A 56,737-nucleotide genomic window follows, 5' to 3' on the forward strand; every position below is an offset into this window, starting at 1 on the left:
GTGCCGCGAAACTGCCAGTTCAATCTTCTGAGACTTTGCCCCGCAGTACTTTGACGTCGCCACGGGCCTTTTTCGCGGCCAGACGGCGTTTGACCGAGCCGTAGGTAGGCTTGGTGGCAATACGGCGCTTGGGTTTGACCAGCGCCCGTGAGATCAGCTCAGCCAATCGCGAGCGCGCGATCTCGCGGTTGCGGGCCTGGCTGCGGGTTTCTTCACATTGAATGATGATCGCCCCATCTTTGGTCCAGCGTCGCCCGGCCAGTCGTTTCAAGCGGTTCTTGACTGGGTCAGGCAAAGACGGTGAACGCGCGGCTTCGAACCGCAATTCCACGGCGGTGGAGACCTTGTTGACATTCTGACCACCAGGACCCGAAGACCGTACAAAGGTTTCGGTCATTTCCCAGTCTTGCAGAGTGATATCGTCAGTAATGCGCAACATGGGTTGGACCTTACAAGGCGCGGGTGGAAACAGAAAGGGCCGCCCCGGTGGGACGGCCCTTCGAAAGTTCAGGAGGTCGGGTCGGTTAGATCAATCGACCAGCCGGAGCGAGCGCTCCGCCAAGGGCTGCCCTAGCAGGCTGTCCCCCCGGTTGTTCCGACACCTCTCTCCAATCTCTTTCTTGACACTGGATCACCTCCTTTTCTATCTGTTGCGGTTAGCTTTGAGCCTGACACAAGATGCGCCATTCTCAAAGCACTTTTTTAGGCAGGCTGTGCAGCGGTCAGACGAGCGATGATCACCTTGAACGGGATTAGGGCAATCAGGGCCAGCGACAGTTTTACCAGCCAATCCGCGAAAGCCAGCGTCACCCAAAGCGGTGCCACTGGGCCGGACAGCATGAACGGCACAGGCTCCGACGCCCAGTTGATCGCGGCGTCAGCGTTTGCACCGAAGAAGGTGACCGAGGCCGAGAAGGCCAGCGTAAAGAAAATCGCCGTGTCCAGCGCCGATCCGACCAGCGTCGAAACCAGCGGCGCGCGCCACCAACGGCCACCGCGCAACGAATTGAAGATGGTCACATCGGTCAGCTGCGCGATCAGGAAGGCGGTGCCTGACGCGACGGCGATCCGCAGTGGGACAGCGGCATAGGTGAACCCGTCGCCTTGCAGCGTGATCTGACTGCCGATCAGGGAACAGATGATACCGGTGACAAACCCGGCAAACACGACCTTGCGGGCGGGACCCACGCCATAGACGCGGTTCATGATGTCAGTGACCAGGAAGGCCAGCGGATAGGTGAAAGCACCCCAGGTCAGCAACCCATCAAGGATCAGGAACTGGACCAGAATGTTCGACGCCACGACAATGGTGGCCATGGCAAGGATGCCGGGAATATAAGAGCGTTGCATTTTCAGATGCCCGTTTTGACAAGGTAGCGGCGACTTGGCCTCGGGCTCATCCCAAGGCAAGCCGTGCGTTTAGACCTTTGCTCTGCACCTGTCAATCGGGCAGCAGATACTCAACCAGTTCGGTCTGTTGCAACGCCAGAAAATTATCATCCGAAATCATCGTGGCGCGCAGTTGCCCCTGATCGTCGCGCCAGACGGATAGGCCTTCCAGGTTGTCATGCGTGCCTTTGCTGGTCTCGAATAGGATTTCTTCGGCTTCTGGAGTATCGCCAGAGACATCCCACCGCCGCAGACGAGACCGAAAGCCGGTGATAGATGCCGTCCGCTCAAGCACATAGAAACGCCCATCGGGGCCGAAATCAGCGGCAACAGGTTGGAACTTACCGCTCTGAGGCAACACGAAGGGCGTTGACCATGTGTGCCCGTCCCAGCGATAGACCGGGATATCGCCATCCACTGTACGGCTCTTCTCCGTGAGGGTGTAGAGGTGCCCCTGATCATCGATGGCCAGACCTTCGAAGGATCCGTTGCGCTCCAGATCATCAAAGGTTTTGGGGCGCGGCAGAACACGGGCGTTTGTCCCCGGCGCCGAATAATAGGCGGCGCGGTGAACACCTTCAAAAGAAATATAAAAACCACCATCCGGGGCCATTGCGATCCCTTCTGAATCCCCTGCATAGCCCAGCATGATGCGGCCGGTACTGGACAAGACCGGCCAATGGCCCAAAATGCGAATGTCGGATACCTGATCCCCGTCGCGGTCGACCCGCGCAGTTATCAAGGTCGCCCGGTCGCTTAGAACCGTAAGATGACGCCCCTTATCCGAAACATGAATCGCCGAGAAACCACCGAACCAATCGGCGTTGTTCCTCCAGATAAAGCTGCTTAGTTGGGTTGCGGTCTTGACCTCAACCGCCCCAACCGAGCCGGTACACAGACATGCAGCGATCAGTTTGACGATAAAACGGCGGCGCATTGCTTGGGCAAATCAGCCAGAACATATTCCCGGCGTTTCTTGGGGGCAGGCGCATTCGGGTTGGGCGGCGGCGGGTTGAGAATGTTGTTCACCCATTCCTGCGCCTGAGCGCAGCCATCACCCTTGGGAATTGGGTCCTGATTGACGCAGCCTTTTGACCCCTTGGGACAGTTCAGACGCACGTGGAAATGATAGTGATGCCCCCACCAGGGCCTGATCTTGCGCAGGTATGCACGGTTGCCTTTCTCGTCCTTGCACATCTGAACCTTGGCTCCGGGGAATACAAAAATCCGCGCCACGCGTTTGTCCTTCGCCGCTGCACGCAGCACAGCGTGGTGCTGCTTGGTCCAATTGTTGTTCACAAAGGCCCCGTTCGAGCGGCGCAGAGAAATCGACGAAAGGTTCTCGCGTGCTTTGCGGCTTAGGCGCATGTCGCCGCCCGGCAGCATCCAGATATCGATATCCAGACCCAGTTGATGGGACCGATGGCCCGATGTCATCGGCCCACCCCTTGGCTGGCTGATATCCCCCACATAAAGGCCGTTCCACCCCGGTTGCTTTGCGGCAAATCGGCTGAGGTCCTGCACATAGTCAATCGCAACAGGATGACCCCAATTGCGGTTGCGCGACAGGCGCATGGCCTGCCAAGTCGGTCCGGTTTCAGGCAATTGGACCGATCCGGCGGCACACCCGCGCGAATAACTGCCGAAAGCGGCTGGTTTCTGCTGTGAACTAACCCGTTTTGACCCGAACAACTGCTTGGCCAAGGGCTCGGCCGTTGCTGTGCTCGCCAAAGCAAGCGCGGCCAAAACGATAAGAAAACGTCGTAAAATCATCTGCTCTGATCCCCTTCAGGTTTCACCCAGCGCATCAGTATGAGACCCAGAATAAACAACAGAATGATGGGTGACACCCCCAGTCTTGCACTGCCGGTCACAGCTGTTGCAATCCCGATCAGAAGGGGTGCGGCAAAGGCCGTGGCGCGGCCCGACAGGCCATAAAGCCCAAAGCTTTCGACCGGGGTTTTAGGATCGGTATGGCGCACCATCATCGACCGGCTGGCCGATTGCAGGATACCGCCCATACCCCCGATCAGCACACCGCAACCAAAGAAGACCAGATCTGGTAGGCCGGACCCTTCGGGCAGCGAAATGCCGTAGATCTGCGTTCGGTCCATCAAAACAACGGTCACACACACAAAGATCAGAACCCAGATCGCCACGAGGATTACCGGTTTAGGGCCGAATTTCTTATCCATCTTGCCGCCGATCCAAGCGAAGATCGCCGAGGCCAAAACGCTGACAATGCCAAACACACCGATCTTGATCAGGTCCCATTCCAGCACCAAGCGGGCATAGACGCCGCCAAAGCTGTAAAGCCCGTTCAGCGCATCGCGGTAGAACATGGACGAGCCCAGATAGCTGGCCAGGCTCAGGCGATGGCGCAGGTTTGATATGGATTTGGCAAGCAGGCTCAGCGCTTCGCCCATACTGCCCTTTTTATCCGTCGGCGCGTCATCACGCACCCACAGAAAATACGGCACCATGAACAGGAGGAACCATCCAGCCGTAAACGGCCCGACAAAGCGTGTGCCCTGCTGTTGCGCCGCATCCAGCCCCAACAGCGGGTCCATCCCGATCAGCGTCTTGCCGTTGGGCTGTTCCACAAACAGCGCCAGCATGATCGCCAGAGAGATCAGGCCGCCGAAATAGCCAAAGGCAAATCCCGAACCGGAAATCTCGCCCACTTCACTGTCGTCCCCCAGATCGGGCAGCTGAGAGTTGACGAAGATCAGCGCATATTCCGCGCCGACAAATCCCAAACCAAAGGCCGACAGCATCAGCCACATGTTCGACCCGTCGGGCATTGTGTACCACAGCGCTGCCGAACCCACCGCGTACATCACCGAAAAGCAGAAAATCCAAGGAATCCGCCGCCCCGACACATCGGCCATTGCCCCTAGCAGCGGGGCACCAAAGGCGATGATCAATCCGGTGATGGTCAGGCAATTGGCCCAGACGGTTTGTGCTTGCGCAGCGGCGGCCTCGGCATCCAGCCCTGTACCAGAGTAGTATCCGGCAGCCAGCCCGGCAAAATAGGGACCAAAAACAAAGGTCACCAACAAGGTGTGATAGGGCTGACTGGCCCAATCAAAGAACCACCAACCCCAAATGCGCTTACGCTTGGAAATCTCTGCCATCTCTGCCCCTGATGTTCTTTGATGTCATAAGACGGGCGTTTGACCCATTTCGCAAGCTTTCAGTTGGCCCGGTCTTGCTCTTTGCGGCAGGTGCGCTTAGGTCTCAGCCAGTCAAGAACGGAGTGCTTATGCTGTCGCTGATACAAATCCTGCTGCTGGTCCTGGACATTGTCTGGTTCATCATTCTTGCTCATGTGATCATGAGTTGGTTGATCAACTTCCAGGTTCTGAATCTGCACCAGCAGCTGGTGGCGCAAATCTGGTACGGGCTGAACCGTATCTTGGAGCCAATTTATGGCCCAATTCGCCGTTTCCTACCGAATATGGGCGGGCTTGATCTAACCCCTCTGGTTGTGCTGATCGGTGTCTATGCTCTGCGGATCATCCTGATCAACAATGCGGTCTATTTTTACTGACCTCTTGTTCCCCGAATCTTAGTATGTGATTGTCCTATCTTAAGAGCAGATAAACCTTAAAACAGGGCCACCCCGCAGATGTTCGACTCCGCACCCTTGCTGCGAGATGTCTTTGGATTCGACGCCTTCCGCCCCGGGCAGGAGGAGATCGTCGATGCCGTGACCGCAGGTGAAAACGTGCTGGCGATCATGCCTACGGGGGGCGGTAAATCCCTGTGCTTCCAACTGCCTGCCCTGCTGCGCGGCGGGGTGACGGTGGTGATATCCCCACTCATCGCCCTGATGCGCGATCAGGTCCGCGGGTTGCAGGAAGCAGGGGTTGAGGCAGGCGCCCTGACCTCGGGCAACACCCCCGAAGAAACCGATGCGGTGTGGGAGGCGTTGGAGGCCGGACGGCTGAAACTCCTCTACATGGCCCCCGAACGCCTGGCGGCCGGATCCGCATTGGGGATGCTGCGCCGGATCAATGTCAGCCTGATCGCCGTGGATGAGGCGCATTGCGTCAGCCAATGGGGGCACGATTTCCGCCCTGACTATTTGCGGATCGGAGAGCTGCGGCGAGCGCTGAACGTGCCGCTGGCTGCCTTCACCGCCACCGCAGATGCCGAAACCCAAGATGAGATCGTCGAGAAGCTGTTCGACGGGACCGCCCCGCGCAAGTTCCTGCGTGGCTTCGACCGGCCCAACATCCATCTGGCCTTCGGTGCCAAGGACGGCCCCCGCAAACAGATCCTCGATTTCGCCGGGGCGCGAAAGGGTCAGTCCGGCATCGTCTATTGCGGCACCCGCAACAAGACCGAGGTGCTGGCGCAAGCGCTGCGCGCCGAGGGCCATGTGGCCTGTCACTACCATGGCGGCATGGATCCCGAAGACCGCCGCATTGTCGAAACCCGTTTCGCGCGCGAGGACGGTTTGATCGTGGTGGCCACCGTGGCCTTTGGGATGGGAATCGACAAACCCGATATCCGCTGGGTGGCCCATGCGGACCTGCCCAAATCCATCGAAGCCTACTATCAAGAAATCGGGCGCGCTGGTCGCGATGGCGGCCCGGCTGAAACCCTCACTCTGTTCGGCCCTGATGATATCCGCCTGCGCCGGTCGCAGATCGATGAAGGGCTCTCCCCGCCTGAAAGGCGCATGGCCGACCACGCCCGCCTGAACGCGCTGCTGGGTCTGGCCGAGGCGCTGAAATGCCGCCGTCAGACCCTGTTGGGCTATTTCGGCGAACAGGCCGAACCCTGCGGCAAATGCGATCTGTGCGATACTCCGCCCGAGGTTTTCGATGGCACCACCCCGGTCCGCATGGCCCTATCTGCGATCTTGCGCACCGAGGAATGGTTCGGTGCAGGCCATCTGATCGACATTCTTTTGGGCAATGAAACCGAAAAAACTCGCGCCCGTCGCCATGACGCGCTGTCTACCTGGGGGATCGGCAAGGAATGGTCGCGGCCACAGTGGCAAGCGATCTTCCGGCAGATGATGGGGCATGATCTGGTGCGCCCCGACCCCGAGCGCCACGGCGCGCTGCGTATGACCGAGGCAGCGAAACCGATCCTCAAGGGTGAGGCGCAGATTGAGCTGCGCAAAGACACGATCCGCAAGGCCACGCGCCGCCCTGCGGTCAAAGCGATGGTATGCGAGGAAGACGCGCCGCTGCTGAGCGCGCTCAAAGCCAAGCGCCGGGCCTTGGCGGAATCCGCCCGTGTTCCGGCCTATGTCATCTTCCCGGATCGGACCCTGATCGAAATGGCCGAAAAGCGCCCGATGACGCTGGATGATATGGCCCGGATTGGCGGAGTCGGTGCGAAGAAGCTGGAACGCTATGGCGACACGTTTCTTGAGGTAATCGCGGGCGAGGCCGCTGCAGTTCACCCCGCGCGCCGCAAATTGGCGGGCCGCGATCAGGGTGAGATTTATGACCGTTTGCTGGAGGTACAGTCCCAATTGTCACGTGGTCCGGATGGAATCGACAAACCACTGACTTGCTCCGCCTCGCAACTGGCGAAGGTGGCGCAGCTACGCCCGGATGATCTGCGCGGGATCGAACAGGTGCTGGGCGACCGCCGTCACGAAAGGTTTGGTGCGGCCTTTCTGGACGTGCTGAGGGATGCGGGTTAGGTCGTTTCGCCTTGCAATGGTGTCGAAAGACGCTGCCTCTCCCTGCGGTCGACCGCGCCTTTCGACAAAAGCTCTTTTGGTAAAACGCAAAACGACTTAGATACCGCAGGACAGGCAAGGAAAGAGGGCGGATATGCTGGTAGTGATTTCCCCGGCCAAGCGGCTGGACTGGGCAGAGCGGGATGTTGAGGTTACGGCACCCGATTTTCAGGATGACGCAATCCGCCTGTCAAAAACCGCCCGGAATCTGACGCTTGGCGATCTGAAAAAGCTGATGGATCTCAGCGATGATCTTGCGCGTCTGAACCGAGACCGCTATCGCGCTTTTGCCGATGCGCCCGAACTTGAGGCCACCCGCCCCGCAGCGTTGGCCTTTGCCGGGGATACATATCAGGGACTTGAAGCGGCCTCACTGGATACAGATGAGATGGCCTGGGCACAGGATCACCTGCGCATTCTGTCAGGCCTCTATGGTGTGTTGCGCCCCTTGGATGCAATTCAACCTTATCGATTGGAGATGGGCAGCAAACTGAAGACGCGCCGCGGCAAAAACCTTTATGAATATTGGCGCGACCAGCTGAGCAAGGCACTGAATACGCAGGCCGAAGAGGTTGGCAGCGGTATTCTAGTCAATTGCGCCAGTCAGGAGTATTTTGGCGCAGTGGACCTGAAAGCCCTGAAACTACGCGTCATCATGCCGGTCTTTATGGAAGACAAGGCGGGCAGCCCGAAAATCGTGAGCTTCTTTGCAAAGAAAGCCCGCGGTGCGATGGCGCGATACATTGTTCAACACCGCCTGACCGATCCGCAGGCGTTGCTGGAGTTTGACAGCGGTGGATATGCTTATCGTGCGGATTTGTCGGAGGCGGACAAACCGGTTTTTGTACGGCCTTATCAGGCCTGATACGTCGGGCAAGCGGTTGGAGCGAGGGGCCAGCCTCTCGCGCTCCCCGAGGTATTTTTGAACAGAAGAAGGCGGGGCAGTTTCAGTCCGTTTCAGGTGTGATCGGAGCAATGCCATCGGGGAGATGATCCAGAATCATCTGATGGATCAACTTTTTATGCAGCGGTTTGGTCAGGTAGTGATCAAGCCCCGCTGACAGAATACCTTGATCATCCCCCGCCATGGCATGGGCAGTCAGCGCGACGATAGGCACATGTCGCCCGGTTTCAATCTCTTGCCTACGGATCTCAGCGGTGGCCTGTTTGCCATCCATTTTCGGCATCGAAATATCCATGAAGATCAAGTCGGGGGTAAAATCGTGATAGGCCTCAACCGCCTCGATCCCGTTTCCGGCAAAGCGCAGTTCGATATTCAGATCCTTTACCATCTTCTTCAGGATCAGTTGGTTGGTGTGATTGTCCTCGGCTGCCAGAACGCGCATCAACCTGCCCCCTTCGACGCGGAGTTCGGGGTCTGGCTCGGCTGAGGGGTCGGGGCTGAGCGCCGCGCTGCCCAGTGCGATCAGGCGGCTATAAAGTTCGGAGCGAGGGATGGGTTTTTGCAAAACGCCTTCGATCAGCTGCCGGGCGGGACTGGCGTGGATGACACCCGGATTGGCTGACATGATCACCAGAGGCAGATCGGCCCAACCGCGATCTTTCAGCGTTGTTGCCAGTTCCAGCCCGTCCATATCTGGTAGATCGTGATCGCAAAGGATCAGATCGATCGATCGATCCAGTTTTGACAGCGCTTCGCTACCTGATGCGCAGACGGTGACCTTAGCGCCCATCCGGCTGAGTTGTTTTTCAAGGATCGCCCGGTTCACGGCCAGATCTTCGACCACCATGACGTTCTTCAGACGTCCGTCCAGATCAGGCGGCACGGGTTGCGGACCTTCCGCCGTAGGCAGAGAGATACGGAACCCAAAGCACGAGCCCTGCCCCAGTTCACTTTCCACCCAGACCGCACCGCCCATCATCGTGATCAGACGTTTGGTGATGGCCAGGCCCAGACCTGTACCCTCAAACTGGCGGTTGCGTTCGTCTTCGACCTGATTGAACTCTCCAAAGATGTGCCCGATCTTGTCGGCCTCGATCCCGATCCCGGTATCTTCGATCGCAATATGGATATCGCAGTGCTGCTGATCGGGATAGGGCACGCCGGTAACGCGGATCAGCACATGCCCTTCGATGGTAAATTTGACCGCATTGCCCACCAGGTTGGTCAGAACCTGCCGCAGCCGCCCCGGATCACCAACAAAAAGCGTTGGCAGGAACAGGTCGTAATCCACCAGCAGGGTCAGGCCTTTGTCGCGCACGCTGGGCTGCAACAGCATCGCAACCTCAAGAATACAGCGTTCCAGGTCGAACTGTTCGGGATGCAGGATCAGCTTGTCGGCTTCGATCTTCGAATAGTCCAGCACATCATTGATAATGACCAGCAAAGCCTCACCCGAGTTGCGGATCGTGTTGACGTAAAGGCGCTGTTCTTCGTCCATCGGCGTCTCGGACAGCAGCTCGGTCATGCCAACGATACCGTTCATCGGCGTGCGAATCTCATGGCTCATATTCGCAAGGAAAGCCGATTTGGCACGGTTCGCGGCTTCGGCCCTGTCGCGGGCGGCCTGTAGCTCGGTCTCATGCCGGACCGAGGCGGTGATGTTCAGCGCCAGGCTGACCACATCGCCCCCGCTGCCACGCTGGTCGATCAGACGAATAAACTGACCGTTCCACAGCTGGACAACCTCGGGCGGAGGGTTGGAACGGGTCCAGCGTCTCTGCATACGTGCGCACCATTCAGGCGCGCTTTCCTGCCCGATATCCACGATCCCTTCGCTGGTCAGCAATTCGAGAATTCGCAGATAAGAAACACCCGGCGCGACCTCATCCAATCCTTCGAACACGCTGAGATACGCGGTGTTTGCGCTGATCAACCGGCTGTCGCCGTCAAAAAAGGCAAACCCGTCCTGAATGGTCTGGATCGAATGCCAAAGGCGTCGTTCTGCCACTTCGATTTTTGCATTGGCAACGGTGAGGTCTGATTTGACCTTCTCATTTTCATCCCGGACCGTCTCAACCTCGGCCTGGGTTTCGCCAATGCGTTTGGTCAGGGCCATGGCATGGCGGCCCAACTTGCGGTTGGCCGAGGACAATTCCGCCTGTTTCAGCTCCAGCATCCGTTCGGCCGCAAGACGCGCGCGTCGCTCTTGTGCCAGTTTCTGTGCAAGACTCATTGCTTTCGATCCCGTTCGTTCCACGCTCAGCATCCCGTCAACCGGTGAAAAAGTGTTTAAGCCGTTGCGTGACAGGCAGGCTGCGTGCGAGGCTGTGCTGGAATAGGAGGTCGTCATGCACCGCTTTGTATTTATTTCAATTGCTTACATCATTTCTTGCCTGATCCTGCCGATAGCGTCCCTGGCCCAGACTGCGATCCCCGAATTTCGCTATGTCACCACGCGGGATGCGGATTTCTATGGCTCGGATCTGGATGCACTATTCGATACAGACCTGGCGTCCTGCATTCGGGCCTGCTCGGCCAATCAGCGCTGCACGGCCTTTACCTATAACACCCGGTCGGATGCCTGTTTTCCCAAAAGCGGCGTCAACCGACAGGAAGAGTATCAGGGGGCTTTGTCAGCTCAGAAGGTTCCAACCTCGGATCAGATCCTAATATTGGGGAAAACGCGGGCTGAGGTGCTGGACTTCCTTAGTCAGAAAGACCTTAACCGAGCGACAAAACAGGCCCGGGACCTGGGGTTTACTCACAACGCGGGGGGCCGCGATCTGCAGACTTTGCTGGAGGCCGCGCGAACCGCCGAAAGTAATCGCTTGGCGATGCTGTGGACGGGGGCCGCCGTATCGCTTAGCGACGCGCCGGATCTGTGGGTCGAATATGCCCGGTTGCTGCAGGTCGCCAGACCGCCCGCAAATGGCAGTCGATTTGAACAGCGCCAACGCGCGGTCGATGCCGCAATCAATGGGTATCTTCGGGCCGATGCACCGGGCACCCAGATTGCCGCCTTGATGACACTCGCTGACGCGCTGGAAGCCGTGGATCGCGGGCGCGACATGGTCTCGGCCCTGCGGCTGGCTGAACAGGTGCAACCGCGCGAGGATGTGCTGGCCGCCCTGGACGACGCCATCGGCAAATATGGCTTCCGTGTCATTGACAGCACCGTTGAAAGCAACGCCGCCTCACCCCGCATCTGCGTTGAGTTCTCGGAGCCGCTGGTCAAGGCCGGGGTCGATTATGACCCCTATGTGCAGCGCAACCATGAGGGGCTGGTGGTTCAGCCGGACGGCAAATCCCTGTGCGTCGATGGGGTGGCGCATGGTCAGCGCTATCGCCTTGCACTGCGCGAGGGGCTTCCGGCTGCGTCCGGAGAGGTTCTGAACCGCACCGTTGAACTGACGCACTACGTACGCGACCGCGCGCCATCGGTTCGGTTTCCGGGACGCAGCTACGTTCTGCCAAAGGCCGCAGATGCCGCGTTGCCGGTTGAGACAGTCAACACACCGACACTGGACCTGACCCTGCGGCGCGTCAGTGACCGCAACCTGATCCGCGCCGTTCAGCAGGATTTCTTTGGTCGCCCACTCAACGAATGGCAGGAACGGGCGTTCTCGGATGAAATTGCCGAGGATATCTGGAGCGGAACGGCCGACGTTGCGAATGAGCTGAACCAGACCATGACCACCCGCCTGCCTATGGCCGAGGCGATTTCCGATCAACCCGCCGGTATCTATGCGCTAACGGCACGTGTGCCGGGCTCCGACCCTTATGACGATCCCGGCGCGACCCAATGGTTTGTTCTGACCGATCTGGGGATCAGTACCGCGCTGGGCACCGATGGGCTGCATGTCACCGTGCGTGGGTTGGCAGACGCCATGCCGCAAGAGGGGATCGACGTCTCGTTGATCTCAAACGCCAATGCGGTGATTTCCAAAGGTCAGACCGATGACAGCGGCTATATCCGCTTTGATGCGGGCCTGACACGCGGCAGGGGCGGCAGCGCACCTGCGCTGGTTATGGCATCCAATGGCGATACGGATTTCAGCTTCTTGTCTCTGACCGACCCGGCCTTTGACCTATCGGATCGCGGGGTCGAAGGGCGCGCGCCCGCCGGACCGGTTGATGTGTTTCTGACCACCGACCGAGGGGCCTATCGCGCGGGTGAGGTGATCCATCTCACAGCCCTGTCGCGTGACAGCACCGCCCAGGCGATTGATGGTCTGCCGCTGACCGTGATCCTGTCACGCCCAGATGGGGTTGAATATCGTCGTGCTGTTTCCGATGGCGGGGTCGCTGGCGGACATGTCTTTGCTCTGCCTGTCGCCGCAGATGTGCCGCGCGGGGCGTGGAAGATCGAGGTCAAATCCGACCCCAAAGGCGATGCACTGGCCAGCCAAACCGTGCTGGTCGAGGATTTTCTGCCCGAACGCATCGACTTTGACCTGTCGCTACCGGATGCGCCTTTGCGCCCCGGTGACACGCCGCCCCTGCAGATTGACGCGCGGTACTTGTTCGGCGCACCGGGGTCAGATCTGAGCATTGATGGTCAGGTCATCACACGCCGCGCCGACTCTGTCCCCGGCTTTGAAGCCTATCGCTTTGGCCGCTACGATTCCGAAATATCGACCCGCAGCACCTACTTCGGCGACGCCCGCACGGATGCCGCCGGGCAAGCCACGATTGCTGTGGAGATCCCTGTGTTAGAGACTGACGGCGCACCGATCGAAGCTGTAGTTATCGCCCGCCTTGCCGATGGATCGGGCCGTCCGGTGGAACGCCGCCTGACCGCACCTGTGCAGCCAGCGCAGGCCATGATCGGGGTGCGCCCGCTCTTTGAGGATGTTCTTCAACAAGGCACCGAGTCCGCTTTCCAAATCATCGGTCTGTCACCCGACCTGACACCGGAACCCATGCGCCTGCGCTGGACGCTGAACAAGGTGGAGACCCGCTATCAATGGTATCAGCTTTATGGCAACTGGAATTGGGAGCCGACCACGCGCCGCACCCGCATCGCGACGGGCGAGATTGAAACGACAACAGACCCGATAAACCTGACGCAACCCGTCGATTGGGGTCAGTATGAGTTGGTCGTTCAGCGCCTCGACGGCGCCTACGCGGAAACAGCGGTCGCGTTCTCTGCGGGCTGGTATCAGGCGGCCGACGCCTCGGTCTCGCCCGACCGGCTGGACATGTCGCTGGATCTCGAGAGCTATCAGCCGGGTGATACCGCGCAGCTGCGCATCGTCCCGCGCATGGCCGGAGTGGCGCAGATTGAAGTTCTCTCAAACCGAGTGATCCATCGCCAGATGGTCAAGGTGCCTGAAGGCGAAACCGTGATCCCGCTTGAGGTAACTGAGGACTGGGGCGCGGGCGCTTATGTCACCGCAACAGTGATCCGCCCGATGGATGTCGCCGCCGGCCAGAACCCTGCGCGCGCCATGGGCGTGGCCCATGCGACCGTCGAACCAGTGGGTCGTACACTGGATGTGGCGGTTGACGTACCCGAGGTGACCTCACCCCGACAATCACAAAAAGCCCTTGTTAGGGTCGAAAATGCGCACAGGGATGATCCTGTCTGGCTGACTTTGGCTGCCGTGGACGTTGGTATCTTGAACCTCACTGGGTTCGAAAGCCCGGACCCGCAGGGCTACTATTTTGGCCAGCGACGTCTGGGCGTTGATCTGCGAGATGTTTATGGTCGATTGATCGATGGTATGAACGGCGCAATGGGAACTGTGCGTTCCGGCGGGGACAGTTCGGGCCTGCGGCGGCAATCCCCGCCGCCGACGCAGGACCTGATGGCTGTTTTCAGCGGGCCGGTTCAGGTCGACGAAAATGGAGAGGTCGAAATCGACATCCCCCTGCCCGCCTTCAACGGCACCGTGCGAATAATGGCGGTGGCCTGGTCCAATGCCGCCGTAGGTCAGGCCGAGGCCGAGATGATCGTCCGCGACCCGGTTGTTGTCACCGCCAGCCTGCCGCGTTTTCTGGCCCCCGGCGACCAGAGCCGGATGTTGTTGGAGATCGTGCATGCCGATGGACCCTCGGGAGAGATGGGTTTGGGGCTGACATCTTCTGCCGGGCTGGAACTGGGCGATGCTCCCACCAGCTTTGTGCTGGACGACGGCGGCAAGGCGACATTCGAAATCCCCATCCGCGCTCTTGCGGTCGGAGACCCGGAGATCAGCGTAGCCATCTCGACGCCGGGTGGACGGGATCTGGAACAGACTCTGCGGATGCCGATCCGTGCGAACGACCCTGTTGTGGCTCAAACACGGCGGTTTTCGTTGGGTGAGGGCGACAGCTTCCTGTTCACGCAGGATGTCTTTGACGGCTTTCAACCCGGATCGGCCAAGGCGATCCTGTCTGCAGGCGCTTTGGCGAAGTTCGATACGCCCGGCCTGCTGTATCAGTTGAACCGTTACCCCTATGGCTGCACAGAGCAGATCACCAGCAAGGCGCTGCCGCTGCTCTATCTGTCATCGGTCGCGCAAGCCACCGGGTTGGGCGACGGTCCGCTGGTGGAACAGCGCATCAACGATTCGATCCGCAGTATCCTGACGCGGCAATCGTCGAACGGTGGGTTCGGCCTGTGGCGCGCGAATAGTGGGGATTTCTGGCTGGATGCCTATGTCACCGACTTCCTGTCGCGCGCCCGAGCACAAGGTCACGCAGTACCAGGTCGTGCCTTTGCGCAGGCCATGGATAACCTGCGCAACCGCATCAACTATGCCCCCGATTTCGACAAGGGCGGTGAGGATATCGCGTATGCGCTGATGGTACTGGCGCGCGAAGGGGCGGCCTCGATGGGCGATCTGAGGTACTATGCAGATGCCAAGGGGGATGCGTTCGACACTCCGCTGGCTGCGGCTCAGTTAGGGGCGGCTCTGGCCTCTTACGGTGATCAGACCCGCGCCGACGCCATGTTCACGCGTGCGGCCCAAATGCTGGTTCAACAACCCACGCAAGAGAATTACCGCTGGCGCGCAGATTATGGCACGACTCTGCGAGATGCCGCCGGTTTGCTGACGCTTGCGGTAAATGCGGGCAGTCAGGCGGTGGATCGCGATACCCTGATCCAGCGTATCAGCGCAGGTCGGCGATATATGTCGACGCAAGAGGCCTCTTGGTCTTTGCTGGCCGCCCATGCTCTGGTCTCGGACCCGTCCGGGTCTGGGTTGAGGGTGAATGGCGTTCCGGTCTCTGGCCCCTTTGTTCAGGTTCTGGAAAGCGGGTTGGCGGAACAGTTGAACATCGCCACCACCGACGCGAACCCGACCGACATCACCCTGACCGTCACCGGCATCCCGACAACACCGCCGCAGGCTGGCGGCACCGGCTATGCAATCAACCGGGCCTATTATTCGATGGACGGCGATCCGCTCGACCCGTCTTCCTTCACCACCGGCGACCGGTTCGTCACTGTTCTGACGATTACGCCCTTTGAAACTGGCGGAGCGCGGCTGATGGTGGATGATCCGCTGGCCGCCGGAATCGAGATCGACAACCCAAGCCTGCTGCGTTCGGGCGATGTGCGTGCGCTGGACTGGCTGGACCTGTCCGAGGCCAGACATACCGAGTTCCGCTCGGACCGGTTCCTGGCGGCTGTTGATTTATCCGGGGGCGAGACGGTGACGTTGGCCTATGTGGCACGCGCAGTTACACCGGGCTCGTTCCACCACCCGGCAGCATCGGTCGAGGATATGTACCGCCCGCAAAACCGTGCACGTACCGAAACGGGGCAAGTAGAGGTTCGGTGATCCGCCGTCCGGCATATCAAAAAGCAGGGTACCGGGATGCCTAGACGCGCCACATTGCTAATGGCGCTGGCCAGTGCGCTCTACCTGACCGCTTTTGCACGGGACCGCGCCGAGGAGTGGGTCGACGCGACCATCCTGCCTCCGGTTCTGGCCGAAACCTCGGTTGAGATGCGGGACCGCAATGGTGCTTTGCTGCGGGCTTTTCCGGTCGAGGATGGCATCTGGCGGATGCAGCCCGGCCCGGTTGACCCTCGCTTTGTCGATATGCTGATCCGGTATGAGGATAAGCGGTTCTGGTCTCACAATGGTATCGATCCTGCTGCGATGATCCGCGCTGCGGGTCAAGCACTCTGGAATGGCCGCGCAGTCTCGGGCGGATCGACCCTGACCATGCAGGTTGCGCGGCTGATCGAGGATGGCCCCACTGGACGATGGAGCGGCAAACTCCGCCAGGTTAGGGTCGCATTGGCGCTGGAGCAACGGCTGAGCAAGCAGCAGATTCTGGACCTCTATCTGATCCACGCGCCCTACGGCGGCAATCTGGAAGGCACTCGCGCAGGCGCGCGGGCGTGGTTCGGGAAAGACCCGACGCGATTGACGGCTGCGCAAGCAGCGTTGCTGGTGGCCCTGCCGCAAGCGCCCGAATCCCGCCGGCCGGATCGGGCAAACGCGAATGCCGAAAAAGCCCGCAATCGCGTTTTACACCGGATGCAGCGGCAAGGGGTGCTGTCGTCGGACGACATGCAGGCAGCGCTGACCGAAGCGGTTCCCACGCAGATGCGCCCCTTCCCACGCCATGCGCCGCATCTGACCGATCACGCGTTACGCGCGCGCCCCGAGGCCCAGACCCACGATCTGACCCTGGATGCGCGCCTTCAATCCCGGCTAGAGGTATTGGTGGCCCAAGCAGCCTCCGAAGCGGGTCCGCGTATTTCGGGCGCTCTGATCGTGGCCGATCATCACAGCGGTGACGTACTCGCCTCGGTCGGATCAGCAGGCTATCAGGACGCGCGGCAGGGATTTGTCGATATGACCCGCGCGGTGCGTTCGCCCGGGTCGACGCTCAAGCCCTTGATCTATGGCATGGCCTTTGATCAGGGGTTGGCCCATCCTGAAACCCTGATCAGCGACAGCCCGGTGATGTTCGGACGCTACGCCCCGCGCAATTTCGACGGTATGTTTCGCGGCGATATCCGGGTGCGTGATGCGCTGCAACTGTCTTTGAACATCCCCGTCGTTCGGTTGACGAATGAACTTGGCCCAGCCCGCGTCATGGCCGCCCTGCGCGATGCCGGAACGCAGCCGAAACTAAGTGGCGGCACGCCCGGTTTGGCCATCTCGCTGGGCGGCGTCGGGCTCAGCCTGTGGGATCTGGTGCAACTTTACGCGACGATCGCAGCAGGAGGTCAGGGGCCAGTTCTATATCACGATGCGCTGTCTGGCCGGGTACAGACCGCGCGCACCCTTTCGGATGTCGCCGCCTGGCAGGTGGCCGACATTCTGTCCGGGCTGGCGCCTCCTTCAGGTGCGGCGACGCAGGGGTTGGCCTATAAAACCGGCACATCTTATGGGCACCGCGATGCTTGGGCGGTCGGCTTTGACGGGCAGCATGTCATCGGGGTTTGGTTAGGCCGCGCTGATGGTACCCCGGTGCCCGGCGCCTTTGGAGGAGAGCTGGCGGCCCCCCTGCTGTTCGAAGCCTTCGGGCATCTGAAACCCGCGCCCACGCCCTTGCGGCCACCGCCTCCATCCACTCTGATCCTCGGCGCAGCCGAACTGCCCCGACCTTTGCAACGGTTCCAGCCGCGCAGCGCCGTGTTTGAACAAGACCCAAGCGCACCCGATCTGATATTTCCGCCCAATAATGCCGCGTTAGAGACGAACGGAGCCCCCCTGACCATCAAACTGCGCGGCGGGGTTGGTCCGTTTTCCCTGTTGGCTGATGGGGTTCCAATACTGACAGATCAGCGGCGGCGAGAGTTTGATATCCCAAATCCCGGTCGCGGTTTTTCACACTTGGTGGTGGTAGATGCACACGGAGCGTCTGATCAGGTCTCGATCCAGATCGACTAAGGTGTGAACCCTTACCGGCGGCCTTCGCGCAACCAACCGCCCAACAAGAACCCACCCGCAAGCAGCAGGACCAACCAAGGGGGCAGCAGCCCGGCCTGCGTAACATCACGCGTTTCATAGGCTTCGCGCGGCGTCAGACCAATCCAGCCGCGCCCCGCCGCCGGTCGCCCGGCCCGAACGTTGCGGACCGAAGGCACTCCATCCTCCAAACGGATGACACCGCCACGCATCTGATCAATCACCGGCTCCAGAACATCGCCCGTTGCGATGGTCTGCTCAAACTCCTTCGGTGCTGCGGGGCCCAGCCCGATCACGGCCATCAGGTCGCCCTCCTGCAAGCGATAAAGACCAATCTCAGGTCCAAAATACTGCGCTTCGAACCGACCGGGCGTGACCTCATCCAGTGTCATCTCAAGCGTTTCGCCATTAGGGCGGGTGATCTTGACCGGGCCGACCTCTTCTTCGAGGGTCTGACGTATGATGCGCATCGACTGGCCGTTGGCCTCGGCCCACAGCGCCTCTTCTTCCAATTCCGGCTCTTTCATCATCCAATGGGCCAGACGGCGCAGCAGTTCCAGCTGCGGCCCGCCGCCCTCGAACCCCCGGCTCCACAACCAGGCGTGATCCGAGGCCAGCATCGCAACGCGCCCTTCACCCACTCGGTTCAGAACCAGCAGCGGGCGCTCCTCGACCCCCGTCATCAAAACCTGACCCGCGCGGTGTTTCACATCAATCTGGCGCAGCCACGCGCCCCAATCTTCGGAATCGCCCAGATTGGTAGTCACCGGATGTCGATGCCCCAGATCGCTGACCATAGGCACATAACGTTCCTCGATCACGCGCGCGGTTGGTTGCGCGGGTAGGATGGACGCGAGCGGTGAGCGGAAGATGCTGTCTGCCGTGGCAAAATCAGGGCCCGCCGCAATCAACACAGCGCCGCCGTCATTGATATAGTCAGTCACGTTGTCCAGATAGATCGCGGGCAGGATGCCGCGCCGCTTGTAGCGATCAAAAATGATCAGGTCGAAGTCGTTGATCTTTTCCAGAAACAGCTCTCGGGTCGGGAAGGCGATCAGTGACAGTTCATCGACCGGCACGCCATCCTGCTTTTCCGGTGGGCGCAGGATTGTAAAGTGAACGAGATCAACGGAACTATCTGATTTCAAAAGGTTGCGCCATGTGCGGCCACCCGGATGCGGCTCGCCTGAGACCAGAAGAACGCGCAACCGATCACGGACACCATTCATCTGGATCAGCGCGGTGTTATTGCGATCCGTCAGCTCACCCTCGGCCTCTGGGACCGTGAACTGGATGACATTGCGCCCGCCATGGGGCAGCGTGATGGGCAATTCCACGTCCATGCCAATCGGGATGGTGAACTGCTGCGGCTCGTCGCCATCGACGGAAATCTCAAGGGGTGCATTTGCGGCACCGACCGGTGCCGCGCCAATGTCTTCGACCCGCAAAGTCAATGTTACAGGTTCGCCGATAATAGCAAAGGCGGGTGCGTTACGGACGATCAGCCTGCGGTCCCAATCGCTTTCGCGCCCGGTTTCCAGCAGATGCATCGGTGCAGGCAGGTCGGGCGCTTGATCGACGTCGTGCACGATCCCGTCCGAGACCACAAGGATACCGGCAATCCGCGCACGAGGTTCTTCGGCCAGCGCAGCGTTTACGGCGGCCATCACCTGCGTGCCTTCATCCCCATCCCCGTCGCCAACGCGAATGCGGCGCAGTTCGGTATTGTCGCGCGAGTCGATCTCGGCGGCCAGCGCCTCAGCGGCCTCGGCGGTCTGATCCGCGCGATCCGAAAGGGACTGGCTGGCGCTTTCATCTTCGATCATCAGAACGATATCCGTGAGCGGCGCGCGATCTTCGACCTGATACACCGGACCGGCCAGAGCGGCGATCACGACCAGAGCGGCCAAGCCGCGCAGCGCCCAACCGGACAGACCTCGCCAGAGGGCCAGAACGATCCCACAAAACGCAATTGCAGCAACGACGGCCAGCACGGGCCATGGAATTAGCGGATCAAAGATGACAGTTCCGGTCATTGTCCCAACCTGTCCAACAGAGCAGGCACGTGGACCTGATCGGATTTATAGTTCCCGGTCAGGACATGCATCACCAGATTGACACCAAAGCGGTTGGCCAGCTCGCGCTGCCGCTCGCCCGCATAACCGCGACCCACCGGCAGCAATGCCTGCCCGTTGCGGTCCACTGCCCAAGCCCCGGCCCAGTCGTTGCCGCCAATCACCACTGGCGTCACGTTGTCATTGAGGTTGCGGAAGGGCATCCCCTCGATCTGCTCGGCATCCAGCGGCGCAGCTTCAACCCAGACCTCGGTGCCCGCATAGCGGCCCGGAAAATCCTGTAACAGATAGAAGGTCCGGGTCAGGACATGATCACGCGGAATAGGCTCTAACGCGGGGATATTCAGCGGGCCGGCCAGCTGCTGCAGCTTGCGCCCATTTGGGCTGGAAGCGCCGAACCCGGCAATATCCGCATCGCGGGTATCGAACAGGATCATGCCGCCTGACCGCAGATAAGCGTTCAGCTTGGCATAGGCCTCGGCTGATGGTTGCGACTGATCGGGTGTGATCGGCCAATAAAGCAATGGGAAAAAGGCCAACTCATCGCGTTCCAGATCCACACCAAACGGCTCTGCCGGTTCTACAGATGTGCGGAAGAACAGCGTCTGCCCCAAGCCACGTAGGCCTGCCTGCGCGATGTCGTCCACCCGCGCATCGCCGGTCAGAACATGTGCCAGAACCAACTCTTGTGTAGCGGCGAGAGCGAAATCCGTATCATCCGGCGTTTGCGCCTGCGCCTGGGGCACCAAAAGCAGACCCCCCAGCGCAACAGCCGTTGCTTTGGCCAGACCCAACCGGCCTGACAACGCAAGCGACGCGATCACATCCACGGTCAAAAGGATCAGTGCAAGGCTGAGCAACAGGCCGCCCAAAGGCGTCTCGCTGGTAACCTCCTGTCCTTTGATCGGAACACCCGCGGGCCAGACAACCGGGCGCAGGGTTGCCTCTTCGGCCAACACGTTGCGTGCCAGCTTTTGCTTACCGCTTTCGTAAAGACCGGGGCGGATATCGGGACCAATATGGCCAGAGACCAGTTCGACGCCATCCACACCCGCCAGAGTGCCCGCGTCGGACAATATACCAAAGCCGTCCATGATCTGCACAGGCTCCCATGTGGTGCCTTGCAGCTGATCCACCTGGCGCGATTTCGCTGCCGAGGCCACGGCCAGACGATCGAGCATTTCCACGAACAGGCCCGAGAGCGGCAGGCTAGACCATTCCGCATCCGCAGTTACATGGAACAGAACCACCTGACCCAATCCCAATGCCTTGCGGGTGACCAGAGGGGTGCCATCCGACAGCGACGCAATCACCCGATCCGCCAGATTGGGATCCGGTTGCGCCATGACTTGGGTTGAGACGACAACATCACCGGGTATCTGCAGCCCGTAAAAGGGCGACGCTTCAGGGAACGCGGCCAGTGTCTTGGCCTCGCCCCAACTCATCGCTCCGCCGACAGTACGCCCACCGCTGCGCAGGCGCACGGGCAGCAACGTGTCTTCTTCGTCCCGGCCCAGATCGCTGGCGGCCATGCGGGGCCCGGCAAAGCGCAGCAACAGGCCGCCCTGTTCGACCCATTCTATCAGACCCGCCTGTTCCGTGTCGGACATTTGCGCCACGTCCGACAGAACGATCACATCCGGGTTTGCAGGCAGAACCTCAAGCAACCCACCTTCGACGAAATCCGCTGTGGGGATCAGAACCTGAGTCAGATAGTGCAGCGGCGACAGCAGCTCCAACCCTTCGCGGTTCACCGTCCCCGCGATCAGCGCAACCTCGCGCCGGCGCAGGCTGTCATCGGTCAGCGTTACGGCCCCGGCTGATTTTTGGCCCTGAATCTCGAACCGAGTGATCCGGGCGCGCAGTTCCGATGGCAGCGCAAGTTCGATATGCGCCTCGGTCGCGCCTGCCTCAAAAGCCAGTTCAGCAGATTGCAGAACGCGCGCGGTACCCGCAGGATCACGGCCCTGCGCCAGAATGGTCACGGTTTCCTCAGGGCCAGGTTCGGCCCGCAACACCGTCACCTGAATGACGCCATCCTGATAGGCTGCCGGAAGGATGGCCAATGCATCCGAAGGGGATTGATAAACCGTCACTTCGCCGCGAGATTGCAGCGCTGACACTAAACCTTCATGGCCGTCATAGCTCAACCGATCACTGAACCAATGCGTATCAAACCCGCCTTCTACCTGATCCAGCGCTGCTATGATCTGTTCGATCTGCGCCTCCGCAGGCTGCCACGGATTTGGAACCAGACCGGGCAGACGATTGCGCCACGCCTCTGCCGCCTGAAACACCGGCGGTTCCGGTTCGGTCAATCGCAGGATCGAGACAGGGCGGCTTGAGCGGCCCGCCTCGGTCAATTGCGCATCGATCTGGTCCAGCGTCGAGGACCACCGTGTAGCACCACCCCAGCTGGCATCCAGCACCAGCAGCAAAGGCCCGGTGCCCGTTTCATCGCGCGAGGGGTTCAAAACCGGACCCGCCAAGCCAATGATGATCGCTGCCGCTGCCAGCATACGCAGCAAGAGCAGCCACCACGGTGTGCGGTCCGAAACGCTCTCGTCATCTTTCAACCCCAGCAGCAATGTCACCGCCGGGAACAAGCGCCGGATCGGCGCGGGGGGCACGGCACGCAGAATCAACCACAGGATCGGCAAGGTCAGTAGACCCAACAGCACCCATGGGGCGGTAAAGCCTATGCCCGCCAGAACCGTCATCGCGTGCCCCCGTCCAACGCGCGATAGAGCCAAAGCAGCGCCGCCTGCGCGCTATCGCCGGTGTGATGCAGACCCAGCTGCCATCCGGTTGCGCGACACAGTTGTGTCAGCGCGTCCTTGCGCTGCGCCAATCGGTCCAGATAACGATCGCGCAGGTCTCCGGCTTTGAGGGTTTCATGGCGGGCGGTCCCGCCAACGCTTTCGAAAATGGTGCGACCGCGATAGGGGAACGATTCCTCGCTTGGGTCCAACACCTGTAAGATCACACCGCGCACGCCGCGGTCAGCGGCTTTGGTCAGTGCCAGTTCAACCTCATCCATTGGGCCTAGGAAATCGGATATGAACACAGCACGCGCATGCGGGATCATGGCGCGGTGTTCAGGTGGGGCATAGTCCGCCTGATCATCGTCGGACCAGGCCTGCGCCAATCGGATGATCTGCGCATTGCCGCGCCGGGGCGGCAAGGTTGTGCCCGTCAGGCCAACACGTTCACCGCCGCGCACAAGTAGAATGGCCGTAGCCAGACCCAACAGCCGCGCCCTGTCCGATTTCGTAGGCAGGCCTTTGTCCGAAGCAAAGCGCATAGACGCGCCCTGATCGACCCACAGCATCACCGATTGCGCAATTTGCCATTCGCGTTCGCGCACAAATTGCTGGTCCCCTCGCGCTGATCGACGATGATCGATCATCCGGCGACTATCTCCGATCTGAGCAGGGCGATATTGCCAGAAATCATCGCCCATACCGGATCGCCGCCGACCATGGTCGCCCAACAAAACGGTTCCGGCCAGGTGTTCGGCGCGCGCCAACAGGGGCGGCAGCCGCGATGCCTCGGCCTCGGATCGTTCTCGAAGGGTCAGCGCTGCATTCACGCTGCAGCCTCGGTTCGGATCAGTCCAGCGGCGGTGGATTCGATGAGATCTGACAAGCTGTCGCCCCGCGCCCGTGCCGCAAAGTTCAGCGCCATCCGATGACTCAGCACCGGGCGAGCCATATCCAGCACATCTTCGGCATTCGGCGCCAAACGCCCTTGCAGCATAGCACGCGCCCGAACCGTCATCATCAACGCCTGTGCCGCACGGGGACCGGGCCCCCAGGCGACGGTTTCCTTGACCCGCTCGGACACGCCCGCTTCATCCGGGCGGAAGGCGCGAACGAGATCGAGGATCAGTTCGACAACCGAATCCCCCACCGGCATCCGGCGCAACAGGACTTGCGCGGCGAGCAATTCCTCTTTGGTGAAAATCTGATGCGCGTCATCTTCTTCGACGCCTGTGGTGGCCAGCAGAATGTCCCGCTCAGTCTGACGATCCGGGTATTCAACATCGATCTGAACAAGGAACCGGTCCAACTGCGCCTCGGGCAAGGGATAGGTGCCCTCCTGCTCAATTGGGTTCTGGGTGGCCAGCACGTGGAAGGGTACACCCAGCGAGCGATCCTCGCCCGCCACGGTCACAGTCCGCTCTTGCATCGCCTGAAGCAGGGCCGACTGAGTTCGAGGGCTGGCGCGGTTGATCTCATCCGCCATCAGCAATTGACAAAAGATCGGGCCTGAGATGAACCGGAAATGACGGCTGCCGTCATCCGCCGTGTCCAGAACCTCGGACCCCAGAATATCGGCAGGCATCAGGTCGGGCGTGAACTGAATGCGGTTGCCATGCAGGCCCATCACGGTCGACAGCGTCTCGACCAATCTCGTCTTCCCAAGACCCGGCAGACCAATCAACAATGCGTGCCCGCCACACAAAAGCGCTGTCAGGGTCAGGTCCACAACCCTCTCCTGCCCGATGAAGCGGCGGGTGATCGAGGCCTTGGCCTCCTGCAACTTGGTTTCCAGCGCTTCGATCTCGGATACGAGGTCGGCAGGTTCGGTCATGACTTTCCCTTCCGTGGACTATTATAGATGAAGTGTATCGCGCTAAGAGGAAATGGCAAAAGCAATGAGCGGACAAAAACCCGTGAAACCTTCGCCGGATGGTTTGGCTGCATCAGTCAAAGCGGCCAAAACCAAGGGTCTGCCGCCCGTTCACCTGTGGAATCCTCCGTTTTGCGGCGATCTGGACATCAAGATCGCCAAAGATGGTTCTTGGAGTTATTTAGGGTCGCCGATCAACAGGTTCGAGTTGGTGAAGCTTTTTTCCTCAATTCTTAAGAAAGAAGACGGCAAGTATTACCTCGTGACCCCGGTCGAGAAGGTGGGAATCACCGTCGAGGATGCGCCGTTTCTTGCCGTCGACTTCGACCAGACGGGAGATGGCGTGTCACAAGACCTGACATTTACCACCCATGTGGGCGATACGGCTATTGCCGGACCGGATCATCCGATCCGTATTGTCATCGATACGGAAACAGAAGAACCTGCGCCCTACGTATTGATCCGAAACAACCTTGAAGCACGCATTGACCGCAAAAGCTTCTACCGACTCGTGGATATTGGCACCAAGCATGATGATTGGTTTGGTGTCTGGTCGGGCGGCCAGTTCTTTCCGCTAATCTCAGCGTCAGACCTACCGGGCTAAGCGATACGCGCGACCTTGCGATCCTGCGCCAGAATCACAGCCATGGCGACAATCCCTGCTCCCAGCGCGCGGGTCCAGTTCCAATCGTCCCCCAGCATCACCATGATCAGCATCACATAAAACGGTGCGATATTGACGTGGAACGAGGCCAGCGCCACGCCCAACCTTTCGATCGAGGCGACAAAGAACACCTGGCTCAGCCCCATCGACACCAGCGCATAGATCGCCAGCATCCCCGCCTGCGACGCATCAAACGGGGTGGCTGGCACGACCGGCATCCCAATCTGCACGGCCACGGCGTACAGCACCAGCGACGTGACCAGCGCACCTGTGAAGGTAATCGTGCTGCGCCCGGTCTGGCTCAGGTCCCGGAAGTCGCGCGCCGTTGCCATACAGGCCCAGCAGAACAATCCGGTGGCCAGTATGGCGCAGGTTGCCCCCAATCCCAGTTGGGCCGGGGCCACAGCGTTCGTCGCAATCAGGCCACCGATGATCGAGATGATCACGGCCACGGCGAATCTCCACCGTAACCGCCGTGTGCCGGTCGCCAGTTCGATCAGGGTCGCAAACAAGGGCGCACAGGAGGCGATCAGCGCGACGGTCACCGGGTCGGTCAGTTTCTGCGCGACAATAAGCAGGAACATGCCCGTACCCAGAACGCCACCCACAAACAGCGCGTGCCCCCATCTGGCGCGCAACACGCGGCCGGAGCCGTCGATCAAAATCCAGATCGGCACCATCACGGCCACCGCCAACAGCAACCGTGCCGCGAACAACGCCACCGGCGGCCAGCTTTGCAACAGGATCTCAGCCGCCGGAAATCCGGCAGCCCACGTCAGCATGGATGCAACAGCCAGCCCATTGCCGGGCAAGGCCGAGCCGCGCCCACCAGGCACAGATAAAGAGGTCCCGCGCACGGGGTCTGGGCTCATCGCCATAGGATCGGACCTTCATAAGGAACGGCGCATGAAAATGATTCGCCGTGTGGCTTTGAAGATTGATACTTTGCCTGTCGTGTTCTGGTCGATTTTCGACAATCTGTCGTTTTCAGTCTCTTTCCTGAAGTTCACCCGCCCGTTAGGGTCAGCCCACCGAACCACGGGATCACTCATGCCCAGATTTGCTGCCAATCTTTCGCTGCTCTTTACCGAGCTGCCGTATCTTGATCGTTTCGAAGCCGCCACGCGCGCCGGGTTCAAGGCCGTCGAGATTCTGTTTCCTTACGATCTGGCGGCAAAGGAAACCCGCCGCGCCTTGCTGGCCAACGGGCTGGAGCTCGTTCTGATCAACGCCCCTCCGCCTAACTACACGGGCGGCCAGCCGGGTTATGCGGCTGTGCCAGGCGGCGAGGCGCGGTTCCAATCCGATATCCGGCGCGTCCTGCGCTATGCTGAACTGCTGCGCCCGCAGACGATACATATCATGTCAGGCTACACCTCCGGGCCGCAGGCGATGACGTGTTTTGTGCAAAACCTGCAATGGGCGGCAGACTTTGCGCCAAATCAGCAGTTCACCATAGAACCGCTGAACCCTGTGTCGCAGCCCGACTATTTCCTGAACGACTACGCGCTTGCGGCTGAGGTTCTGGATCAGGTGGACCGCCTCAATATCGGCCTGCAATTTGACAGCTTCCACGCGCAGATGATCCACGGGGATGCGCTTGCCATATGGCAGCGATATCAGGGCCGCGTGACCCATGCCCAGATCGGAGCCGCCCCGGACCGGTCCGAGCCGGGCGATGGCCCGATCGACTTTCCCGCCCTGTTCGACGCCATCGACAACAGCGGATACGACGGATGGGTCAGCGCCGAATACAACCCAACGACGCCACACACTGTCGATTCACTGGGCTGGATGGCGCGCTAACGCGCCCGACACTGGTATTTACTGCGAAAATATCGCACAGCTTGGCGCGGTGAAGGAACGGATGATACTGATGACCCATGCCCGATTGTCACATGTTGTGTTCTGCCTGATCATGTCAGGGCTGATGTCCTGCATCGTGACCGGGATCGCCACGGTCAAGGCCATCGGATTTGGGCCGGGCACGTTTGGGGATTGGATGGCCGCCTGGGCCTTTTGCTGGCCCATAGCCTTCACGGTCATTGTGACCCTAGGGCCGAGTGTCAAACGGCTGGTCGACCGACTGGTCAGGCCCAAGGCCTGACCCGCCGCGAAGAGGGCCCATCGGGCGTGATGAGCGGCGCGCCTTAGTGTGCCTCGGCCCAGTTTGCACCGCGCCCGGCGTCAACATCCAGCTTCACGTCCAGCTTCACCGCCGGGTCCGAGGCCCCCTCCATCACATCGCGCGCCGCGTCGATCAACTGGTCCACCCCTTCCTCGGCCACCTCGAACAGTAATTCGTCATGCACCTGCAACAGCATCTTGGCGGGCAGCCCTTGAATCGCGTCGGGCATACGCACCATCGCGCGCCGGATCACATCCGCAGCGGTGCCCTGAATCGGAGCGTTGATCGCCGCCCGGCGCGAGAACCCCGCATGCGGCCCCTTGGCATTGATCTCAGGCGTGTGGATTTTGCGCCCAAACAAGGTCTGCACATAGCCCTGCTCTTTCGCAAATGCGATGGTGTCGTCCATGTAGGCGCGAATACCGGGGAAGCGTTCGAAATAGCGGTCGATAAACCCCTGCGCCTCGGCCCGCGGAATGCGCAGATTGCGCGCCAGCCCAAAGCCCGAAATGCCGTAGATCACACCAAAGTTGATCGCTTTGGCCTGACGGCGAATATCCGGCGTCATCTCATCCAGCGGGACATCGAACATTTCGGACGCGGTCATGGCGTGAATGTCCAGCCCGTCGGCAAACGCCTGTTTCAACGCATCAATCCCAGCGATATGCGCGAGAATCCGCAGTTCGATCTGGCTGTAGTCGAGACTGACCAGTACATTGCCGGGTTCCGCAATGAACGCCTCGCGAATGCGCCGCCCTTCCTCTGTGCGCACCGGAATGTTCTGCAGGTTCGGATCGGTTGAGGCCAGACGACCGGTATTCGCCCCGGTAATCGAATAAGACGTATGCACGCGGCCCGTGTCCGGATTGATATGGGTTTGCAACGCGTCTGTGTATGTCGATTTCAGCTTGGACAGCTGCCGCCAGTCCAAAACACGGCGCGGCAATTCATGCTCGGTCGCCAGATCCTCAAGAATATCGGCCCCGGTTGAATATTTCCCGGTCTTGCCTTTCTTGCCGCCTTCGAGCCCCATCTTGTCGAACAGGATTTCTCCCAACTGCGCCGGCGAGCCGACATTGAAGTTCTCACCGGCCAATTCGTGAATTTCAGCCTCTAACCCGGCCATTTTTTGCGCAAAGGCATTCGACATCCGGCTCAGCACATCGCGGTCCACCTTGATGCCATGCATCTCCATTTCAGCCAGAACCGGAACCAGAGGGCGTTCCAGGGTTTCATAAACCGTCGTCACCTGAACCTGATGCAGTTGCGGCTTGAACAATTGCCACAGGCGCAGCGTGATATCCGCATCCTCGGCCGCATAGGCCGTGGCCTCATCAATTGGCACCTTGTCGAAGGTGATCGCCGATTTGCCCGAGCCCAGAAGCGGTTTAATCGGGATCGGCGTGTGGTTCAGATAACGCTCGGACAGAGTATCCATCCCGTGCCCATGCTCACCGCCATGCATGGCGTAGGACATCAGCATCGTGTCATCGATGAGGGCTATCTCGATACCATAGCGCGCAAAGATCTTGGCATCGTATTTCATGTTCTGCCCGATCTTGAGGATCGACGGGTCCTCGAACATGGGCTTCAGCATCGCCAGAGCGTCATCCAACGCCATTTGCCCTTCGGCCAGATCGTCCGATCCAAACAGATCATCGGTTGCATTGGCGCGATGGGTCAGCGGGATATAGCAGGCCTCACCCGCTTCGACACATAAGGATATGCCAACCAGATCGGCGATCATCTCGTTCAGGCCGGTGGTTTCCGTATCAACGGCGATCCAGCCGGTTTCATAGGCCCGGTCGACCCAGGTTTGCAGCACCGCCGTATCCCGCACACATTCGTATTTCGAGGCGTCAAAGGGGACATCCTCAACCTCAGACACAAGTTCGGGCGCAGGTGCATCTGCGATGGTCGGGGCCTCAGCCCCCAGCTTGTCGGCAATGCGCTTGGTGAGGGTGCGGAACTCCATCTCCGCCAGAAAGCTCAGCAGGGATTCGGGCTCGGGGTCCTTTACCTCAAGGTCATCAAGGGTGAAATCCAGTGGGGTCTTTTCGTCCAGCTGCACCAGTTTCTTCGACAGCTCAATCTGGTCGCGCTTGTCGATCAGCGTTTGGCGACGCTTTGGTTGCTTGATCTCTTCTGCGCGGTCCAGCAGGGTTTCCAGATCGCCATATTCATTGATCAGCAGCGCTGCGGTCTTGACCCCGATCCCCGGCGCGCCCGGCACGTTGTCAACGGAATCCCCGGCCAGCGCCTGTACATCGACCACGCGTTCGGGGCCGACACCAAATTTCTCAATCACCCCATCGCGGTCGATGCGCTTGTTCTTCATCGCATCCAGCATTTCCACGCCATCGCCAACCAGCTGCATCAGGTCCTTGTCGGAACTGACAATGGTCACCCTGCCCCCAGCCTCGCGTGCCTGAACGGCAAGGGTTGCGATGATGTCGTCGGCCTCATACCCCTCCAACTCTTTACAGGCGATGTTGAAGGCCTTTGTTGCTTCACGGGTCAGCGGCATCTGTGGACGCAGGTCCTCGGGCATCGCCTCGCGGTTGGCCTTGTAGAGGTCATACATGTCATTGCGGAACGTATGAGAGCCCTTATCGAAGATCACCGCCACATGGGTCGGTGCATCCGGGCCATCATTCCCTTCGACATATTTCTGCAGCATGTTGCAAAAGCCCGACACCGCGCCAATCGGCAGTCCGTCGGATTTCCGTGTCAGCGGTGGCAGAGCGTGATAGGCCCTGAAAATAAAGGCCGATCCGTCGATCAGATGCAGGTGACACCCTTTTCCGAAATTGCTCATGCGCACGCTCCCTGTCGGTCAGAGATGGTTCTGCCACAGGGTCGCTCGGGTGACCAGTCTTGAACTTGGGCTAACCGCCAAACAGGCCGCTGAAAACGTCCGAAAAGCTGTTGAGCAAAGCCATAATGACCAACACGCCGAGGAAGGCAAAAAACGCGAAGGCGAAGAACTGAAACAGGATTGCGCCGATACCAACGGCAATCCCGGCGATAGCAGGGCGCCGCTTTTCGTGACGCAGGATACCAACGACCGACAGAACAACCGCCAAACCACCCAGCATCGCCACACCGATCTGCAGGAAATCATCCAGATCGCGTGCGCGGGCAACAGGCTCGGGCTGTTCCAATCCCGCCGCAGATCGCAGGGTGGATTTGCCGATTTCAGCCGCCAGTTCACCCAGCGACACGCCTGTGGATTGCTGCGGCGCGAAGGGTCCAGCCCAGAAGACGAACAAGGCAGCAAACAGCGCCAAGGAGGCGATGCAAAAGCCAATCCAACCGAAAATCGGGTTGGCAGAGTCATTGGGTGCAATGTCGGTCATCACGCTCGCCTACGCTGTTTGCACCAATGCAATAGCACAACAAACACGGCGAGATTTGGGCGAAACCCGATTGGGCCAGCAATCAGCCCTGCTCTGTGCCTTTCAGAACATATTTGCAGTCGCAATAGGGGCACTCGACCCAGCCGGTATCTTCGGGGATTTGAAGCCAGACGCGCGGATGGCCCAGCGCACCTTCGCCGCCGTCACAGGCGACACGGGTGGTTTCGACGATCTTGGTTTCCGGCGCTTCGATGGTCACGGCTGGCGATCCTTCACTGGTTGTCGGCCTCGCGGGCATGCATTAGGTGCGTTTATGAGCGATGAGCAATCCGGGGGCAAGAGCCACATGAGCGATGCGGCAATCAGGATCGAAGGTCTGCGCAAGACCTATCGGGCAAGCAAGGGTCAGCCCGAGAAGCACGCATTGAAGGGGATTGACCTGTCCATCCCAAGCGGTTCGGTCTTTGGGCTTTTGGGCCCGAACGGCGCGGGTAAATCGACCCTGATCAATATTCTGGCCGGGCTGGTGATCAAAACCTCCGGCAAGGTTTCGATCTGGGGCTTCGATCAGGATCAGAACCCACGCCAGTCCCGCGCCGCCATCGGCGTGATGCCGCAAGAGCTGAACCTGGACCCGTTCTTCACCCCGCGCGGCGCATTGGAGGTGCAGGCCGGTCTGTATGGCGTACCCAAGGCCCAGCGCCGCAGCGACGAGATTCTGGAACTCGTCGGCCTCAGCGACAAGGCCGAGGCTTATGCGCGCACGCTGTCGGGCGGGATGCGGCGGCGGTTGCTGCTGGCCAAGGCGCTGGTGCATCACCCCAGGATTCTGGTTCTGGATGAACCCACGGCCGGTGTCGATATCGAGTTGCGCCAGATGCTTTGGACCAACGTGCGCAAGCTGAACGAACAGGGAATGACGATCATCCTGACCACGCATTACCTCGAAGAAGCGCAGGAAATGTGTGATCAGATCGCCATCATCAACCATGGTGAGAAGATCACCCAGGACAGCACCGCCAATTTGCTGGGCCGCATGGACCGGCGCACCATGGTGATCATACCCGATAGCTCGGTTGCGGATCTGCCCTCGGCTGACGGGGTCGAGGCCTCGCTTCGCGATGATGGCAGCCTGCTATTGCAGTATCGCAGCGCCCAGACCAGCGCCGAGCAGGTTTTGGAATCCGTTCGTGCCGCGGGTATCCGCATCCGTGATGTGCGCACAGAGGAGGCTGACCTTGAGGATGTGTTCCTTGCCCTGACCTCGTCTCAGGCTCGAACGTCCTAAGCGCGGCTTAGAACCCGCCCTTAGCCCCGGTCTATCCGCGCTTGATAGCAGTTGTTGCGCGCAGATCGGACGTGGATATAGGCCACATCGGGACGGTCAAAGATATCTTTGACCTTTGCACCAATCTGATCCGTGGGGGTGATCGCTCCGGTGCCATAAACGATCCGGTCATCCTGCCCGTATCCCTTGATCAGATAGTCAGGAGAGCTGGTCAGAATCTCGGGCAATTCATCCCCTTCATAGCGCTCGCAGGGTTCGGCACACAAAAATATCGGCCCGGTTTCCGCATAAGGATGCGTTGCGGCAAAGGGCCTGTGCGCCAGAACCAGCATCGGCGCGCCTTCGGGTATGTTTTGCAGACAATGACGGCAGGGATTGCCTGCGCCGGTTGAAACAGCGTGCTCTGACGTGGCTCCATAGGCATCCGGACCACCCTGCTGCAGGGTGCGGACTTCGTCAGTGGGCAATGCAGTGATTTTGAACATATCAATCCTCCAGTTTTCCGGACCATGCCCAATCATGACCACGCCGCGCGACCCGATTCCTGCGCAAATCGCCTGTCGCCATTGGCCGTAAGGATAAGCGCGACAAAACCACGCCTGTAGAACCGCCGGGATTCTGGTTAGGACCAAAACACTATGACCCGACCCGTCCTGCCGCCGCGTTTTCCGGCCACGCCTGATCAGATCAATGTGCAAGTCCGCGCCTTCTATGCCCGTGTCCGAATCGACCCGGTGCTGGGTCCCGTTTTTGCGCAACATGTCGATGACTGGCCCGCGCATGAGGAAAAGATCGCCTCATTCTGGCGCAACGCAATCTTGTTTGAGCGCGGGTATGATGGCAATCCGCAGCGGGTTCATATCGAAAGGCCGGCAGTTCAGCCCGACATGTTCGCCCATTGGCTGGATCTGTTCGAAGAGGTCGCAACCCAGACGCTGCCATCCGAAACCGCAACGCCCTGGGTCGCTCTGGCGCGACGCATCGGGGTGGGGATGAAGGCAGGGGTGCAATCGGCGCGTCAGCCCAAGGATGCGCCGCCGATCCTGCGTTGATCCCTCGGCATGGCGGCTTTGCACTGTTAGCGGTAAAATAGGGACTATGCGGGCTGGCCAATTGGGTTTACTCAGGGGCAGACAGCCCACATTGCGCTGCGCGGCATTGTGCCACCACACCAACATCACCCGAGGCCACAGTGATGAGCACTCAGAACACCACCCTTCGGGGACTTGGTTACGCGTTTCTTGGATTCGCGGTATTTGCTACGCATGACGCACTGATCAAGGTGCTGGGCGGAACCTATTCGGTGATGCAGATCATCTTTTTCGCCACTCTGTTCTCCTTTGTCCCCATGGCGGTGACGATCCTGACCGACCGAACCACCGGGAACTTCTTACCGCACCACCCCTGGCTGGTGCTGTTGCGGTCAACTCTGATGGTCACGGCCATGGTCTGTGCCTTCTACGCCTTTTCGGTGCTTCCACTGGCCGAGGTCTATTCGCTGCTGTTTTCCTTCCCACTGATCGTCACCGTTCTGTCGATCCCGATATTGGGAGAGGTCGTCCGCGCCCAGCGCTGGGCCGCCGTAGGCGTCGGCCTGATTGGGGTTCTGATCGTTCTACGCCCCGGTTCAACGGACATCACTCTGGGCCACCTGGCCGCGCTGACCGCCGCGTTTTGTAGCGCGTTTGGGTCTGTTCTGGTGCGTAAGATCGGGAATGAGGAACGATCCGCTGTCCTGATCCTGTATCCCATGCTGCTGGCCATTGTGGTCATGAGCCTGATGCAACCCGCTGTCTATCAACCGCCTTCGCTGCTGCATCTTGCGATGATGGCGCTGGTCGGCGTGTTCTCGGTCATCGCCCAGCACCTGATCATACTCGCCTACCGTGCCGCGCCTGCCGGAGTGGTTGCACCCAGCCAGTACAGCCAGATCATCTGGGCCACTTTGTTCGGTATGCTCTTCTTTGGCGAGCGCCCAGACGGCTGGGTCGCCGTCGGCGCAAGTATCATCATCGCGTCTGGTGTTTTTGTGGTTTGGCGGGAAAGCCGATCCAACACCACGTCCGTGAACACTCCGGTTCTGCGGGTTCGCTCACCTCGGTCGGATACGGGTGCGTCACGACCGGGGGAATGAAGAACGGCGCGCCAACCCGCGCGCCGTTGTCAAGATTAATAAGCGTGGTGTCTTAGTAAACCACCACCGACCGGATGCTCTCACCCTTATGCATCAGGTCGAAGCCGTGGTTGATGTCATCCAGACCCATGGTGTGGGTGATCATCGGGTCGATCTCGATCTTGCCATCCATGTACCAGTCAACGATCTTGGGCACATCTGTCCGGCCCCGCGCGCCGCCAAAGGCCGTGCCGCGCCACGAGCGGCCGGTGACCAGTTGGAACGGACGAGTCGAGATCTCGGCACCCGCAGGGGCCACGCCGATGATGATCGATTCACCCCAGCCCTTATGCGCAGATTCCAGCGCGTCGCGCATCACGCCCACATTACCTGTGGCGTCGAATGTGTAATCCGCACCGCCCTTGGTCAGATTGACCAGATAGGGCACCAGATCGCCTTCGACCTCTTTCGGGTTGACGAAATCGGTCATGCCGAACTTGGTGGCCATTTCCACCTTCGATGGGTTCAGATCGACACCGACGATCTGATCGGCACCGGCCAGACGCAGGCCCTGGATCACGTTCAGACCGATGCCCCCCAGTCCGAACACAATGGCACGGCTGCCCAGTTCGACCTTGGCAGTGTTGATCACCGCTCCGATGCCGGTGGTCACGCCGCAACCGATATAGCAAATCTTGTCGAACGGCGCGTCCTCGCGCACTTTGGCCAGCGCGATTTCCGGCAGAACCGTGTGGTTCGCGAAGGTCGAGCAGCCCATGTAGTGCAGGATCGGATCGCCATCCAGGGTCGAGAACCGTGAGGTTCCGTCGGGCATCAGCCCTTTACCTTGAGTTTCGCGGATCGCCTGACACAGGTTAGTCTTGGGATGCAGACAGTACTCGCATTCGCGGCATTCCGGGGTGTAGAGCGGGATCACATGATCACCGGGCTTCAGACTGGTCACACCGGGGCCGACCTCGACCACCACGCCTGCGCCTTCATGACCCAGGATGGCCGGAAACAAGCCCTCGGGATCCGCACCCGACAGGGTGAACTCATCGGTGTGGCAAATGCCGGTGGCCTTGATCTCAACCAGAACCTCGCCCGCCTTGGGGCCTTCGAGGTTCACATCCATAACTTCTAAAGGCTTACCAGCCTGAACAGCAACGGCTGCACGGGTGCGCATAGTAATGTTCTCCCTGTTCTATTTGCCTCGACCCTGCGTCAAGTCCGGGGTTTTTTCAACCGTGCATTCATGCCAGACTGTTCAAATAATTGAAAATACAGAAACGACATTGCCCGAACGGGGAACGCCAATGCACCGATTTATTCCAATCCTGTTCCTTCTCGCCGCCTGTTCCGAGCCGCCGGTCTCCGAAGAACCTCCAATCGAGCCAGAGGCGGCACCGGTCGATCTGGCTTTTTGCCAGGGCGATCCCTTTACCGAAACGATTGGCCAGCAGGTTTCAACCATTCAGGCCGATCTGCCCGAACGCAGCCGCGTGCTGGGGCCCAACGACATTGCAACGCAGGATTATCGCATCGACAGACTGAATGTGTTTGTGGATGAAACCGGGGTAATCCTACGCCTGACGTGCGGCTGACCGTGGATTAACGCTATTTACCGCGGTAGATCAACCAATCCGGCAGATAGTCCAGCAACCGGATGACCCACGAAAACGGGGCCGGGAAATCGGTACGGAAACGACGACGCGACATCGCTTTGATCACACGATCTGCAGCGTCCTCAGCCGTCATCAACATCGGCATCTTGAAATTGTTCTTCTCGGTCAGGCGGGTCTTGATGAAACCTGGATTGACGATACGCACCGTGACCCCTGTGCCCGCCAGATCAAAGCGCATGGTTTCTGCCAGCGACACCAAAGCCGCCTTGCTGGCCGCATAGCCCACAGCCGCAGGCAATCCGCGATAGCCTGACAGAGACCCGATCAGAGTGATATCGCCGCGACCGGCGCGCACGAAGGACGGCACCGTCTCACCCAGAACCCGCAACGCTCCGGTATAGTTCACATCGGTCATGGCCAGTACCGCCTCGGTCTCCCAATCGGCGCTGCGCATCGGCTCATAGGCTCCGGCATTGTAAACCAGCCCGTCGACCTCTCCGGCATCGCCCACGGCACGGCGCACCGCATCCAGATCGGTGACATCAAAAGGCACCGCGCGTGCGTTGGGCAGGCTTGCGCAAATATCGTCCAGCCGATCCGCATTGCGCGCCGAAAGGACCAGATGTGCGCCTTTACGGCTGAGCCCCTCGGCCAACGCACGGCCGAGCCCTTCGCTAGCGCCCACGATCCAATAGGTTTTTCCGTCAAAGCTGCTCATGTCTGGGCCGTATTGTGTTCTGATAGTGCTTTTACGGGCGGGCACGGATGCTGGATCACGCCGCCATACAGGAAATTCGACGCAGACGTCACAATATAGAGCAACATCGAAAATAATCTAATCTGATTGATCCGACATGAAACCTGCTACGTATCCCCTTGTAAAATGTCGCACTAAGGGGATCACATGTTCGACGAAACGCGAGGCGAGCGCAAGAAAATCGCAATCGTAGGTGCAGGCATTTCCGGTCTATCCGCAGCCTATTATCTGTCAGAAGACCACGACATCACTATTTATGAGGCCGAGCCCCGGCTGGGCGGGCATGCCCGCACCGTCATGGCGGGAAAAAACGGCGATCAACCGGTCGATACCGGGTTCATCGTTTTTAACTACGCGACTTATCCGTACCTGACCAAGCTGTTCGACGAGTTGAACGTGCCGGTCACCAAATCCGAGATGAGCTTTGGCGCAACCATCGATAATGGCCGCATCGAATACGGTCTGAACAACCTGCGCACACTGACTGCGCAAAAGCGCAATCTGGCGCGCCCTGCCTACTACAAGATGATCGCCGACATCCTGCGCTTTGGCAAAGAGGCCCCTGAGGTCGCCAAAGATGATGACACAACAATCGGAGAGCTGGTGGATCAACTGCGTTTGGGCCACTGGTTCCGCCACAACTATCTGATGCCGATGTGCGGCGCGATCTGGTCAACCCCGGTGGAGTTCGTGGATCAGTTCCCGGCGCGCTCGCTGGTACAATTCTTCCGCAATCATGCTTTGCTGGCCAGTGGCCGGGCCAATCAGCATCAGTGGTATACGGTCAAAGGTGGCAGCATCGAATATGTGCGTCGCATCGACGCCGCGCTGCGCGAACGGGGCTGCGAAATCCGGCTGGGTTCTCCGGTCGATCACGTTGAGCGCGGCGACATGGGCGTTACGGTGGCAAGCCAGGGACTCACCGACCAGTTTGATGAGATCATTCTAGCCACCCATTCTGACCAGTCCCGCGCCATTCTGGGCGCAAACGCCACCACGGCTGAGGCTGCTGCGCTTGAGGCGATCCGGTATCAGCCGAACAACGCCATTCTGCATTGCGATCCCGGCCAAATGCCGAAACGCCGTGCTTGCTGGTCCAGCTGGACCTATCGCTCGCAAGCCGGGAATGTTGGTGTCACCTACTGGATGAACCGGCTGCAGAACATTCCGGACAGCGATCCGCTGTTCGTGACGCTGAACGCGTCGTCAGAGATTCCCGCGGATAAAATCTATGACCGGGTCGAATTTGCGCACCCGGTGTTCGACAAGGCCGCCCTGAAAGCACAAGGGCAAATCCGCGAGATGCAGGGACAGAACCGGACCTGGTTCGCCGGAGCCTATAACCGGCACGGGTTTCACGAAGACGGGATTGCCAGCGCGATGCATGTTGTGGATCGCATCAAAGGCACCCCGCAAACGATCGGAGCTGACCATGGCACTTTGGAACAAGACCCAGCCATCCCTGCTGTTGCAGCTGAATAGGCGTCTCTGGCGCGCTGGGCTTCTGTCCTTGACGCTGCTGGCCCCCGGTGGGCTGGCGGCTGATCCGCTGTCGAGCGAGTTGCAAGACCCCAAGCAGATCGGCAGCGGGACCTTTCGGTTTCTCGGCCTGCCTCTCTATGACGCGAAGCTCTACACACCAGGCGGGGCCGCGTTCAATTGGAGCGAGGATTTTGGCCTGCAACTGACTTACCGCAAAAACCTGAAACAAAAAGCGCTGGTCGAGTCGACGCTGGAAGAAATGGCCCGTCAGGGCAATCCGCAGCCCACGCAGGTGCAGCTTGAAACCTGCTTTCAGGCTGTCAGCAAAGGCGACAGCTATCTGGCGATCTCGGAAGGGCCCAATAAAGTCGGTTTCTGGCGGAATGGCACCCAGACCTGCACGTTGGCAAGCGACGACATCAAGAAGTCCTTCATGTCGATCTTTCTGGGTAACAACACCCGCTCGGCCAGCTTTACACAAAGTTTGAAAGGCCAGTGATGCTGTACCCACGTGTCAGCCTTTACGCGCTGATGCTCGCTGCGGCGGGTATCCCGCTTTACATTCACCTGCCGCGCTTTGCGGCGGTGAACCTGGGCATTGGTCTTGGGGTGATTGGTACGGTCCTTCTGGTCATTCGGCTGGTCGATCTGGTTCAGGACCCGCTGATAGGCTGGGCCATCGACCGCTGGCCGGGCGGGCAGCTTTTGTTCGCCGCCTTGGCTGCGATGGGACTGGCCATCGGCTTCCCGATGCTGTTTGGACTACCTGAAGGCGCCAGCATCGCAACCCTGGTTATGGTCCTAATCCTGTTGTTTTCGGCCTACAGTCTCGGCACGATCCTTCTGTATGGCCGCAGCGCGACGCTTGCGAAAAAGGCCGATGCCAAAGAGTTGATGACGCTCGCCGCCTACCGCGAAGGTGGGCAACTAACCGGAGTGGTGATCGCCGCGAGCGCCCCGGCCCTGTTCGTGGCCTTTGGCGCATCCGCACAAGGATACCCCGCCTTTGGCCTGTTTCTGGGCCTGTTGGCGTTGCTAACCCTGATCCTGACCATCCCGATCTGGCGGCGCACGCCGATCACTGGTCAGGGCTTGTCTTTTGCCGGACTTGGGCAGGCCGGAGCACTGCGCCTGCTGGCATTGGCACTGGTCAATAGCCTGCCGGTCGCCATCACATCCACCTTGTTCCTGTTCTTTGTCGAAGATCGCCTGCAACTGCCCGGAAAAGCAGGGCCGCTTTTGATCCTGTTCTTCCTCAGCGCAGGCGCAAGCGTGCCGCTTTGGGCCAAACTCAGCAACCGGATCGGCCCGAAAAAGACCCTGATGATCGCCATGCCCCTGTCCATCGCAGGGTTTATCGGAGCGGCCAGCCTGGACGCCGGCGCTTTGGTCGGCTTCGCCATCATCTGCGTCGCGTCCGGTGCCGCGCTTGGGGCGGATATGGTCGTCCTGCCCGCCATGTTTTCCGTTGTGCTGACGCGCGCGGGGCTGAACGCCTCGGCCGCGTTTGGCATCTGGTCTTTTGCCGGCAAGCTGGGCCTCGCGCTCGCTGCCTTTTTCACTCTGCCACTGCTCGAGCGCAGCGGCTTTACACCCGGTCAAACCAATAGTGTCGAGGCTTTGAAAACACTCAACCTCGCCTATGCCGTACTGCCTTGCATCCTCAAGCTTGGCGCATTCGGGATGGTTCTGACCCTGCCCACGGAGGTTACAGCCAAATGAATACACTTATTGTGTTTCTGATCGCCATCCTCGCTGTTCTAGCGGCCAAGGGGCGATTTCTCAGCTTCCGCTCACAATCGCCAGCCGATTATGCGGGGACGGGTCCCATCTTCTCGCTAAAAAAGCACTTGAATGGCGAAATCCTGTCCGAAGGCCTGATCTATGGCCCGAATGGCAAGATGTCGAACAGCTTCGTGGCGCGCATGGTCGGCGAATGGGATGGCAACTCGGGCACTTTGGCCGAGTGGTTCACCTATTCCAACGGCAAACAAATGACCCGTAAATGGTATCTGACGCTGGGCACCGGCAACACGTTCATTGCCACGGCGGATGACATCGTCGGTGAAGGTAAGGGAGAAATCTCCGGCTCGACCGTCAAACTGACCTATCGGATTATCCTGCCCGAAGACGCGGGTGGGCACACACTGGATGTAACCGACTGGATGTACCTGACCGAAAATGGCGCGATCATGAACCGCTCAGAGATGCGCAAATTCGGCATCAAAGTGGCCGAGCTGGTCGCAACCATGCGCCCCGCACCCGAGGTCAAGACTGCGCATTTGAACGGCGTAAACGGCTATGATGCCAAAGCTGCGGAAAGACCACTGCAATGATCCGCGCCCGCTTTGTCATCACCTTTGCCGCCATCACTTGCCTTTTGGTTCTGGCTGCCTGCTCGGCCAAGCCCCGCGTGCCAAAGACCTTCCTGTCGGACCGCGAATTGAACCTAGAGGAGTTTTTCAAAGGCAAAACCGTCGCTTATGGTCAGTTTCAGGACATCCTCGGCAATGTCCCGCGTCGTTTCACCGTTGACATCGACGGCACCTGGGACGGAGAAACGCTGACCTTGGTCGAAGATTTCCTCTATGACGACGGCGCAACCGAGCAGCGTATCTGGACCCTGACCAAAACCGGCCAGGATACATGGACCGGAACAGCGCCCGGTGTGCTTGGCACTGCCGAAGGGATCGAGCGGGGCGATACGTTCAACTGGAAATACAAGATCGATCTGCCCATCAAAGATGGCACCATGCGCGTCAAGTTCGATGACTGGATGTGGCTGCTGGAGGATGACCGCCTGCTAAACCGCGCCTATGTTTCGCGCTTTGGAGTCCGCATCGGCGAGGTGATCCTGTTTTTTGAGAAAAAGTAGGCTCTAAACAGGGCCTTCTACACCTCGCGCATCAGCGCGGCCAGCTGATCAGTTTCAGCGCCAAAACCGGTCGCCACCTGGTCCGCCGCAGCGCGCCGCACCTCATCGGGCTTGTTCTGACCCAGTTTCCATGTGCCTTGAATATCTTCAACCTGCATCTGGCAAGGCACAATCATCCGCATCATCCGGGCCAAAGCAACCTCTGACATCTTACCCGTGACCCAAGGGGGTTTCGGCAGCAGCTTCTGTTCGTAAAACGCAGATTGCCGGTTCAGCAGATCCAACAATTCCTCCTGCGGGCGCAACTCAAGACGCCCAATCAGATGAACCGCCACATAGTTCCAGGTGGGCACTTGATCATCCACCTCATACCAGTCGGGCGAGATATACGCATCCGGGCCCGTCACAGCGATCCGCACCGCGCGTGATTGCTTCAAAAGCCTGACAATCGGATTCGAACGCACCAGATGCAACTCGACCAGCTCACCCGTCTTATCCAGCAAAAACGGGACATGACTCATGATCGGCGCGGCATCGCCTGACACAGCCAAAACGCCAAAGCCACGGTCACGGGCAAAGGTGATATGTCGGGCTCGGTCTTCGGCACGAAATGCGGGATTGGGATGCATGGAACTCCTCCTGTCAAATCTCTTGCAGATCAGGTGGGTTCTATGCAAGGTCCTGCATGTTCTCAGGGCGGGGCGAAATTCCCCACCGGCGGTATGCGGGCAATGATCCGTAAGCCCGCGAGCGGCCCCGCAGTGTCCACGATCCGAAAAGTGGGAACCGGTTTTCGGACAAATTGTGGAACCACGAAAAGGGTGTCAGCAGATCTGGTGAGAGGCCAGAGCCGACGGTTACAGTCCGGATGAAAGAGAACGTGCATCGTGCCGCTCAGCGGCGCGCCTGCTCGTGATCGCCTTGGGTGACGTGTCTGTAACTCAGGAGGTCCGAATGACACACACCCGATATGCTTTCATCAAAGCCAACTGGCACTCCGATATTGTCGACCGTGCGCTGGATGGGTTTGTGCAACTCATCCCTGTCGACCAAGTCGATGTCTTCGACGCGCCCGGCGCGTTCGAAATGCCCCTGCTGGCCCGCGATCTAGCCCAAACCGGACGCTACGCTGCAATCGCCTGCGCGGCCTTTGTGGTGGATGGAGGCATCTACCGGCACGATTTCGTAGCCCAAGCCGTGGTTGATGGCCTGATGCGCGCCGGGCTGGATACCGGCATCCCCGTTCTGTCGGTCTCATTGACACCCCATCAGTATCAGGAAACCGATCACCACAACGCCATCTATCGTGACCACTTCGTGCAAAAAGGCCGCGAGGCGGCTCAGGCCGCGCTTGAGATCACCAAAACCCGCCAATCCCTGAAAGCGGAAACCTGATCCCTTCTTCTGTTCAAAAATACCTCGGGGGTGAATTGAGCCAGAGGCTCAAGAGGGGGCTGGCCCCCTCCCCGTTTCCCTAAATCCGCTTGAGGCCAAAGGCTCACCCCGCTAATCACAACCCACAAAGGAGCACGCCCCATGTCGATGAACAGCTTTGGACACCTTTTCCGCGTCACCACCTGGGGTGAAAGCCACGGGCCCGCATTGGGTGCCACTGTCGATGGCTGCCCTCCGGGTGTGACAATCGACGAAGCGATGATCCAACTCTGGCTCGACAAGCGCAAACCGGGGCAGAACAAATTTACAACCCAGCGGCGCGAACCCGATCAGGTCAAGATCCTGTCGGGCGTTTTCGAAGGCCAGACCACCGGAACGCCGGTGCAGCTGATGATCGAGAACACCGATCAACGCTCGAAGGATTACGGCGATATCATCGACAAGTTTCGCCCAGGCCATGCCGATATCACCTATTGGCAAAAATACGGCATCCGCGACTATCGCGGCGGCGGGCGCAGCTCGGCGCGCGAAACCGCCTCGCGCGTCGCCGCCGGAGGGCTGGCGCGTGAAGCTATCAAACAGATCGCACCGAATGTTCAGATCACCGGCTACATGACCCAGATCGGACCGCATAAGATCGACCGTGACAATTTCGACTGGTCGCAGATCGAACAGAACCCGTTCTGGACTCCCGACGCGCAAGCTGCTGAGGTTTGGGCAACCTATCTGGACGACCTGCGCAAATCCGGCAACTCGGTCGGTGCAGTGGTCGAAGTCGTGGCACGCGGCGTCCCTGCCGGGCTGGGCGCACCGATTTATGCAAAGTTAGACACGGATCTGGCCGCTGCGATGATGTCGATCAACGCGGTCAAAGGTGTTGAGATCGGCGAAGGCATGGCTGCTGCCGAACTGACCGGCGAAGCCAATGCCGATGAGATTTTCATGGGCCAGAACGGCCCTCAATACAGCTCGAACCATGCGGGCGGCATTCTGGGTGGCATCTCTACCGGTCAGGACATCGTGGTGCGCTTTGCGGTCAAACCGACCTCGTCGATCCTGACCACTCGCAAGACCATCACCAAAACAGGCGATGAGACCGAGATTATCACCAAGGGTCGCCACGACCCCTGTGTCGGCATTCGCGCGGTCCCGGTGGGTGAGGCGATGATGGCCTGCGTGATCCTGGATCACCTGCTGCTGCATCGCGGCCAGATCGGCCAGAACCGTGGCCATATTGGCTGATCTCCGCACCCGGTTACGCGGCATCGTCGCGCAGCGTATGCAGGCTGACCCAGCCCATGATCTGGCGCATCTGGATCGGGTCTGGACCAATGCTCAGGCCATCGCAGATGACCAGGCCAATATGCAGGTTCTTATGGCCGCGTGCTATCTGCACGATCTCGTCAACCTGCCGAAAAACGATCCGAACCGACATCTCGCATCTCGTAAATCAGCACAAATATCAGAGTCTATATTGGACGATTTAGGCTTTGACGACCCGTCGATCCATGCCACGCAACATGCCATCGAAGCTCATAGCTACTCGGCCAATATCCCGCCTCGCTCGCCCGACGCCCGCATCCTGCGCGATGCGGATCGCCTCGATGCGCTAGGGGCAATTGGAATTGCCCGGTGTTTCACTGTGTCCGGTGCCTTAGACCGGAAGCTCTACAACCTGGACGATCCATTTGCCGAAAACCGCGATCTGGACGATCTGACATTCGCGATCGACCATTGGAAAATCAAGTTGCTCGACTTACCGTCCGGCATGCTTACGCAGGGCGGACGGGATCTGGCAACAAAACGCGTTTCAGTGATGCTCAGGTATCTTGATGCTCTGGCAGAGGAAATCGACCACCCCGTTCCAGATCACTGGAAATCTGCATAATTGGTACAATCCCGTCGTTGATCTTTCCACGCCAAAGGCGCAGGTTCGCGGCACATGGCACAATCCTTAACATCGCATCAACCCATGCTTGCCGTGGGTCTGAAACTGGCCGCGCTGATGCTGTTCACAGCGATGTCGGCACTGGTCAAAGCGCTGTCCGAGGATTTCCCTCCGGGTGAACTGGTGTTTTTCCGCTCGCTCTTTGCTATTCCCGTGATCATTGCCTGGCTGATCTGGCGTGGAGAGTTAGCGCAAGGCTTTGTTGTCAAGAAGCCCATGGGTCATTTCTGGCGCGGCGTGTTGGGCAGCAGCGCTATGGGCCTCACCTTTACGGGCCTTAGCCTGTTGCCCCTGCCTGAAGTTACCGCGATCGGCTACGCCACCCCGATCTTCACCTTGATTCTGGCGGCCGTTATGCTGGGCGAGCGCATTCGCATGATCCGCATTGGTGCGGTCGCGTTGGGGCTGCTGGGCGTTCTGATCATGATCTGGCCCCGGCTAGGCAGCACCCAGATGGAAATGGCAGCAACCATAGGCGCGCTGTGCGTCCTGGGCGCAACGCTGGCCCGCGCCTTTGTTCAGATCCATATCCGCCAACTGGTTAAGGTCGACCATCCCGCCGCCATCGTGTTCTATTTTTCGATGACCGCGACGCTACTCTCCTCGTTGACTGCGTTTTGGGGATGGACAATGCCGACCCTGGATCAGGCTCTAATACTGGTTACAATGGGCCTTGTTGGCGGGGTGGCACAGATATTGGTCACCTCATCCTATCGGTTCGGGCAAGCCTCGATGCTGGCGCCTTATGACTATACCACAATGCTGTTTGCCATCTTTATTGGCTATGTCTGGTTTGATGAACTGCCAACACTGGCCATTCTGCTGGGGGCTACGCTGGTGATTGCGGGCAATGTGGTCGTGATCTGGCGTGAGCATCAGCTGGGCCTGGAACGCGGCAAGGCGCGTTCGGTCACGGACCCCAAAGCCTGATCTTTACCTTTCAAAAACTTCGCCTAGGTTGGGCGGAACAATCAATGAGGGTGCCCCATGAGCGAAGCGCAGGATCACAAGGAAAAAATGCAGGAGGTGCAGGCCAAGCACCGCAAGAAAGTATCCGAGGCGGTCGATCCCGGGCGGGGCCTGGTTCTGATCAATACTGGCAAGGGTAAGGGGAAGTCCTCGGCAGCCTTTGGTGTCGTGATCCGCGCTCTGGGCTGGGGTCAAAAGGTTGCCGTTGTTCAGTTCATCAAAGGCAAATGGAAGACGGGCGAGCGCCGGTTCTTTGAAGACCGCGATCTGGTCACCTGGCACACGATGGGCGAAGGTTTTACTTGGGATACGCAAGACCGCGAGCGTGACATAGCCGCCGCCACTGCAGCGTTTGAAAAAGCCTGTGAGCTGATGGCCAGCGGCGACTATGATCTGGTCGTGCTGGACGAGATTAATATCGCCCTACGCTATGAATACCTGTCGGATGAACGCGTATTGGACGGCCTCAAGGCGCGGTCGGATAAGACCAGCGTTTTCCTGACGGGCCGCGACGCACCACAAGCATTGCGCGACTATGCTGATCTGGTCACCGAAATGACCGAAGAGAAACATCCGTTTCAGGCTGGCATCAAGGCGCGGCGCGGTGTCGACTACTGATTGTGTACAGGATTGGCGGGCTGGCTGAGACCCATACCCGCCTTATCCGACGCGCTTTTGTAATAGGTTTTCAAAAAAGTCGCGTACCGACCCGCTGCGACACGCGGCGCTTTCGGGCAATGACGGCTCTACGGTCAGTTCTGAAATCACACGATCGCGTTTCTTGCACTCAACATAAGCCGAAAAGTCAGTATCACAGCAGCTGCAGCCACATGCGGTGGCGGCGTCATGCCGTGTTATGATCTCTTCAAACGGAACGCTCATACCGAAACCTTATATACGGTCGTTTCCGGGGCGGCGGCATGCCCTCACCAAGTTGCGCGCTAAGCCTGCAAACCGCCCCGAAACCTATGGCCAGATAAGGAAAAAGCTGGCGTTGACTTTTATCTGACTATTTTTGTCGATTATTTCAAGTAAAAAACGCCCTCGAAAAACAACGAGGGCGCAAGTCACGGGGAAACAAAATCAGATAGACTGACCCTGCGGATCCAGTGTCACCGACCAAAGCTCGGTATCGGCGCGATCCATCAGGCGCACCGTCATCTGTTGCGTGGCGCCATCAATGTCGACCAGACCAAAGAACTGCAGGCCGGCGCTTGGGGGAAGGTTGACGCCCTGCCCTTCGGCCGGGGCTTTGACGAACTTCACCTCGGGACCGAAGGTGCCATCCAGCGCATTCGGGCCAAAGGTTCCGGCGTGCAATGGGCCAGACACAAACTCCCAAAACGGCTCAAAATCCTGGAATTGAGCTTTGTTAGGGTCGTAGTAGTGCGCCGCAGTATAGTGTACGTCTGCGGTGAACCAGACAGTGTTGGTGACGCCTGCGGTTTTGATGAACCGCAGCAGATCGGCAATCTCTAACTCGCGACCCTTGGCCGGTCCACTATCACCGTTCGAGATCGCCTCTGCCCCGGCCTGTTCTTTCCAGTTGTCCCAGACAATCAAGCCAATCGGCATGTCCGAGGCGATGACTTTCCAGGTCGCTTGTGATGCTGCAAGCTCGCGCTTTAGCCAATCCAACTGTGCCGCGCCCAGAATGCGGGACTGGTCCGTGATCTCATCTTCCATCGCCGGGCCGTTCGGGCCGCGATAGCTGCGAAGATCTAGGAAGAACACGTCCAGCATAGGACCGTATGATATCTTGCGATAAACCCGACCGGGTTCAGCCGGTGTGATCCGCAGCGGCGTCATCTCATGAAAGGCACGACCCGCGCGGGATTGCAGAACATGCACTGATTTCTCGGAATACCGGTCATCGGAAATCAGGTTTTTGGCATCCGACCAGTTGTTCACCACCTCATGGTCATCCCACTGGAAAAAGGTCGGGCATACCGCATTCATCGCCCGCACATGTTCGTCCATCATGTTGTATTTCCACTGAGCGCGGAATTCATCCAGTGTTTCCGCAACCTTGCGTTTCTCATCGATCAGAGTGGCGTTCTTCCAGATCACCTGCCCGTCTTTTTCAACCTCGTCCTGCATTGGGCCATCGGCATAGACCGTATCGCCAGAATGGATGAAGAAATCGGGCCGGTGTTGGCTCATGGTCGCATAGGTGCGCATTCCATCGTCATCGATGCCCCAGCCCTGACCGGCGGTATCCCCCGACCAGGCAAACCGAATATTGCGCCGTGCGGTCGGCGCGGTGCGGAATTGGCCAATAATAGGCTCTGATATGGTGTTGATATCGCTCAGATCAGCGGCCACAAAACGATAGAAGATATCCTGATCCGAGGGCAGCCCATCAATGAGACGCTTAACCGCAAAATCGCTGTTTGGGATCGCATCCATTGGCGGTAATTGGCGGGCATCAGCAAAGCTCTCGGTGGTCGAAACCTCCATCATCACGCGCGCCGGGCGATCTGTACGGGTCCAGATCATGCCAGAGCTTGTGTCCACATCGCCCGACTGAACGCCATGGGTAAACACCGGGCGCGAAGCGGCGCGGCTGATCGCTGGCATCGACAGCGAGGCTGCAACGGCGGTGCTGCCAGCCAGAAACATGCGGCGGTTGGGGCGAAGGAATTTGGTCATGGGGGCTCTCCTGTCTGGACACCTGTTCGAAGGCGCGCGATTGGTAAGCCGCAGTGAGCCGCCCATTTGTAAAACGGGCGGCTCAGTTTCTTGAAACTATCACGATGATATTATGAAGCCCTGTGGATAAATGCTCAGGCGGCTACGCGTTGCTCGGGCGCGTTGAGCGAGATAACCGCGACAACTGCAGCCCCGTTCAGCCAGTAAAATGCTGCGTCCAGACCCGAAAACCCAAACATGCTGGGTGCAAACAGGAATGTAATGCCGACCAGCAGATCGACAGCCAGATGAAATTTGTAGGGCAACACACGCCAGATGCCGAGGTGGTGATCCGTCAGGACAGTCAGCACGAAGGCGGCCGCCCCGGTGACGACAGACAGCCACAAAGCCAGTGGATTGGATTGACCCAGTCCAAGCGCGAAGGGCAGCACCATCAGGGCGATAGCGACAGGATAGTCCAGATATGCGTGGACGGAGCGGGTGACAAAGCGAACAGACATTGCGATTTCCTTTTCCTGGGTTGGTATGGCCCCAAGTTAGGTGCAGGTATTCGGTCGCAGAATTCCGGATCGTACGCGAAATCGTGCAGATCGTTCAGAAACCTGATCAATCAGTGCATCGATCGATAGGCCGCCGGGGACAAGCCGATCTGTTTTTTGAACACACGGGAAAAGGCGGCTTCAGAAGCATATCCAACCTCTGCCGCCGCATCAGCCACATTCCAGCGCGCCTCGGTCAGGCCATGGCAAGCGATTTGCATGCGCCAATCGGTCAGATATTGCATTGGTGTGGTCGCCATCTTCTCAGCAAAAAGCTGCGCGAAGGCCGTGCGTGACATCCCCGCCTCACGCGCCAGAGACTCAACGCTCCACTCTTGCGCGGGCGCTTGATGAAATGCAGTCAAAGCGCGCGAGATACGAGGGTCAGCAAACCCCGCAAGGGCCGAATCCGTAGGGCTTTGATGTTCAAGATGGGCGCGGATCGCCTGCGCAAACAGAACTTCCGAAAGCTTCAGTGCGATCAAGTCACCGCCAATCCGCGCACCGCTAACCTCAGACCCGATCATGCGAAGGGTGGCTTCGATCCAGGCCCCGGCCTCTTCGCCATAATTCTCGATCAGGATGTAAGGTGGCAGACGGTCGATCAGCATATGGCCGGTACCTTGGCGCCCCGGCGGACCTGTAAATGAGAAGTGACCGCAGATCAGCTGAGTGTCACGCCCGGTCTCTTCACCGCCATAAACCAGCACACCGTCCCCCTGGTAGCCCGACTCCTCTAGCACCTGTTCAAGCGGCAACGCATCGACCGGTTGGACCTGGTTGCATAGCAGTGCATGGACAGAACCGTGGGGGATCAGGATTAGATCGCCTTGCGTAAGACGCACAGTTTCGCCTGTGTTAGAGACGAATACTTTCAACTCACCCCGTTGCACGAAGTGGAAGCGCGCCACATTCTGATAGGATGGCACCTGGACACCGAAGGGTGGCGTGAAAGAGGTTCGGAAGTAGAACGTTCCCCTTAGGGACAGGCGTGTCAGGATATCGCTCAGCAGGTCTAGCATGGGTGTAACCTACAACGGCTCATGCATTCGTCCAGCTGTCTGAACGATCTGCACAAGAACTTGAACGATGCGCAACGAAAAACCCCCGCTTAACGCGAGGGTTCAGAGCTGATGCTTCAACATCGCTTAGGCGCGCACCAGTTTCTCATAGTCTTCGGCGATCTCACGCGTGATGTCGCCCACCTCAAACGTGTAGTCACCGATTTGGCCTACAGGCGTGACCTCGGCCGCTGTGCCGGTCAGCCAACACTGTTCGAAATCCGCCATTTCTTCGGGCTTGATGCGGCGCTCATGTACGGTCAGGCCCTTGTCTTTCAGCATCTGAATCACGGTCTGACGTGTGATGCCGTTCAGAAAGCAATCGGCCAGTGGGGTGTGGATCTCACCATCTTTGACAAAGAACACGTTCGCGCCGGTTGCCTCGGCCACATAGCCACGCCAGTCCATGAACAGCGCGTCGGAACACCCCTTGGCTTCGGCCTTGTGCTTTGAGATCGTGCAGATCATGTACAGGCCCGCCGCTTTGGCGTGCACCGGGATGGTTTCAGGGCTGGGGCGCTTCCATTCCGCGATGTCCAGCTTGGCACCCTGCATCTTGGCATCGCCATAGTAGGCACCCCAAGGCCAGACCGCGATGGCCATGCGCACCGGGTTCTTGGCTGAGGCGACACCCATATCCTCGCCCGAGCCGCGCCAGACCAGGGCCCGCACATAAGCGTCCGTCAGACCGCTGGCTTTCAGGGTTTCTTCCTTGGCGTCTTCGATATCTTCGACCGAGTAGTGCATCGGCATATCCAAAGCCTCAGCCGAGGCGATCAGACGCTCAGAATGTTCGCGGCTTTTGAAAATCTTGCCGTTATAGGCGCGTTCACCCTCGAACACGGACGAGGCATAGTGCATAGCATGGGTCAGAATGTGCACGTTCGCCTCACGCCAGGGCACCAGTTTGCCATCCATCCAGATGGTGCCATCACGATCATCATAACCCGCCATGCGAAACCTCCAGCCTTGGGTTGAATTTCCGATTGTTGCGCTATTTAGGTCCGATGCGGACACAATCTTGCGCAAAAACTGCGATTCGATACCTGTCTGCCCTTGGAATGTCAATAACGCTGACATAAACTCGGAGCCGTGTAACGCATGAGGCATGATATGTCCGAAATCCGTCCCGCCCCGAAGTTTGGGGGCGAAAGCCTGTTGTTTCTTACTGATGAGCAGTTGCGGCAGGGGATCGAGGCCATGTTTTTTGCCTATCGCGGCTTTACAGCTGATCCTGATCGTATCCTCTACGACATGTCCTATGGCCGCGCACATCACCGGGCGATCCATTTCGTGAACCGCGCGCCCGGCACGACGGTCAATAACCTGCTGGCCATTCTGGGTGTGACAAAGCAATCCCTGAACCGGGTCCTACGGACATTGATCGAGGATGGTATGGTCGAAAGCCGCGTTGGGACCGTGGACAAGCGCGAGCGGCATCTGTTCCTGACCGAAAAAGGCCATGCGCTAGAGGCGACATTGTCCGATGCGCAGCGCGCCCGGATGCGTGCGGCGTATAAGGATGCGGGGCCCGAAGCCGTCGCTGGGTTTCGTAAAGTTCTTGAAGCGATGATGGATGCTGATATGCGTCATGCGTATACGAAGTTGCGGGATACGACCTCATGAGCGATATGGACGCCCATCTGCTGATCGTCGACGATGACGAGCGCATTCGCGATCTGTTGAAGAAGTTTCTGATGCGGAACGGATTTCTGGTGACGGCGGCCCGAGATGCGGCCCATGCACGGCGGGTTCTGTCCGGGCTGGATTTCGACATGATCGTACTGGATGTGATGATGCCGGGCGAAGATGGCGTAAGCCTGACCAAAGCGCTGCGCGAAACACACAGCACTCCGATCCTGCTGCTGACCGCCCGGGGGGAAACCGAACATCGGATTGCAGGCTTGGAAGCAGGGGCGGATGACTATCTGGCCAAACCATTCGAGCCGAAAGAGCTGCTGCTGCGCATCAACGCCATTCTAAGACGCATGCCAGAAGCGCCCGCTCAGGATGCGGCTGCGAAGATCCTGACATTGGGGCCGATCCGCTATGACATTGAGCGCGGCGAGATGTGGCAGGGCGAAGACCCGGTGCGCCTGACCGCGACCGAAAGCCAGCTGATGAAGATATTCTCGGCCCAGCCGGGCGAACCGATCAGCCGGGCGAAACTGGTCGAGGACCTGGGCCGTGACAAGGGGCAAGCGCAGGAACGCGCGGTGGACGTGCAGATCACGCGGTTGCGGCGCAAGATCGAGCAGGACCCAAAGCAGCCCCGATACCTGCAAACCGTTCGCGGTGCCGGGTATATGCTGGCCCCGGATTGATTGGGCCGCTGCGCGGCGATTTTATGCCTTCGGCGAGGATATTTTTAGCCAGATGAACAGGGGATCCCGATGAAGACTGCCTTGCTGACCCATGCCGATTGTTTGAAACATGTGACGCCGGATGGACATCCCGAGCGGGTGGCGCGATTGGAGCATATCCTGCACGCTCTGGAACCTTTGGATTTGGATCGTAGAACGGCCCCAATGGCAGCGGATGATGATCTGTTGCGGGTTCACCCGCAGGACTACATCCGGGATATTCGCGCAGCGCGCCCGGCAGAAGGCTATACGCAGATTGATGGGGATACCTTTATGTCCCCGGGATCGGTCGATGCGGCCTATCGCGCGGCAGGCGCCGTGGTGCGGGCGGTTGATCTGGTGCTTGGGGGCGAGGCTCCGAACGCGTTTTGTGCCATTCGCCCCCCGGGCCATCATGCGGAAACAGACAAGGCGATGGGGTTTTGCCTGTTCGGCAATGCAGCGCTCGCGGCGAAACATGCGCTGGATCACCACGGCTTAAGGCGCGTCGCGGTGGTTGATTTCGATGTCCATCACGGCAATGGCACGCAGGATCTGCTGTGGGACGAGAAGCGCGCGTTGGTGATTACCAGCCAGCAGATGCCCCTGTGGCCCGGATCAGGACGGCCGGATGAGACTGGCGCATACGAAACCATCGTGAACATACCACTGGCCCCCGGCACGGGTGGGGCCGAGATGCGGGCGGCTTATGAAACGCAGGCGTTTTCGCGTCTGAGGGCATTCAGGCCTGAGTTGATCATCATCTCAGCCGGGTTTGACGCCCATCAGGACGATCCGCTGGCTAATCTGAACTGGTCCACCGACGATTTTGCATGGATCACAGCTGAGCTGTGCAAAATCGCCGATGAGGTTTGTAAGGGCCGTATCGTCTCGACTCTGGAAGGCGGGTATGATCTGAACGCACTGGCCGAGGCGACGCGCGCCCATGTGAAAGAACTGATGAAGGCAACACGATGACCGATACCCCAGTTGAACAGATGACGTTTGAGCAGGCGATGAAAGAGCTTGAAGCTGTGGTCGGCCAGTTGGAACGCGGCGACGTGGCGCTGGATCAGTCAATTGCGCTCTATGAACGCGGAGCGGCCCTGAAAAAACGCTGCGAGGACGAGTTGAAGCGGGCCGAAGAGAAGGTTGCCGCGATCACTTTGGACGCAGGCGGCCAGCCGACCGGGATGACACCTGTCGACGGTCAGTAAATGTTTCGGGAAAGGCTGGCGCAGGATGCCACGCAAATTCAGGCGCAGTTTGACCATGTGCTGAGCGGCTTTGATGATTTCGATGTGACGCGGGCCATGGGCTATGCCACCCGGGGCGGCAAGCGGTTGCGGGGGTTTCTGGTGCTGGAAAGCGCCCGCCTGCACGACGTTGAGGAAGCACGCGCGATCTGGCCCGCCACGGCGATTGAGGCGCTGCATGCCTATTCTCTGGTCCACGACGATCTGCCCTGCATGGATGATGATGACCTGCGGCGCGGGCGCCCCACGACCCATGTAAAATGGGATGAGGGAACGGCGGTTCTGGCCGGAGACGCGCTGCAGACCTTGGCCTTTGAGCTGTGCACGCGCCCAGAGGTTGGCGATGCCGAAATTCGTGCGGACCTGGCCCTGACGCTGGCCAAAGCCAGTGGTGCACAGGGCATGGTCATGGGACAGGCTCTGGATATCGCAGCTGAAACGGCGGCGGAGCCTTTGTCCCTAGAGGCTATCACCCATTTACAGGCCGGCAAAACAGGGGCGCTGATCGAGTGGTCCGCCTGCGCAGGCGCGCGGCTGACACAGGCTGATCTGTCCGCCTTGCGCCAATATGCCCAAGCCCTTGGACTTGCTTTTCAAATCACAGATGACATCTTGGATGTGGAAGGTGATGCGGAACGGGCCGGGAAGCGGCTGCAGAAAGATGCGGATGCAGGCAAGGCCACATTTGTATCTTTGTTGGGGCTCAAGCCCGCCAAAGCCCGTGCAGCCGAACTTGTGGATCAGGCCTGCGCGGCGTTGGATGGGTACGGTGCACGGGCGGAAACCTTGAAGGAGGCCGCCCGCTTCGTTATTGCCCGGGACAGCTAAGTCAGGAACGCGCTAAATGTCTGATCGCCCGAACACGCCCTTGCTGGACCTTGTGAATCGTCCTGCTGACCTCAAGCAGTTTTCAGACGCACAATTGCATCAGTTGGCGCATGAATTGCGGGCCGAGACGATTTCCGCAGTTTCCGTCACTGGCGGGCATCTGGGTGCGGGTCTGGGCGTTGTGGAACTGACCACCGCGCTGCATGCCGTATTCGACACACCCCGTGACAAGATCATCTGGGATGTAGGGCACCAGTGCTATCCGCATAAAATCCTGACTGAACGTCGGGATCGCATCCGGACGTTGCGGATGAAGGATGGCCTGAGCGGCTTCACCAAACGAAGTGAAAGCCCCTATGACCCGTTTGGGGCCGCGCATAGCTCAACCTCGATCAGTGCAGCACTGGGTTTCGCCGTCGCCCGCGATCTGGGCGGCGTGACGCCCGAAGGGCTGGGGGACGCGATTGCGGTGATCGGCGATGGCTCGATGTCGGCGGGCATGGCCTTTGAGGCGATGAACAATGCCGGACACCTGAAAAAGCGCCTAATCGTGATTCTGAACGACAATGAGATGAGCATTGCCCCGCCTGTGGGTGCGCTGTCCAATTACCTATCGCGCATTTATGCCGAAGAACCGTTTCACGATCTGAAAGCCGCTGCCAAGGGTGCGGTGTCGCTGCTGCCCGAGCCATTCCGCGAAGGGGCCAAGCGCGCCAAGGAGATGCTGAAGGGCATGGCGGTGGGCGGCACCCTGTTCGAAGAACTGGGCTTTTCCTATCTCGGCCCCATTGACGGGCATGATCTGGACCAATTGCTGCCCGTGCTCCGCACGGTCAAAGCGCGGGCGACGGGTCCGATCCTAGTTCATGTCCTGACCAAGAAGGGCAAAGGCTACGCCCCCGCCGAGCAAGCCCGCGACAAGGGCCACGCCACCGCCAAGTTCGATGTGGTGACGGGCGAGCAGAAAAAGGCGCCATCGAACGCACCATCTTATACGTCGGTCTTTGGCAAGACGCTGGTGGAAGAGGCCGCGCGCGATGACAAGATCGTCGCCGTCACGGCGGCAATGCCTGACGGCACCGGGTTGAACCTGTTTGCAGAACGCTACCCCTCGCGCTGTTTCGACGTGGCGATTGCGGAACAGCACGGGGTGACCTTCTCGGCCGCGCTGGCGGCGGGAGGAATGAAACCCTTCTGCACAATCTATTCGACTTTCTTGCAGCGCGGATACGATCAGGTGGTGCATGATGTCGCGATCCAGCGCCTGCCCGTCCGCTTTGCCATCGACCGCGCGGGGCTTGTTGGCGCGGATGGAGCCACCCATGCGGGGTCCTTTGACATTGCCTACCTGTCTAACCTGCCGGGTATTGTTGTTATGGCCGCCGCAGATGAGGCGGAACTGATGCATATGGTGGCCACTGCAGTGGCCCATGACGATGGCCCCATCGCCTTTCGCTATCCACGTGGCGAGGGTGAGGGCGTTGACCTGCCCGAACGCGGAGAGGTGCTGGAGATCGGCAAAGGCCGCATGATCCAGGATGGCGCGCGCGTGGCCTTGCTATCCTTTGGGACACGCCTCGCCGAGGTGCAGAAAGCCGCCGAGTCACTGGCCGCACGGGGGATCACCCCCACCATCGCAGATGCGCGCTTCGCCAAGCCACTGGATCGCGATCTGATTCTGGGTCTGGCGGAAACGCATGAGGCGCTGATCACTATTGAAGAAGGCGCCGTAGGCGGGTTCGGCAGCCACGTCGCCCAGCTTTTGGCAGATGAAGGGGTGTTTGACCGCGGCCTGAAATACCGTTCAATGATTTTGCCCGACATCTTCATCGACCAGGCCAGCCCGGCGGATATGTATGCCGTGGCGGGCATGAACGCCGAGCATATTGAGGCGAAAGTTCTGGACGTTCTAGACGTCGCATCGATCGGAGAAAAGCGCGCGTAAGTGCCGCGCCGGGTTTGGTTGCAACGCTCACAGGCTCATCTGCGACCGGCAATGCCATCGTTTTGCTTCTCATGCAGCACGCTATGAAAAAGAGCTTTGGTTTCCGACTGGTCTAAGCCCGCATCGAAACGCTCGCTATCAGATGAGTCAGGATCAAGATTTCCCGGTATGGAAATACGGACCGTTTTGTTTTCCAACCATTGGTTCAGAAGCGACTTAATCGACATTGTTAAACTCCAGCGCGTGTATTTCTTAATCAATGAGGTCTCTGCGGGTCGTTTCCGAACCGTGAGGGGGAGAGGCTCAAGGAAATTTTGTGAGTGAGCGGAACCCGCAGCGACACGGCGCATTTACGAATTTTATCTGACTAGGGAAGGTATGGAATTCCGCCGGTTTTTGCGTTTGTTGACCGGTCAGTCAAAATTTTCCTTGGCAAGCTTTCGTTTACGTCAACTTCTTGACAAAACGGCTTTTGATTTGGACGTTACGTCACATTCTTTCGTCCGCTTCAGTAAGTGCTTTTTCACCGGCTCAAGAGACGTTGGGTTTAAACACTCTAGATGTGACATTTTCCAGTTTCGAAGATGTGCCTTTTTCCAACAGTTGTGTCATTTACTCTAACCTTTTCAGATACTTGATGTTCGAACTATCCTAGTGACGTCTCTCGGTTTGCAACCGTGAGAATTTCAACGTCAACAACCAAGGAGAGTTCGAACATGCCAAACGTAACCAATGGCTCAAACGTTATCCCGTTCCGCAACAAAAGAGATGATGACACCAGTATCCGTATTACCTTTGCCAGTATCGTTCGTGTTCAGAGAAGGGAAAGTTTGTTCCTCGCGACCGGCTTGAAAGACAAATCGAGGTGCTTTTGCAGTCAATCGAGCCATCGGCGGCTACATTTGAAGTTGCAGAGAGCGTATTTCGTGATGCTT

52 protein-coding genes and 1 riboswitch (1 of these 53 only partly in view) are annotated in these 56,737 nt (G+C 59.2%); of the genes, 29 read left to right on the forward strand and 23 right to left on the reverse strand.

Annotation, left to right across the window (positions count from 1 at the left end):
- Positions 1-19: 19 nt before the first annotated feature.
- The 5 genes from arfB to AC2FFE_RS11005 form a co-directional block, all read right to left on the reverse strand.
- Positions 20-439: an alternative ribosome rescue aminoacyl-tRNA hydrolase ArfB gene (arfB, locus tag AC2FFE_RS10985; RefSeq protein WP_496846630.1), complete on the reverse strand. Its 420-nt coding sequence runs from the start codon at positions 437-439 to the stop codon at positions 20-22.
- 263 nt (positions 440-702) lie between these two features.
- Positions 703-1,350 carry a queuosine precursor transporter gene (locus tag AC2FFE_RS10990; RefSeq protein WP_496846631.1) on the reverse strand — a complete coding sequence of 216 codons (648 nt, stop codon included), beginning with the start codon at positions 1,348-1,350 and terminating at the stop codon, positions 703-705.
- A 91-nt stretch (positions 1,351-1,441) separates the two neighbouring features.
- Positions 1,442-2,326, reverse strand: a complete 885-nt coding sequence (locus AC2FFE_RS10995; protein WP_496846632.1) for an esterase-like activity of phytase family protein — start codon at positions 2,324-2,326, stop codon at positions 1,442-1,444.
- Entirely contained in the window at positions 2,299-3,162 is an 864-nt protein-coding gene (mepA, locus tag AC2FFE_RS11000; protein WP_496818873.1) for a penicillin-insensitive murein endopeptidase, read from the reverse strand. The genes AC2FFE_RS10995 and mepA overlap by 28 nt, the downstream gene beginning before the upstream one ends.
- Positions 3,159-4,526 carry an MFS transporter gene (locus tag AC2FFE_RS11005; RefSeq protein ID WP_496846633.1) on the reverse strand — a complete coding sequence of 456 codons (1,368 nt, stop codon included), beginning with the start codon at positions 4,524-4,526 and terminating at the stop codon, positions 3,159-3,161. Before AC2FFE_RS11005 ends, mepA begins: the two co-directional genes overlap by 4 nt.
- A gap of 128 nt (positions 4,527-4,654) precedes the next feature.
- On the opposite strand from AC2FFE_RS11005, the gene AC2FFE_RS11010 reads away from it, so the two are divergent.
- The 3 genes from AC2FFE_RS11010 to yaaA all read left to right on the forward strand — a co-directional run bounded on the left by AC2FFE_RS11010 (position 4,655) and on the right by yaaA (position 7,964).
- A complete protein-coding gene (locus AC2FFE_RS11010; protein WP_496818871.1) occupies positions 4,655-4,942 on the forward strand; it encodes a YggT family protein in 288 nt (95 codons plus the stop codon).
- A gap of 78 nt (positions 4,943-5,020) precedes the next feature.
- Positions 5,021-7,060 carry a DNA helicase RecQ gene (recQ, locus tag AC2FFE_RS11015; RefSeq protein ID WP_496846634.1) on the forward strand — a complete coding sequence of 680 codons (2,040 nt, stop codon included), beginning with the start codon at positions 5,021-5,023 and terminating at the stop codon, positions 7,058-7,060.
- Between the two features lie 133 nt (positions 7,061-7,193).
- Positions 7,194-7,964, forward strand: coding sequence for a peroxide stress protein YaaA (gene yaaA, locus AC2FFE_RS11020; protein WP_496846635.1), 771 nt, complete (start codon positions 7,194-7,196; stop codon positions 7,962-7,964).
- An 82-nt stretch (positions 7,965-8,046) separates the two neighbouring features.
- Here the strand turns inward: yaaA and AC2FFE_RS11025 are convergent, their stop codons facing one another.
- Positions 8,047-10,236, reverse strand: a complete 2,190-nt coding sequence (locus tag AC2FFE_RS11025) for a response regulator (protein ID WP_496846636.1) — start codon at positions 10,234-10,236, stop codon at positions 8,047-8,049.
- Positions 10,237-10,351: 115 nt separating this feature from the next.
- Here AC2FFE_RS11025 and AC2FFE_RS11030 point away from each other — a divergent pair, with 115 nt between their 5' ends.
- The gene (locus AC2FFE_RS11030) at positions 10,352-15,775 is read left to right on the forward strand and encodes an alpha-2-macroglobulin family protein (protein ID WP_496846637.1); all 5,424 of its coding nucleotides are present in this window, start codon (positions 10,352-10,354) and stop codon (positions 15,773-15,775) included.
- A gap of 36 nt (positions 15,776-15,811) precedes the next feature.
- On the forward strand, positions 15,812-17,848 hold the full coding sequence (gene pbpC, locus AC2FFE_RS11035; RefSeq protein ID WP_496846638.1) for a penicillin-binding protein 1C: 2,037 nt from the start codon (positions 15,812-15,814) through the stop codon (positions 17,846-17,848).
- Positions 17,849-17,859: 11 nt separating this feature from the next.
- Here pbpC and AC2FFE_RS11040 read toward each other — a convergent pair whose 3' ends face one another.
- Genes AC2FFE_RS11040 through AC2FFE_RS11055 form a run of 4 tightly spaced genes read right to left on the reverse strand, consistent with a single transcriptional unit; the run spans position 17,860 to position 24,537 of the window.
- The gene (locus tag AC2FFE_RS11040) at positions 17,860-19,902 is read right to left on the reverse strand and encodes a hypothetical protein (protein WP_496846639.1); all 2,043 of its coding nucleotides are present in this window, start codon (positions 19,900-19,902) and stop codon (positions 17,860-17,862) included.
- Positions 19,899-22,661: a DUF4159 domain-containing protein gene (locus AC2FFE_RS11045; protein ID WP_496846640.1), complete on the reverse strand. Its 2,763-nt coding sequence runs from the start codon at positions 22,659-22,661 to the stop codon at positions 19,899-19,901. Before AC2FFE_RS11045 ends, AC2FFE_RS11040 begins: the two co-directional genes overlap by 4 nt.
- Entirely contained in the window at positions 22,658-23,533 is an 876-nt protein-coding gene (locus tag AC2FFE_RS11050; protein ID WP_496846641.1) for a DUF58 domain-containing protein, read from the reverse strand. Before AC2FFE_RS11050 ends, AC2FFE_RS11045 begins: the two co-directional genes overlap by 4 nt.
- A complete protein-coding gene (locus AC2FFE_RS11055; protein ID WP_496818863.1) occupies positions 23,530-24,537 on the reverse strand; it encodes an AAA family ATPase in 1,008 nt (335 codons plus the stop codon). The genes AC2FFE_RS11050 and AC2FFE_RS11055 overlap by 4 nt, the downstream gene beginning before the upstream one ends.
- A gap of 64 nt (positions 24,538-24,601) precedes the next feature.
- On the opposite strand from AC2FFE_RS11055, the gene AC2FFE_RS11060 reads away from it, so the two are divergent.
- Complete coding sequence (locus AC2FFE_RS11060) at positions 24,602-25,180, forward strand: DUF1285 domain-containing protein (protein WP_496846642.1); 579 nt, start codon at positions 24,602-24,604, stop codon at positions 25,178-25,180.
- On the opposite strand, the gene AC2FFE_RS11065 is transcribed toward AC2FFE_RS11060, so the two are convergent.
- Positions 25,177-26,118: a DMT family transporter gene (locus AC2FFE_RS11065; RefSeq protein WP_496846643.1), complete on the reverse strand. Its 942-nt coding sequence runs from the start codon at positions 26,116-26,118 to the stop codon at positions 25,177-25,179. The two genes, AC2FFE_RS11060 and AC2FFE_RS11065, sit on opposite strands and share 4 nt — an antisense overlap.
- Positions 26,119-26,290: 172 nt before the next feature.
- Here AC2FFE_RS11065 and AC2FFE_RS11070 point away from each other — a divergent pair, with 172 nt between their 5' ends.
- Both AC2FFE_RS11070 and AC2FFE_RS11075 read left to right on the forward strand, forming a co-directional pair.
- The gene (locus AC2FFE_RS11070; RefSeq protein ID WP_496819250.1) at positions 26,291-27,046 is read left to right on the forward strand and encodes a hydroxypyruvate isomerase family protein; all 756 of its coding nucleotides are present in this window, start codon (positions 26,291-26,293) and stop codon (positions 27,044-27,046) included.
- Positions 27,047-27,116: 70 nt separating this feature from the next.
- Positions 27,117-27,347 carry a DUF2798 domain-containing protein gene (locus AC2FFE_RS11075; protein WP_496818859.1) on the forward strand — a complete coding sequence of 77 codons (231 nt, stop codon included), beginning with the start codon at positions 27,117-27,119 and terminating at the stop codon, positions 27,345-27,347.
- A gap of 43 nt (positions 27,348-27,390) precedes the next feature.
- Here AC2FFE_RS11075 and polA read toward each other — a convergent pair whose 3' ends face one another.
- The 3 genes from polA to AC2FFE_RS11090 form a co-directional block, all read right to left on the reverse strand.
- On the reverse strand, positions 27,391-30,186 hold the full coding sequence (gene polA, locus AC2FFE_RS11080) for a DNA polymerase I (RefSeq protein ID WP_496846644.1): 2,796 nt from the start codon (positions 30,184-30,186) through the stop codon (positions 27,391-27,393).
- A gap of 70 nt (positions 30,187-30,256) precedes the next feature.
- Positions 30,257-30,727, reverse strand: a complete 471-nt coding sequence (locus AC2FFE_RS11085; RefSeq protein WP_496846645.1) for a hypothetical protein — start codon at positions 30,725-30,727, stop codon at positions 30,257-30,259.
- A gap of 82 nt (positions 30,728-30,809) precedes the next feature.
- The gene (locus AC2FFE_RS11090; protein WP_170533977.1) at positions 30,810-30,986 is read right to left on the reverse strand and encodes a zinc-finger domain-containing protein; all 177 of its coding nucleotides are present in this window, start codon (positions 30,984-30,986) and stop codon (positions 30,810-30,812) included.
- Between the two features lie 87 nt (positions 30,987-31,073).
- Here AC2FFE_RS11090 and AC2FFE_RS11095 point away from each other — a divergent pair, with 87 nt between their 5' ends.
- Positions 31,074-32,015 carry an ABC transporter ATP-binding protein gene (locus AC2FFE_RS11095; protein WP_496819249.1) on the forward strand — a complete coding sequence of 314 codons (942 nt, stop codon included), beginning with the start codon at positions 31,074-31,076 and terminating at the stop codon, positions 32,013-32,015.
- Between the two features lie 20 nt (positions 32,016-32,035).
- Here the strand turns inward: AC2FFE_RS11095 and AC2FFE_RS11100 are convergent, their stop codons facing one another.
- Positions 32,036-32,500 carry a DUF1203 domain-containing protein gene (locus tag AC2FFE_RS11100; RefSeq protein WP_496818855.1) on the reverse strand — a complete coding sequence of 155 codons (465 nt, stop codon included), beginning with the start codon at positions 32,498-32,500 and terminating at the stop codon, positions 32,036-32,038.
- Positions 32,501-32,653: 153 nt separating this feature from the next.
- Here AC2FFE_RS11100 and AC2FFE_RS11105 point away from each other — a divergent pair, with 153 nt between their 5' ends.
- Both AC2FFE_RS11105 and AC2FFE_RS11110 read left to right on the forward strand, forming a co-directional pair.
- Entirely contained in the window at positions 32,654-33,067 is a 414-nt protein-coding gene (locus AC2FFE_RS11105; RefSeq protein ID WP_496818854.1) for a group III truncated hemoglobin, read from the forward strand.
- Positions 33,068-33,210: 143 nt separating this feature from the next.
- On the forward strand, positions 33,211-34,149 hold the full coding sequence (locus tag AC2FFE_RS11110) for a DMT family transporter (RefSeq protein WP_496818853.1): 939 nt from the start codon (positions 33,211-33,213) through the stop codon (positions 34,147-34,149).
- Between the two features lie 52 nt (positions 34,150-34,201).
- On the opposite strand, the gene AC2FFE_RS11115 is transcribed toward AC2FFE_RS11110, so the two are convergent.
- The gene (locus tag AC2FFE_RS11115) at positions 34,202-35,314 is read right to left on the reverse strand and encodes an S-(hydroxymethyl)glutathione dehydrogenase/class III alcohol dehydrogenase (RefSeq protein WP_496818852.1); all 1,113 of its coding nucleotides are present in this window, start codon (positions 35,312-35,314) and stop codon (positions 34,202-34,204) included.
- A 130-nt stretch (positions 35,315-35,444) separates the two neighbouring features.
- Here AC2FFE_RS11115 and AC2FFE_RS11120 point away from each other — a divergent pair, with 130 nt between their 5' ends.
- Positions 35,445-35,732, forward strand: coding sequence for an I78 family peptidase inhibitor (locus AC2FFE_RS11120; RefSeq protein WP_496818851.1), 288 nt, complete (start codon positions 35,445-35,447; stop codon positions 35,730-35,732).
- A gap of 13 nt (positions 35,733-35,745) precedes the next feature.
- On the opposite strand, the gene AC2FFE_RS11125 is transcribed toward AC2FFE_RS11120, so the two are convergent.
- Positions 35,746-36,471, reverse strand: coding sequence for an SDR family NAD(P)-dependent oxidoreductase (locus AC2FFE_RS11125; RefSeq protein ID WP_496818850.1), 726 nt, complete (start codon positions 36,469-36,471; stop codon positions 35,746-35,748).
- A 186-nt stretch (positions 36,472-36,657) separates the two neighbouring features.
- Here AC2FFE_RS11125 and AC2FFE_RS11130 point away from each other — a divergent pair, with 186 nt between their 5' ends.
- From AC2FFE_RS11130 to AC2FFE_RS11150, 5 genes are read left to right on the forward strand one after another with little or no spacing between them, the layout of a single operon-like run.
- Positions 36,658-37,992: an NAD(P)/FAD-dependent oxidoreductase gene (locus tag AC2FFE_RS11130; RefSeq protein WP_496846646.1), complete on the forward strand. Its 1,335-nt coding sequence runs from the start codon at positions 36,658-36,660 to the stop codon at positions 37,990-37,992.
- Positions 37,943-38,491: a hypothetical protein gene (locus AC2FFE_RS11135; RefSeq protein WP_496846647.1), complete on the forward strand. Its 549-nt coding sequence runs from the start codon at positions 37,943-37,945 to the stop codon at positions 38,489-38,491. Before AC2FFE_RS11130 ends, AC2FFE_RS11135 begins: the two co-directional genes overlap by 50 nt.
- Positions 38,491-39,714, forward strand: coding sequence for an MFS transporter (locus AC2FFE_RS11140; RefSeq protein WP_496846648.1), 1,224 nt, complete (start codon positions 38,491-38,493; stop codon positions 39,712-39,714). The genes AC2FFE_RS11135 and AC2FFE_RS11140 overlap by 1 nt, the downstream gene beginning before the upstream one ends.
- Positions 39,711-40,328 carry a DUF3833 domain-containing protein gene (locus AC2FFE_RS11145; RefSeq protein ID WP_496846649.1) on the forward strand — a complete coding sequence of 206 codons (618 nt, stop codon included), beginning with the start codon at positions 39,711-39,713 and terminating at the stop codon, positions 40,326-40,328. The genes AC2FFE_RS11140 and AC2FFE_RS11145 overlap by 4 nt, the downstream gene beginning before the upstream one ends.
- Entirely contained in the window at positions 40,325-40,867 is a 543-nt protein-coding gene (locus AC2FFE_RS11150) for a DUF3833 domain-containing protein (protein WP_496846650.1), read from the forward strand. Before AC2FFE_RS11145 ends, AC2FFE_RS11150 begins: the two co-directional genes overlap by 4 nt.
- Before the next feature lie 17 nt (positions 40,868-40,884).
- On the opposite strand, the gene AC2FFE_RS11155 is transcribed toward AC2FFE_RS11150, so the two are convergent.
- Positions 40,885-41,496 carry an FMN-binding negative transcriptional regulator gene (locus AC2FFE_RS11155; protein ID WP_496846651.1) on the reverse strand — a complete coding sequence of 204 codons (612 nt, stop codon included), beginning with the start codon at positions 41,494-41,496 and terminating at the stop codon, positions 40,885-40,887.
- Between the two features lie 54 nt (positions 41,497-41,550).
- A riboswitch (FMN riboswitch) is annotated at positions 41,551-41,751 on the forward strand.
- Between the two features lie 70 nt (positions 41,752-41,821).
- Here AC2FFE_RS11155 and AC2FFE_RS11160 point away from each other — a divergent pair.
- The 5 genes from AC2FFE_RS11160 (at position 41,822) to cobO (ending at position 45,797) form a co-directional block, all read left to right on the forward strand.
- Positions 41,822-42,262, forward strand: a complete 441-nt coding sequence (locus AC2FFE_RS11160; protein WP_496818842.1) for a 6,7-dimethyl-8-ribityllumazine synthase — start codon at positions 41,822-41,824, stop codon at positions 42,260-42,262.
- 141 nt (positions 42,263-42,403) lie between these two features.
- Positions 42,404-43,504 (forward strand): chorismate synthase, encoded by a 1,101-nt coding sequence (gene aroC / locus AC2FFE_RS11165; RefSeq protein ID WP_496846652.1) that lies wholly within the window; start codon positions 42,404-42,406, stop codon positions 43,502-43,504.
- On the forward strand, positions 43,488-44,150 hold the full coding sequence (locus tag AC2FFE_RS11170; protein ID WP_496846653.1) for an HD domain-containing protein: 663 nt from the start codon (positions 43,488-43,490) through the stop codon (positions 44,148-44,150). The genes aroC and AC2FFE_RS11170 overlap by 17 nt, the downstream gene beginning before the upstream one ends.
- A 54-nt stretch (positions 44,151-44,204) precedes the next feature.
- Positions 44,205-45,140 carry a DMT family transporter gene (locus tag AC2FFE_RS11175; protein WP_496846654.1) on the forward strand — a complete coding sequence of 312 codons (936 nt, stop codon included), beginning with the start codon at positions 44,205-44,207 and terminating at the stop codon, positions 45,138-45,140.
- 57 nt (positions 45,141-45,197) lie between these two features.
- Positions 45,198-45,797, forward strand: coding sequence for a cob(I)yrinic acid a,c-diamide adenosyltransferase (gene cobO / locus AC2FFE_RS11180; RefSeq protein WP_496846655.1), 600 nt, complete (start codon positions 45,198-45,200; stop codon positions 45,795-45,797).
- A gap of 465 nt (positions 45,798-46,262) precedes the next feature.
- Here the strand turns inward: cobO and AC2FFE_RS11185 are convergent, their stop codons facing one another.
- The 4 genes from AC2FFE_RS11185 to AC2FFE_RS11200 form a co-directional block, all read right to left on the reverse strand.
- Positions 46,263-47,831, reverse strand: a complete 1,569-nt coding sequence (locus AC2FFE_RS11185) for an alkaline phosphatase D family protein (protein WP_496818835.1) — start codon at positions 47,829-47,831, stop codon at positions 46,263-46,265.
- A 134-nt stretch (positions 47,832-47,965) separates the two neighbouring features.
- Positions 47,966-48,331 carry an SPW repeat domain-containing protein gene (locus tag AC2FFE_RS11190; RefSeq protein WP_496818834.1) on the reverse strand — a complete coding sequence of 122 codons (366 nt, stop codon included), beginning with the start codon at positions 48,329-48,331 and terminating at the stop codon, positions 47,966-47,968.
- Positions 48,332-48,441: 110 nt separating this feature from the next.
- Positions 48,442-49,392 (reverse strand): AraC family transcriptional regulator, encoded by a 951-nt coding sequence (locus tag AC2FFE_RS11195; protein ID WP_496846656.1) that lies wholly within the window; start codon positions 49,390-49,392, stop codon positions 48,442-48,444.
- A 126-nt stretch (positions 49,393-49,518) separates the two neighbouring features.
- Positions 49,519-50,385: a branched-chain amino acid aminotransferase gene (locus AC2FFE_RS11200; protein ID WP_496818831.1), complete on the reverse strand. Its 867-nt coding sequence runs from the start codon at positions 50,383-50,385 to the stop codon at positions 49,519-49,521.
- Positions 50,386-50,544: 159 nt separating this feature from the next.
- Here AC2FFE_RS11200 and AC2FFE_RS11205 point away from each other — a divergent pair, with 159 nt between their 5' ends.
- The 6 genes from AC2FFE_RS11205 (at position 50,545) to dxs (ending at position 55,802) form a co-directional block, all read left to right on the forward strand.
- Positions 50,545-51,057 (forward strand): MarR family winged helix-turn-helix transcriptional regulator, encoded by a 513-nt coding sequence (locus AC2FFE_RS11205; protein ID WP_496818830.1) that lies wholly within the window; start codon positions 50,545-50,547, stop codon positions 51,055-51,057.
- Positions 51,054-51,755, forward strand: coding sequence for a response regulator (locus AC2FFE_RS11210; protein ID WP_496818829.1), 702 nt, complete (start codon positions 51,054-51,056; stop codon positions 51,753-51,755). Before AC2FFE_RS11205 ends, AC2FFE_RS11210 begins: the two co-directional genes overlap by 4 nt.
- A 69-nt stretch (positions 51,756-51,824) precedes the next feature.
- The gene (locus AC2FFE_RS11215; protein ID WP_496818828.1) at positions 51,825-52,751 is read left to right on the forward strand and encodes a histone deacetylase family protein; all 927 of its coding nucleotides are present in this window, start codon (positions 51,825-51,827) and stop codon (positions 52,749-52,751) included.
- Positions 52,748-52,990 (forward strand): exodeoxyribonuclease VII small subunit, encoded by a 243-nt coding sequence (locus tag AC2FFE_RS11220; RefSeq protein ID WP_496846657.1) that lies wholly within the window; start codon positions 52,748-52,750, stop codon positions 52,988-52,990. The genes AC2FFE_RS11215 and AC2FFE_RS11220 overlap by 4 nt, the downstream gene beginning before the upstream one ends.
- On the forward strand, positions 52,991-53,857 hold the full coding sequence (locus AC2FFE_RS11225; RefSeq protein WP_496846658.1) for a polyprenyl synthetase family protein: 867 nt from the start codon (positions 52,991-52,993) through the stop codon (positions 53,855-53,857). It begins immediately after the preceding gene.
- 16 nt (positions 53,858-53,873) lie between these two features.
- Positions 53,874-55,802 (forward strand): 1-deoxy-D-xylulose-5-phosphate synthase, encoded by a 1,929-nt coding sequence (dxs, locus tag AC2FFE_RS11230; RefSeq protein WP_496846659.1) that lies wholly within the window; start codon positions 53,874-53,876, stop codon positions 55,800-55,802.
- Between the two features lie 35 nt (positions 55,803-55,837).
- Here dxs and AC2FFE_RS11235 read toward each other — a convergent pair whose 3' ends face one another.
- On the reverse strand, positions 55,838-56,029 hold the full coding sequence (locus AC2FFE_RS11235; RefSeq protein WP_496846660.1) for a hypothetical protein: 192 nt from the start codon (positions 56,027-56,029) through the stop codon (positions 55,838-55,840).
- Between the two features lie 489 nt (positions 56,030-56,518).
- Here AC2FFE_RS11235 and AC2FFE_RS11240 point away from each other — a divergent pair, with 489 nt between their 5' ends.
- On the forward strand, positions 56,519-56,737 hold the 5' portion of the coding sequence (locus AC2FFE_RS11240; RefSeq protein ID WP_496846661.1) for a hypothetical protein. The gene runs 45 nt beyond the window's last position; only the first 219 of its 264 coding nucleotides appear in the window; the start codon lies at positions 56,519-56,521; the stop codon falls past the right edge of the window.

It is taken from the genome of Ruegeria sp. YTSA168, assembly GCF_059610045.1.

Excerpts from the sequence above, each read along its gene's own strand:
- arfB (WP_496846630.1), bottom strand. The coding sequence starts at position 439 with ATGTTGCGCATTACTGACGATATCACTCTGCAAGACTGGGAAATGACC.
- AC2FFE_RS10990 (WP_496846631.1), bottom strand. The coding sequence starts at position 1,350 with ATGCAACGCTCTTATATTCCCGGCATCCTTGCCATGGCCACCATTGTC.
- AC2FFE_RS10995 (WP_496846632.1), bottom strand. The coding sequence starts at position 2,326 with ATGCGCCGCCGTTTTATCGTCAAACTGATCGCTGCATGTCTGTGTACC.
- mepA (WP_496818873.1), bottom strand. The coding sequence starts at position 3,162 with ATGATTTTACGACGTTTTCTTATCGTTTTGGCCGCGCTTGCTTTGGCG.
- AC2FFE_RS11005 (WP_496846633.1), bottom strand. The coding sequence starts at position 4,526 with ATGGCAGAGATTTCCAAGCGTAAGCGCATTTGGGGTTGGTGGTTCTTT.
- AC2FFE_RS11010 (WP_496818871.1), top strand. The coding sequence starts at position 4,655 with ATGCTGTCGCTGATACAAATCCTGCTGCTGGTCCTGGACATTGTCTGG.
- recQ (WP_496846634.1), top strand. The coding sequence starts at position 5,021 with ATGTTCGACTCCGCACCCTTGCTGCGAGATGTCTTTGGATTCGACGCC.
- yaaA (WP_496846635.1), top strand. The coding sequence starts at position 7,194 with ATGCTGGTAGTGATTTCCCCGGCCAAGCGGCTGGACTGGGCAGAGCGG.
- AC2FFE_RS11025 (WP_496846636.1), bottom strand. The coding sequence starts at position 10,236 with ATGAGTCTTGCACAGAAACTGGCACAAGAGCGACGCGCGCGTCTTGCG.
- AC2FFE_RS11030 (WP_496846637.1), top strand. The coding sequence starts at position 10,352 with ATGCACCGCTTTGTATTTATTTCAATTGCTTACATCATTTCTTGCCTG.
- pbpC (WP_496846638.1), top strand. The coding sequence starts at position 15,812 with ATGCCTAGACGCGCCACATTGCTAATGGCGCTGGCCAGTGCGCTCTAC.
- AC2FFE_RS11040 (WP_496846639.1), bottom strand. The coding sequence starts at position 19,902 with ATGACCGGAACTGTCATCTTTGATCCGCTAATTCCATGGCCCGTGCTG.
- AC2FFE_RS11045 (WP_496846640.1), bottom strand. The coding sequence starts at position 22,661 with ATGACGGTTCTGGCGGGCATAGGCTTTACCGCCCCATGGGTGCTGTTG.
- AC2FFE_RS11055 (WP_496818863.1), bottom strand. The coding sequence starts at position 24,537 with ATGACCGAACCTGCCGACCTCGTATCCGAGATCGAAGCGCTGGAAACC.
- AC2FFE_RS11060 (WP_496846642.1), top strand. The coding sequence starts at position 24,602 with ATGAGCGGACAAAAACCCGTGAAACCTTCGCCGGATGGTTTGGCTGCA.
- AC2FFE_RS11065 (WP_496846643.1), bottom strand. The coding sequence starts at position 26,118 with ATGGCGATGAGCCCAGACCCCGTGCGCGGGACCTCTTTATCTGTGCCT.
- AC2FFE_RS11070 (WP_496819250.1), top strand. The coding sequence starts at position 26,291 with ATGCCCAGATTTGCTGCCAATCTTTCGCTGCTCTTTACCGAGCTGCCG.
- AC2FFE_RS11075 (WP_496818859.1), top strand. The coding sequence starts at position 27,117 with ATGACCCATGCCCGATTGTCACATGTTGTGTTCTGCCTGATCATGTCA.
- polA (WP_496846644.1), bottom strand. The coding sequence starts at position 30,186 with ATGAGCAATTTCGGAAAAGGGTGTCACCTGCATCTGATCGACGGATCG.
- AC2FFE_RS11085 (WP_496846645.1), bottom strand. The coding sequence starts at position 30,727 with ATGACCGACATTGCACCCAATGACTCTGCCAACCCGATTTTCGGTTGG.
- AC2FFE_RS11095 (WP_496819249.1), top strand. The coding sequence starts at position 31,074 with ATGAGCGATGCGGCAATCAGGATCGAAGGTCTGCGCAAGACCTATCGG.
- AC2FFE_RS11100 (WP_496818855.1), bottom strand. The coding sequence starts at position 32,500 with ATGTTCAAAATCACTGCATTGCCCACTGACGAAGTCCGCACCCTGCAG.
- AC2FFE_RS11105 (WP_496818854.1), top strand. The coding sequence starts at position 32,654 with ATGACCCGACCCGTCCTGCCGCCGCGTTTTCCGGCCACGCCTGATCAG.
- AC2FFE_RS11110 (WP_496818853.1), top strand. The coding sequence starts at position 33,211 with ATGAGCACTCAGAACACCACCCTTCGGGGACTTGGTTACGCGTTTCTT.
- AC2FFE_RS11115 (WP_496818852.1), bottom strand. The coding sequence starts at position 35,314 with ATGCGCACCCGTGCAGCCGTTGCTGTTCAGGCTGGTAAGCCTTTAGAA.
- AC2FFE_RS11120 (WP_496818851.1), top strand. The coding sequence starts at position 35,445 with ATGCACCGATTTATTCCAATCCTGTTCCTTCTCGCCGCCTGTTCCGAG.
- AC2FFE_RS11125 (WP_496818850.1), bottom strand. The coding sequence starts at position 36,471 with ATGAGCAGCTTTGACGGAAAAACCTATTGGATCGTGGGCGCTAGCGAA.
- AC2FFE_RS11130 (WP_496846646.1), top strand. The coding sequence starts at position 36,658 with ATGTTCGACGAAACGCGAGGCGAGCGCAAGAAAATCGCAATCGTAGGT.
- AC2FFE_RS11135 (WP_496846647.1), top strand. The coding sequence starts at position 37,943 with ATGGCACTTTGGAACAAGACCCAGCCATCCCTGCTGTTGCAGCTGAAT.
- AC2FFE_RS11140 (WP_496846648.1), top strand. The coding sequence starts at position 38,491 with ATGCTGTACCCACGTGTCAGCCTTTACGCGCTGATGCTCGCTGCGGCG.
- AC2FFE_RS11145 (WP_496846649.1), top strand. The coding sequence starts at position 39,711 with ATGAATACACTTATTGTGTTTCTGATCGCCATCCTCGCTGTTCTAGCG.
- AC2FFE_RS11150 (WP_496846650.1), top strand. The coding sequence starts at position 40,325 with ATGATCCGCGCCCGCTTTGTCATCACCTTTGCCGCCATCACTTGCCTT.
- AC2FFE_RS11155 (WP_496846651.1), bottom strand. The coding sequence starts at position 41,496 with ATGCATCCCAATCCCGCATTTCGTGCCGAAGACCGAGCCCGACATATC.
- AC2FFE_RS11160 (WP_496818842.1), top strand. The coding sequence starts at position 41,822 with ATGACACACACCCGATATGCTTTCATCAAAGCCAACTGGCACTCCGAT.
- aroC (WP_496846652.1), top strand. The coding sequence starts at position 42,404 with ATGTCGATGAACAGCTTTGGACACCTTTTCCGCGTCACCACCTGGGGT.
- AC2FFE_RS11175 (WP_496846654.1), top strand. The coding sequence starts at position 44,205 with ATGGCACAATCCTTAACATCGCATCAACCCATGCTTGCCGTGGGTCTG.
- cobO (WP_496846655.1), top strand. The coding sequence starts at position 45,198 with ATGAGCGAAGCGCAGGATCACAAGGAAAAAATGCAGGAGGTGCAGGCC.
- AC2FFE_RS11185 (WP_496818835.1), bottom strand. The coding sequence starts at position 47,831 with ATGACCAAATTCCTTCGCCCCAACCGCCGCATGTTTCTGGCTGGCAGC.
- AC2FFE_RS11190 (WP_496818834.1), bottom strand. The coding sequence starts at position 48,331 with ATGTCTGTTCGCTTTGTCACCCGCTCCGTCCACGCATATCTGGACTAT.
- AC2FFE_RS11195 (WP_496846656.1), bottom strand. The coding sequence starts at position 49,392 with ATGCTAGACCTGCTGAGCGATATCCTGACACGCCTGTCCCTAAGGGGA.
- AC2FFE_RS11200 (WP_496818831.1), bottom strand. The coding sequence starts at position 50,385 with ATGGCGGGTTATGATGATCGTGATGGCACCATCTGGATGGATGGCAAA.
- AC2FFE_RS11205 (WP_496818830.1), top strand. The coding sequence starts at position 50,545 with ATGTCCGAAATCCGTCCCGCCCCGAAGTTTGGGGGCGAAAGCCTGTTG.
- AC2FFE_RS11210 (WP_496818829.1), top strand. The coding sequence starts at position 51,054 with ATGAGCGATATGGACGCCCATCTGCTGATCGTCGACGATGACGAGCGC.
- AC2FFE_RS11215 (WP_496818828.1), top strand. The coding sequence starts at position 51,825 with ATGAAGACTGCCTTGCTGACCCATGCCGATTGTTTGAAACATGTGACG.
- AC2FFE_RS11220 (WP_496846657.1), top strand. The coding sequence starts at position 52,748 with ATGACCGATACCCCAGTTGAACAGATGACGTTTGAGCAGGCGATGAAA.
- AC2FFE_RS11225 (WP_496846658.1), top strand. The coding sequence starts at position 52,991 with ATGTTTCGGGAAAGGCTGGCGCAGGATGCCACGCAAATTCAGGCGCAG.
- dxs (WP_496846659.1), top strand. The coding sequence starts at position 53,874 with ATGTCTGATCGCCCGAACACGCCCTTGCTGGACCTTGTGAATCGTCCT.
- AC2FFE_RS11235 (WP_496846660.1), bottom strand. The coding sequence starts at position 56,029 with ATGTCGATTAAGTCGCTTCTGAACCAATGGTTGGAAAACAAAACGGTC.